Genomic DNA, 57,303 nt, shown 5'->3' with positions numbered 1-57,303 from the left:
CCGTCACCAAAAACAATTGCCCCGCCGCCGTCAGCTCGATCGGCGTGCGCGAGCGGTTGACCAGGGTCAGCCCCAATGCCGCTTCCAGGCTGCGAATGCGTCGGCTGAAGGCCGGCTGGGTGACAAAGCGGCGCTCGGCGGCCTGGGAAAAGCTGCGGGTGGCGGCCAGGGCACTGAAATCTTCCAGCCATTTGCTCTCAAGGTTCATGGGCTCTCCAGGCATGCACCAAAATTGAACACGCTCGATCGGCAGTTGGCGTCACATCAACCCGTATGCCGTTTGTGCATAGGTTAGCGTGCAACAGCATTGGCCGCAAAATCGGCGCGGGCCTAGGATTGGCGCCATTCCGGCATGTGCCGGGTCAAAATCGAGATGATATCCATCATGTCCGCTGCTGCATCGTTCCGTGTCGAAAAAGATCTGCTTGGCACCCTCGAAGTTCCTGCCGATGCCTACTACGGTATCCAGACTCTGCGTGCTGCCAACAACTTCCACCTCTCCGGCGTTCCGCTGTCGCACTACCCTAAACTGGTTGTGGCCCTGGCCATGGTCAAACAGGCTGCTGCTGACGCCAACCGCGAGCTGGGTCACCTGAGCGATGCCAAGCACGCTGCCATCAGCGAGGCTTGCGCCCGTCTGATCCGCGGCGACTACCACGAGCAGTTCGTGGTCGACATGATTCAAGGCGGTGCTGGTACTTCTACCAACATGAACGCCAACGAAGTCATCGCCAACATCGCGCTGGAGGCCATGGGCCACCAGAAGGGCGAGTACAAGTACCTGCACCCGAACAACGACGTGAACATGGCGCAGTCGACCAACGACGCCTACCCGACTGCGATCCGCCTGGGTCTGCTGCTGGGTCACGACGCCCTGCTGGCCAGCCTCGACAGCCTGATCCAGGCCTTCGCTGCCAAAGGCCAGGAATTCGACCACGTACTGAAGATGGGCCGTACCCAGCTGCAGGACGCCGTGCCGATGACCCTGGGCCAGGAATTCCGCGCCTTCGCCACCACCATGACCGAAGACCTCAACCGTCTGCGTTCGCTGGCGCCAGAGCTGCTGACTGAAATCAACCTGGGTGGTACCGCCATCGGTACCGGCATCAACGCCGACCCTGGCTACCAGCTCTTGGCCGTTCAGCGCCTGGCCACCATCAGCGGCCAGCCGCTGGTCCCGGCTGCCGACCTGATCGAAGCCACCTCGGACATGGGCGCCTTCGTCCTGTTCTCGGGCATGCTCAAGCGCACCGCGGTCAAGCTGTCGAAGATCTGCAACGACCTGCGCCTGCTGTCCAGCGGCCCACGTACCGGCATCAACGAAATCAACCTGCCAGCGCGTCAGCCAGGCAGCTCGATCATGCCAGGCAAGGTCAACCCGGTAATCCCGGAAGCGGTCAACCAGGTGGCCTTCGCCATCATGGGCAACGACCTGGCCCTGACCGTCGCCGCCGAAGGTGGCCAGCTGCAGCTGAACGTCATGGAGCCGCTGATCGCCTACAAGATCTTCGACTCGATCCGCCTGCTGCAACGCGCCATGGACATGCTGCGCGAGCACTGCATCGTCGGCATCACCGCCAACGAACAGCGCTGCCGTGAACTGGTCGAGCACTCGATCGGCCTGGTCACCGCCCTGAACCCGTACATCGGCTACGAAAACGCCACCCGTATCGCTGCCATCGCCCTGGAAAGTGGCCGTGGCGTGCTGGAGCTGGTACGCGAGGAAGGCCTGCTGGACGAAGAGATGCTCAACGACATCCTGCGTCCGGAAAACATGATTGCTCCGCGTCTGGTGCCGCTCAAGGCGTAACCGATGCTGTAACACGCTCACCAGGTCGAGGGACTAGACACCTCTCACCTTTTGAGGGCCCAGGGATCATTCCCCGGGCCCTTTTTTTATGCCCTTTCAGATGGCATATCCGCCACGCCAAGGCAGACGCGCGGCGCTCGCATCGGTATAGTGCCCGCCCTCTTGCGTGCCAGCCCCCTGGCGCTACACGCAGCAAAGTCATCAAAAGCGAGGAACACTCCATGCTTGAAGTCATCAACGACTTCCTCTCGGGCAAGGTACTGATCGTGCTCATTGTCGGTCTGGGCAGTTACTTCACGATCCGCTCGCGTTTCGTTCAGTTGCGGTACTTCACCCACATGTTCGCGGTGTTTCGCGACAGCCTGCGCAGCAGCAGCGAGCAACTGAGCTCGTTCCAGGCGCTGATGCTCAGCCTGGCCGGCCGGGTCGGTGCCGGTAACATTGCCGGGGTCGGTATCGCCGTGACCCTTGGCGGCCCAGGAGCGGTGTTCTGGATGTGGGTGACCGCGCTGGTCGGCATGTCCAGCAGCTTCATCGAATGCACCCTCGGCCAGCTGTACAAGCGTTGCGACAGCGAAGGCCAGTACCGCGGCGGCCCGTCGTATTACATCGAGCACGGCCTGGGCAAACGCTGGCTGGGCATGGTCATGGCCTTCCTGCTGCTGGTGACCTTCGGTTTCGCCTTCAACGGCCTGCAAGCCCACGCCGTGACCCACTCGCTGAACAACGCCTTCCAGTTCGACACCACCTACACCGGCATCGCCCTGGCGGTGCTGCTGGGCCTGGTGTTCATCGGCGGCATCAAGCGCATCGCCGCCGTCGCCGACCTGCTGGTACCGGTCAAGACCCTGGCCTACATCGCCGTGACCCTGTACGTGATCGTGCTGCAGTTCGACCAGGTGCCGGACATGCTGATGACCATCGTCAAGAGCGCCTTCGGCCTCGATCAGGCCTTCGGTGGCCTGGTTGGCAGCGCCATCATCATGGGCGTCAAACGTGGCGTGTTCGCCAACGAAGCCGGCCTTGGCAGCGCACCCAACGTCGCCGCCGTGGCCGAAGTCGACCACCCGATTGCCCAGGGCGTGGTCCAGGCGTTCTCGGTGTTCCTCGACACCTTCATTATCTGCACCTGCACCGCCTTGCTGATCCTGCTGTCGGGCTTCTACACCCCGGGCTTCGAAGGCGACGGCATTGCCCTGACCCAGAACTCGCTGGCGGCGGTGGTCGGTGACTGGGGGCGGATCTTCATCAGCGTCGCCCTGGCGCTGTTTGTGTTCACCTCGATCCTCTACAACTACTACCTGGGCGAGAGCAACCTGCGCTTTCTGGTCGGCGACAACCGCAAAGCCCTGATCGGCTACCGCGCCCTGGTGTTGCTGCTGATCTTCTGGGGCGCGGTGCAGAACCTGGGCACGGTGTTCGCGTTCGCCGACATCACCATGACCTGCCTGGCCTTCGTCAACCTGATCGCCCTGGCCCTGCTGTTCAAGGTGGCCATGCGCGTACTGCGCGATTACGACGACCAGCGCGCAGCCGGGATAAAAACGCCGGTGTTCGATTCGGCCAAGTTCGCCGACCTCGACCTGGACACCAACGCCTGGCCTGCCAAGGTCGAAGACACCAAGCGCTGACAGCCAGCCCGGTGTTCGCGTACTGTGGTCGGCTTAACCCAAGCCGACCACGGAGACAGGCGAATGGCAATTGCGCAACCGGCCCGCAACATCATGGTGCTGTACACCGGCGGCACCATCGGCATGCAAGCCAGCGCCAACGGCCTGGCTCCGGCGTCCGGCTTCGAACAGCGGATGCGCGCGCAACTGGCCGGCCAGGCCGGCATTCCCACCTGGCGGTTCCGTGAACTGCTGCCGCTGATCGACAGCGCCAACATGACCCCGCAGTACTGGCAGCGCCTGCGTGCGGCGATCATCGACGCCGTCGACAGCCAAGGTTGCGATGCCGTGCTGGTATTGCATGGCACCGATACCCTGGCCTACAGCGCCGCCGCCATGAGCTTCCAGCTGCTGGGCTTGCAGGCCCCAGTGCTGTTCACCGGCTCGATGCTGCCGGCCGGGGTCGCCGACAGCGATGCCCGGGAGAACCTCACCGGCGCATTGCAGGCCCTGGCCACCGGCGTCGCGCCGGGTGTGCAGCTGTATTTTCACGGAGAGTTGCTGGCCCCGCACCGTACCGCCAAGGTCCGCAGCTTTGGCCGGCATCCGTTCGTTACCCTCAAGCGCTTTGCCGGCGCTGGCGCAACGATGCCCGGGCCTGCAGCGCTCGATTATCGCCAGCCCAAGCAAGTCGCCAATGTCGCCGTGCTGCCTCTGGTGCCGGGGATCGGCGCGCCAATGGTGCAGGCCGCGCTCGCCAGCGGTGCCCAGGGCTTGATCCTGGAATGCTTTGGCAGTGGCACCGGCCCTTCCGACAACCCCGACTTTCTCGCCGCCCTGGCCGAGGCTCAGGCAAGCGGTGTGGTCGTGGTCGCCATCACCCAGTGCCATGAAGGCGGGGTCGAACTGGATGTCTATGAGGCCGGCAGCCGCTTGCGTCAGGCCGGCGTGCTGTCGGGTGGCGGCATGACCCGTGAAGCGTTGTTTGGCAAGTTGCAGTTGCTGCTGGGCAGCGGCTTGCCGGTTGGCGAGGTAAGGTACCTGGTGGAGCAGGACCTTTGCGGGGAATTGCTGTAAGCGGCTCAAGGCATACAAATTGCTCGATTTGCTCGGCCAACCTGTCGAAAGAAGCCGAGCATGCTCCATTCACACCTCACCACCCTCAACGCTGTATCGCTGGTTCTGCAAGCCTTTCAAGGCCAGGGCCCCGGCGCTGAAGCGCTGCTGGCCGGCAGCGGCATCAGCCCGGCAGACCTGGGCCGCGCCGACTCGCGCATCACCACCCGCCAAGAGATGCTGGTGTGTGCCAATGCGGTGGCCCGACGCCGCGAAGTAGGCCTGGAGCTGGGCCGGCGCATGCATGTTTCCTGCTACGGCATGCTCGGTTACGCCCTGCTCTCCAGTGCCACCTTAGGTGACGCTTTGCGCCTGGCGATGCAGTACCCGGCGCTACTGGGAACACTTTTTCAGCTGCGTCTGGTCGAGGATGGCGAGCGGGTCTGGTTCAGCGCCAGCGATTATCGCGAAGACCCGCAATTGGCTGCATTCAACGCCGAGTTCTGTCTGACCTCGCTGAAAGTCATCTGCGACGACCTGCTTGGCCAGCCATTGCCGCTGACGGCTGCACGCTTCGCCCACCCAATGCCGGATTACCATGCACTGTACGGCGACAGCTTTGCCTGCCCATTGCGATTCGAGGCCACCGACAATGCCTTCGCCTTCGCCCGCACATGGCTGGACCAGCCTCTGCCGCTGGCCGACCAGATCACTCACCAGGCCATGAGCGAGCGCTGCCGGCGGCTTAACCTGGAGTTCACCGGCCGCCAGGCCTGGCTCGGGCGGATCCGCCAACTGCTGCTCGAACAACTCGATGCGGCGCCCGGCCTCGAGGGCCTGGCGCGGCAAATGAACTGCTCGTCGCGCACCTTGCGCCGGCACCTGCAGGAGCTGGGCAGCAGTTATCAACAGCTGCTCGATGAACTGCGTTTCGAGCGCGCCAAGCAACTGTTGGCCGAAGATCAGTTGCCCATCTACCGCATCGCCGAACTACTCGGCTTCAGCGAGACCGCCAGCTTTCGCCACGCCTTCATGCGCTGGAGCGGGGTGGCGCCGAGTCACTTCCGCGCCTGAACATCGCGCTTGCACCGCCGGGGGGCGAAATCCGGACAGTCAGGTTGGCCATATCGATCCCCTTTTGGCCGTTTCCGTCGTTCTGCAGCAGGCCCGTGCCACCAACAATGGAGCGACGCCAGTGACCCGGAGAACAACAACATGCTGACGATCTATTCCGATGACCACCGCCTGCACCACGGCCGCTGCGAGCTGATCGACGGGCAACTGATGCCCTGCTTCGAAATGCCCTCGCGCGCCGACCATGTCCTGGACCGGGTAAAGACCCGTGAACTGGGGGCCATCAAGGGCCCTGCCGATTTTGGCCGCGCGCCCTTGCTGCGGGTGCACAGCGCCGATTACCTGAACTTCTTCGAAGGCGCCTGGCTGCGCTGGACCCAACTGGGCCACGAAGGCGACCTGCTGCCCTTCACCTGGCCGGCGCGCACCCTGCGCAGCGTCAAACCCAGCGGCCTGCATGGCGAGCTTGGCTACTACAGCTTCGACGCTGGCGCGCCCATCACCGCGGGTACCTGGCAAGCGGCCTACAGCGCCGCACAAGTAGCCCTTACCGCCCAGGCGGCAATCCAGACCGGCGCCCACAGCGCCTTCGCCCTCTGCCGGCCACCCGGGCACCATGCCGCCAGCGACGTCATGGGGGGTTATTGCTACCTGAACAACGCCGCCATCGCCGCCCAGGCGTTCCTCGACCAGGGCCGGCGCAAGGTGGCTATCCTCGATGTCGACTACCACCACGGCAACGGCACCCAGGAAATCTTCTACCAGCGCAGCGATGTGTTCTTCGCCTCGATCCATGGTGATCCGCAGGCCGAATTCCCGTTCTTTCTCGGCTATGCCGACGAGCGCGGCGAAGGCGAGGGTCTGGGCTACAACGTCAACTACCCGCTGCCAGCCGGGAGTGACTGGCCGACCTGGAGCAAGGCCCTGGACGAGGCCTGTGAGCGCATCGCCGCCTACGGCCCGGACGTGCTGGTAATTTCCTTGGGCGTGGATACCTTCAAGGACGATCCGATTTCCCAGTTCAAGCTCGACAGCCCCGACTACCTGCAGATGGGCGAACGCATTGCCCGCCTCGGCAAGCCGACGCTGTTCGTCATGGAAGGCGGTTATGCGGTCGAGGAAATCGGCATCAACGCGGTGAACGTACTCGAAGGTTTCGAACGCGCCCAACAGGAAGCTCAAGCATGACCCGACTCCAGCGCCTGCTCGCCCCGCTGCTGTGCAGCACCCTGCTCGCCGGTAGCCTGCAAGCTGCCGAACAACGCACCCTGCGGGTCTACAACTGGTTCGACTACATCACCCCGCAAACCCTGGTGGACTTCCAGAAAGACAGCCAGGTCAAACTCATCTACGACATCTTCGACACCAACGAAGCCCTGGAAGCCAAGCTGTTGACCGGCAACTCCGGCTACGACGTGGTGGTGCCGTCCAACGTGTTCCTGGCCAAGCAGATCGAAGCCGGGGTATTCCAGCCCCTGGACCGCAGCAAGTTGCCGAACTGGCAGCACCTGGACCCGAAGCTGATGAAGCTGATCGAGGCCAACGACCCCGGCAACCAGTTCGCCGTGCCCTACATGTACGGCACCGTGCTGATCGGCTTCAACCCGGCCAAGGTCAAGGCGGCGCTGGGCGACAACGCCCCGGTCGACAGCTGGGACCTGATCTTCAAGGAGGAGAACATCGCCAAGCTCAAGCAGTGCGGCGTGGCCTTGCTTGATTCACCCTCTGAAATCCTGCCACTGGCCCTGCAGTACCTCGGCCTGCCACCGAACAGCACGAAACCTGCTGATTACAAAAAGGCCGAAGAGCTACTGTTGAAAATCCGCCCGCACGTCACCTACTTCCATTCCTCCAAATACATGGCGGATATTGCCAATGGCGACATCTGCGTAGCGGTCGGCTACTCCGGCAGCTTCTCCCAGGCCGCCAACCGCGCCAGCGAGGCGAAGAACGGCGTGGTCGTCGACATGCGTCTGCCCAAGGAAGGTGCGCCAATCTGGTTCGACATGCTGGCAATCCCCAAAGGCGCGGCCAACCCGGAAGATGCCTACACCTTCATCAACTACCTGCTGCAGCCAAAGGTGATCGCGCCCATCAGCGACTTTGTCGGTTACCCCAACCCGAACAAGGACGCCACCGAACGGGTTGCCCCGGCCATCCGCAATAACCCCAATCTGTACCCCACGGAAGAAGCCATGGCCAAGCTTTATACCCTGCAACCGCTGCCGCGGGATGCCGAGCGCGCACGCACCCGCGCCTGGAGCAAGATAAAGTCCGGCAAATAACCGCAATACCTCCCGCCAACAATGGCGGGAGGTATGTCGAACCTATCCGTCAGGACAATTCGACAGTTTGACCGACCTTGAAACAGGCTTCGGTAATCGCCTTGTACGGCGAACTTTCGACCAGTGTTGCATTGAACTGCCCGGAAAATTCGGTATTTGCCGCACTCGACATGGCGATACAGCCCGTCTCTGCGGAGTATTCGTTATTACCCTCAGGGTTCTCGACGACATAACCGATGGTAACTTCTCCTTCAAGCGTTACATCATATTCGCCGGCCGCCAGGTAATCATCGGCTGCCACCGTGATGTAGCGGCGTTCACTACCTTCATCAATCAACCCGACGACAATTCTTACACCGAAGCTGTGGAAGCCACGGACGTCTGTTGCAACGAAGGGCTCACCATCGATCAACGCAGTGAAACTATCACCTGCAGGTATCGAAAAATTTCGTTTTCCAGGCTTGCTGAATTCCTTCAAGGCCGCTTTCATGCAGTGTTTATGGGATTCTTTCATTATTGACCCTATATACAGAGCAAAAACCATCAGGCGAGCTAACACGCCGCGCCACCAATAAAAGTGTGACTAATGATTTTCGAATTAAATGACGTAACAATCTTGAACTGAAATAGCACAGGCTTACCCTGAGCCCATGAAAGTTCTACCACGTGAGAAGGCAACGTCAATCAAGTTAAAAATTTAACTTGTAACTTAAAAATTTAGCCCAACAGGTATGTAACACCTGCCCAGCGAATGAACTCACTGTAAATCCCTTCAGCTCTTTGAGTGGCCCCAAACTTCAGCCAAATGCCGCACTGCGACCTCAATTGCAGCTTCCGGGACAGCGGCAAACCCCAGAACCAGCCCAGCATGCTCATCCTCCGGCGTATCCGAGCCTGGCAGCCAGAAATCACTCAAGCCGTTAATCTCGACGCCAACACTTTCGGCTTCCCCGATCAACGTACGTTCGCGCGCAAGCGAATCAACCCGCACTGCCACATGTAGACCTGCAGCTACATGTGGCAGCGGGCCGATGCCGCTGATGCCCTGTGGCCATCCTGCCATCAACGTATTTCTTCGGCTGAGCGCCGCTTTGCGCATGCGCCGGATATGCCGTTGAAAATGCCCCTGGGCCATGAACTGGGCCATCACTGCCTGAGTGCCTATTTCAGAGTGGCGCACGGCCAGCGCCCGGCAGCGGGAAAACACCTGCACCAACTGCCTGGGCAGCACCAGGTAACCCAGGCGCAGCGCCGGAAAGGCTATCTTGCCGAAGGTGCCGACATATAACACCCGCCCACTGCGATCCAGCGCCGCCAGAGGTGCTAGCGGGTCGCCGCTGTAGCGGTACTCACCGTCGTAGTCATCTTCGATGATCCAGCCGTCCTTGCGCTCAGCCCAGGCCAGCAACTGCAGACGACGGGCCAGGCTCATGGTGACGCCGGTCGGATACTGGTGCGATGGCGTCACATAGCTGAGGCGACAATGTTCCACGGCATTGAGCGCAGCGCAGTCCAGGCCCTCATCGTCGACCGCCACGCCTTGCACTTTTGCCCCGGTCAAGGCGAAGGCGTTTCCAGCAGCGCGGTAACCGGGGTTTTCCACAGCCACCACTTCGCCAGGCTCCAATAACAGCTGTGCACAAAGGCTGATGGCCTGCTGTGCGCCACTGGTGATCACAATTTGTTCAGCCGTGCAGGAAAGTCCGCGAGATCGACGCAAATAGGTCGCGATCAATTGACGAAGTTGCGGCTCTCCAGCCGGATCGCCATAGCCCAAAACAGCGCGATCGGGGTTGCGCCAGAAACCCGCCTGGAGCTTGGCCCAGACGTCGAACGGGAACAAATCGAACGCCGGCAAACCGACGCGAAAAGCCCGTGGCGGACCACTTTTCGGTGGCGGTAAATGGTGGCTTTCCAGACGGTTGCAAGGACCATTGTGGATAAGTTTGCTGGATGAATCCACAGTGTTATTTGCTGTTTTTGTGGATAACCCTGTGGAAAAACCCAGGGATAACCCTGTGGATACTTTTGTGGATAGTTTTGGCAGCTGGCTGACATAGGTGCCATCGCCGACCCGGCTTTCGATATAGCCTTCAGCGTACAACTGGTCGTAGGCACGCACCACGCTGTTGCGCGACAACGACAGCGCCGCAGCCATATCACGGCTGGCCGGCAAGCGCGTGCCACTGCTCAGGCGACCGTCCAGCACGCGCATGCGAAGCGCCTGGTAAAGCTGGCGGCTGAGCCCCTGGCGGCGATCAAGGACGATACCAGTCGGGTCGAACGGCAAGGTGAAGGGGCGCTCGCTCATGACAATGGACCTATAAAATTAGCTGGAAATGGCTCTTACCTTAGTCCAATAGCCTGCCTAGGATTGAGCCATTCGCCAAGGACAATCCACATGTTCACACCTTCGAGCTACAAGGAAACCGACCTCGAGCGTCTGCACCAGCAGATCGAGCAAACGCGCCTGGCCGTATTGGTCACCCACGGTGAACAGGGCTTGCAGGCCAGTCACCTGCCGCTGCTGCTGGATCGCAAACAGGGCAGCAACGGCACCCTGTACGGCCACTTCGCCCGCGCCAACAAGCAATGGCAGGATCTGGCCAACGGCGCCGAGGCGCTGCTGGTGTTTGCCGGGCCCGATGCTTATGTCAGCGCCGGCTACTACCCCAGCAAGGTCGACGATCCGCGCACGGTTCCGACCTGGAACTACGTGGCTGTGCACGCCTGGGGCAAGGCTGAGGTTTTCCATGACGCCGAGCGTCTGCTGGAGATCGTCCGCCGCCTGAGTGATCACCACGAACAACGCCAGGCCAAACCCTGGTCGGTGGACGAAGCGCCTGCCGACTACATGGCCGGCATGCTCAAGGCAATCGTCGGCTTCGCCCTGCCCATCGAGCGCCTGCAAGGCACACGCAAACTCAGCCAGAACCGTTCGGCCATCGACATCGAAGGCGTGCGCACCGGCCTGGCCAACAGCAGCGATCCTCTGGACAACCAATTGGCCGCCCTGATGGGCCAACCTTGAAGGAAACACACCTATGCCTAACGTCACCATCCGCCCTGTCACCGCCGGCGATCACAGCGCCTGGCTACCGCTGTGGCAGGCCTATCAGCAATTCTACGAAACCCGTATCGATGACGAGGTCAGCGCCGTGGCCTGGGCGCGCATGCTCGACCCGGCCGAGCCGACCAACGCCGCCCTGGCCTGGGTCGACGGCAAGGCACTGGGCATGGTCCACTGGATCTATCACCGCTCCAACTGGAGCATCGAGAACTCCTGCTACCTGCAGGACCTCTACGTGCAAAGTGAGCAACGCGGCCTGGGTATCGGCCGCCAGCTGATCGAATACGTCTACGCTACGGCAAAGGCGGCAGGTTGCGCCAAGGTGCACTGGTTGACCCACGAAACCAACGCCACGGCCATCAGCCTGTACGAGCAGGTCGCCGAGCGGCCCGGTTTCATCCAGTTTCGCAAACCGCTGTAAGCCAGAGGAGCCACCCCATGAGCAGCCCATTGCACTGGCATCCGGCCAAGCGCCCGCAACCTGCAACATTGACCGGGCGCTTCGTGCGCCTGGAAAAACTCGACCCCAAGCGCGACACCGAAGACCTCTGGGAAGTGTTCCAGGGCTCCCAGGCCGACCGCACACTGTGGGACTACCTGGCCTACGGTCCGTTCACCGAGCGCGAAGACTTCGATCACTGGCTTGACACCAATGCCGCCAGCAGCGATCCGCTGTTCTACAGTGTCATTGACCTGGCCAGCGGCCAGACCCAGGGCATCCTCAGCCTGATGTCGATCGTGCCCGAACAGGGCCGCATCGAGATTGGCCATATCGCCTTTGGTGCTGCCATGCAGCGCACACCTAAAGGCACCGAAGCGGTGTACCTGCTTGGCAAACTGGCGTTCGAGCTGGGCAACCGCCGCCTGGAATGGAAATGCAACAACGACAACGCCCGCTCCAAGCGCGCCGCGCTGCGCTTTGGCTTCACCTTCGAGGGGGTGTTTCGCAAGCACATGGTGATCAAGGACCGAAACCGCGACACCGCCTGGTTCTCGATTACCGATGATGAATGGCCGGCGATTGCGGCGGGGTTCGAACGTTGGTTGGCGGCAGATAACCAGCGGCCCGAGGGACAGGTACAGACCTTGGAGGCGTGCCGGTAGGAGCAGGCAAAAAAAGGGAGGCATACGCCCCCCAGAGGTTAACCGCTTGTAGATGAGGGCCTGAAAATCAGCCCTCGATCTCGATCAGGATCTCGCCCGGGTTGACCCGGTCGCCCTTGGCCACGTGAATGGCGGTGACCTTGCCGGCGATTGCCGCCTGCACCTCGGTCTCCATCTTCATCGCCTCGGTGATCAGCACCGGCTGGCCGGCCTTGACCGTATCGCCTTCCTTGACCAGCACATCGACGATATTGCCCGGCATGGTGGTACTGACATGGCCAGGGGCGCTGGCCTGCTTGCGTTTGCTGCTGCCACCGCCGACAAATTCGTTGAGCGGCTCGAACACCACTTCTTCCGGCATGCCGTCGATGGACAGGTAGAAGTGACGCTTGCCTTCGGCCTTGACGCCGACACCGGTGATATCCACCCGGTAGGTCTCGCCGTGCACGTCGATGACGAATTCGGTCGGCACGCCTTCGCCGCCGGCCGAGGCCACGGCGCCGGCTTCCGGAATCGGCAGCAGCACTTCAGGGGTCAGGGTGCCGGCCTCACGCTCTTCGAGGAACTTGCGCCCGATGTCCGGGAACATGGCGTAGGTCAGTACGTCTTCTTCCGACTTGGCCAGGGCGCCGATGTCGTTGCGCAGCTTGGCCATTTCCGGCTTGAGCAAATCGGCCGGGCGCACGTCGATGACTTCTTCGCTACCGATGGCCTGGCGCCGCAGATTTTCGTCGACCACACCCGGAGCCTTGCCGTAACCGCCTTGCAGGTACAGCTTCACCTCGTTGGTGATGGTCTTGTAGCGCTCGCCGGCAAGCACGTTGAAGAACGCCTGGGTACCGACAATCTGCGAGGTCGGGGTCACCAGTGGCGGGAAGCCGAGGTCTTCGCGCACCCGCGGGATTTCCGCCAGCACTTCGTTCATGCGGTTGAGCGCGCCCTGCTCCTTGAGCTGGTTGGCCAGGTTGGAAATCATCCCGCCCGGTACCTGGTTGACTTGCACGCGGGTGTCGACGGCGGTGAATTCGCTTTCGAACTGGTGGTACTTCTTGCGCACGGCATAGAAGTACAGGCCGATTTCCTGCAGCAATTCCAGGCTCAGGCCGGTGTCGAACTCGCTGCCCTTGAGGGCCGCGACCATCGACTCGGTGCCCGGGTGGCTAGTGCCCCAGGCGAAGCTGGAGATGGCGGTGTCGATATGGTCGGCGCCGTTCTCGATCGCCTTGAGCTGGCACATGGCAGCCAGGCCGGCGGTGTCGTGGGAGTGAACGAACACCGGCAGCGACTGCTCGGCCTTCAGCGCCTTGACCAGCTCGCCGGTGGCGAAGGGAGTCAGCAGGCCGGCCATGTCCTTGATGGCCACCGAGTCGCAACCCATGGCTTCCATCTGCTTGGCCTGGGCGACGAAGGCGTCGATGGTGTGTACCGGGCTGGTGGTGTAGGCAATAGTGCCCTGGGCGTGCTTGCCAGCGGCCTTGACCGCTTCGATGGCCACGCGCAGGTTACGCACATCGTTCATGGCGTCGAAGATGCGGAACACGTCGATGCCGTTGACCGCCGCCTTGGCGACGAAGGCTTTGACCACGTCATCGCTGTAGTGGCGATAGCCCAGCAGGTTCTGCCCGCGCAGGAGCATCTGCAGGCGGGTGTTGGGCAGTGCCGCGCGCAGTTTGCGCAGGCGCTCCCACGGGTCTTCCTTGAGGAAGCGCACACAGGCGTCGAAGGTCGCCCCGCCCCAGACTTCCAGCGACCAGTAGCCGACCTTGTCGAGCTTGTCGCAGATCGGCAGCATGTCTTCGGTACGCATGCGGGTGGCCAGCAGGGACTGGTGGGCGTCGCGCAGGATTGTGTCAGTGACAAAGATCTTCTTGGACATTCTTATCTCCTCATAGCGGCAAGCTTCAAGCTACAAGCCGCAAGAAAAAGCCGATCGGCTCTGACTTGTCGCTTGCAGCTAACAACTTGCAGCTGGCTTATTCATAAGCCCGCATGTGCGGCGATGGCGGCGGCGATGGCCAGGGCCAGCTCTTCGGGTTTGCGCTTGATCGAGTAGTTGGTCAGTTCCGGATGGCTTTCAACGAAGCTGGTATTGAACTGACCACTGCGAAATTCCGGATTGCGCAGGATTTCCTGGTAATAGGCAGCCGTGGTCTTCACCCCCTGCACACGCATGTCGTCCAGGGCCCGCAGGCCGCGGTCCATGGCTTCTTCCCAGGTCAGCGCCCAGACCACCAGTTTCAGGCACATCGAGTCGTAGAACGGTGGAATGGTGTAGCCGGTATAGATCGCCGTGTCGGTCCGCACGCCGGGGCCGCCGGGGGCGTAGTAACGGGTGATCTTGCCGAAGCTGGGCAGGAAGTTGTTCTTCGGGTCTTCGGCGTTGATGCGGAACTGCAGGGCAAAGCCGCGGTGCTGGATGTCTTCCTGCTTGACCGACAGCGGCAGGCCGGAGGCAATACGGATCTGCTCGCGAACAATGTCGATACCGGTGATTTCTTCGGTGATGGTGTGTTCCACCTGCACCCGGGTGTTCATCTCCATGAAGTACACTTCGCCATCGGCGAGCAGGAACTCCACGGTACCGGCGTTCTCGTAGCCCACGGCTTTGGCCGCGCGCACCGACAGGTCGCCGATATAGGCGCGCTGTTCGGGGGTCAGTTGCGGGCTCGGGGCGATTTCGATGAGTTTCTGGTTACGGCGCTGGATCGAGCAGTCGCGCTCGAACAGGTGGACGACGTTACCGAAGCTGTCACCGAGGATTTGCGCCTCGATGTGTTTCGGGTTGACGATGCATTTTTCCAGGAACACTTCCGCAGAACCGAAGGCCTTGGTCGCTTCGGAGATTACCCGCGGGAAGGCTTGCTCCAGCTCTTCACGGCTGTTGCAGCGGCGAATACCGCGGCCGCCACCACCGGAAGTGGCCTTGAGCATCACCGGGTAACCGATGCGGTCGCCTTCGAGCAGCGCTTCGTGGATATCGGCGACGTTGCCTTCAGTGCCCGGGGTCACCGGCACACCGGCCTTGATCATGCTGCGGCGGGCTTCGGTCTTGTCACCCATGCGGCGAATGACTTCAGCAGCCGGGCCTATGAATTTGATACCGCGTTCGGCGCAGATGTCAGCAAGTTCAGCGTTCTCAGACAGAAAACCATAACCGGGATGCAGCGCATCACAACCGGTTTCCACGGCCAGGTTCACCAGCTTGCGCGGGTTCAGGTAGCCGGCCAGGGGCTCGGCACCAATGCTGTGGGCCTCGTCGGCACGTTTGACGTGCAAGGCATGGCGGTCGGCGTCGGAGTAGATCGCCACGGAACGGATGCCCATCTCGGCGCAGGCACGCACGATTCGAACAGCAATTTCACCGCGGTTGGCGATCAGGATCTTTTTTATCACTGGAGTATTCCCAAGGCCGCTAGAACAAACGAGCCGGCAACGCCGGTCGGCGCGTGACCAATCGTCGCTGGCCAGTCGCATCTTTACCCTAGCGCTGTCTCTGGATAAACAAAAATCAATATTTATTAGGGTGTGCATAAGCAAAAGCTTATAGTGCTGTTACAAGGTTTTGCCGGGGCTTGAGAGAAATGCGTAAGTCATTGATGCGTATGACATTGCGTCAACTTCAGATCTTCAATGAGGTCTGTGATTTGCGTTCCTACAGCCGGGCAGCCGAGGAGATGAACCTGACGCAACCCGCCGTTAGTCTACAGATCCGCCAATTGGAAGAACTGGTCGGCCAGCCGCTGTTCGAGTATGTCGGCAAGAAGCTCTACCTGACCGAAGCCGCTGAAGCGCTGCAACGCGCCAGCCGCGATATCTTCGGGCGCCTGGAGAGCCTCGACATGCAGCTCTCCGACATGCAGGGCTCGCTGCAGGGGCAATTGAAGCTGGCGGTCGAATCCAGCGCCAAGTACTTCGTCCCGCATCTGTTCGCGGCCTTCAAGCGTTTGCACCCCGAGGTCAATCTTACCCTCACGGTGGTCAACCGCGCCCAGGCCATACGTCGCCTCTCGGACAACCGTGATGACCTGATCATTATGTCCATGGTGCCCCAGGACATGGGCCTGGAGTTCCTGCCGTTCCTCAACAATCCGATCGTTGCCGTGGCGCCGCCCGATCATCCGCTGTGCAAGCTCGACAGCCTGCGTTTGCAAGACCTTGAGCCGCACACGCTATTGGTACGCGAACAGGGCTCGGGCACACGCAAGGCTTGCGAAGAGTACTTCAAGGAAAAGCGCGTGCACTTCACTCAGACGCTGGAAGTGGCCTCGGCCGATGCCCAGCGCGAGTGCGTGATTGCCGGCCTGGGCATCGCCCTGCTGACCCGCCATGCATTGAACCTGGAACTGGCCACCGGCGTGCTGCGCGAGCTGCCGGTCGAAGAGCTGCCGCTGTACCGCAGCTGGTGTGTGGTGCAGTCCAAGGCCAAGCGGCAATCGCCGGTGGCCCTGGCCTTTCTAGCGTTCATTCGCAGCGAACGTGCACAGATCAGCGGGCTTGTTGAGCGTTTCTCGGGGATTCTGCCGCCGATACCTGCCACACGCTGACGGCCTGCAAATCGGGGTAGTCGGTGATGTCCTGCAGCAGACGGCGCTGCTCGGAGTAGCTTTCGATCGCGCGGCGAAACTCCATGCGGCGCTGGTCTTTTTCCTGCTGTTTGCGGGATTTGGCGTTGGGTTGGTACGAGCCATCGAATTCACGAGCCATTGCATATCTCCCTTATCGAGTGCGGGAGCTTCAGCCTGACGTCGTGGCATTACGGTTTGGCGGCGGGCCAATGACAAATCAATGAACCCGCGCCTACAGGTCTCAGTCGTCCATCGCCTTGATCGACTTGGGCGACAGGCGCAGGCTGCGCAGACTGCGTTTGACGCTCTTGAGGTGGTTGACCAGGCTCGGCCCGCGGGCCATGGCCACGCCCATGGCCAGCACGTCGATCACCACCAGGTGGGCAATGCGCGAGGTCAGCGGGGTGTAGATTTCGGTGTCTTCGTGCACATCGATGGCCAGGTTGACGGTCGACAGCTCCGCCAACGGCGTCTGGCTCGGGCACAGGGTGATCAGCGTGGCGCCGCTTTCACGCACCAGGTTGGCGGTGATCAGCAGGTCCTTGGAGCGCCCCGACTGGGAAATGCAGATGGCTACATCGCCCGGTTTGAGGGTGACCGCCGACATCGCCTGCATGTGCGGGTCGGAATACGCCGCCGCCGTCAGCAGCAGGCGGAAGAACTTGTGCTGGGCATCGGCCGCTACCGCGCCGGAGGCACCAAAACCGTAGAACTCGACACGCTGGGCCTGGGCCATGGCGGATACCGCACGCTGCAAAGCCTGTGGATCGAGGTGCTCGCGCACTTCCATCAGGGTATGCAGGGTGGTGTCGAAGATCTTCAGGCTGTAGTCGGCAACCGAGTCGTCTTCGTGAATGGCGAACTGGCCAAAACTCGCGCCCGCCGCCAGGCTCTGGGCCAGCTTGAGCTTGAGGTCCTGGAAACCGGAACAACCGATCGCACGGCAAAAACGCACGATGGTCGGCTCGCTGATGCCGACGCTGTGGGCAAGGTCGGCCATGGAGCTATGCATGACGGCCGCTGGATCAAGCAGCACGTGATCGGCAACCTTGAGTTCCGATTTGCGTAGCAGATGGCGCGACTGGGCGATGTGTTGCAACAGATTCAAGGGCAGGACTCGGTTATGATCGACTGACCGGGTTGTAGCTTTCTTGTAGTTATACTACATGACCGGCGACCCGCCCAGCTAAACGAACTAGGAGAGTGGTGGTATTGACTATCCCTTGCGACATCATGGTGTTCGGCGGCACCGGTGACCTGGCCCTGCATAAACTGCTTCCGGCGCTCTACCACCTGTATCGCGAGGCTCGCCTGCACCCCGCCGTGCGCATCATCGCCCTGGCCCGCAGCAATCTGCCACGTAATCAATTCCTCAAACTCGCCGAACGCCGTTGCCGGGCACAGATTGCCCGTGCCGACTTCGACGAGGATGTCTGGGCGCGGTTCTCGGCGCGCCTGGACTACTTCCCCATGGACGCCTCGCAAAGCGCCGATTTCGTCCGCCTGGCGCGCTTTCTTGGTGAAGCCGGCGGCCTGACCCGGATCTACTACCTGGCCACCGCACCGAACCTGTTCGTGCCGATTGCCAACCACCTGAAAATCGCCGGGCTTGCCGATCACGATGCGCGCATCGTCCTGGAAAAACCCATCGGCCACTCGCTGGAGTCGGCCACGGCGATCAACGAGGCCTTCGGCGCGGTGTTCGCCGAGTCGCAGGTGTTTCGTATCGATCACTACCTGGGCAAGGAAACGGTGCAGAACCTCATGGCCCTGCGCTTTGCCAATGCCCTGCTCGAGCCGGTGTGGCGCAACAACCAGGTCGATCATGTGCAGATCAGCGTCTGTGAAACCCTCGGCGTCGAAAACCGTGGCGCCTACTACGACCGCGCCGGCGCCACCCGCGACATGCTGCAGAACCACCTGCTGCAGCTGCTGTGCCTGGTGGCCATGGAGCCGCCGGCACAATTCGAGGCTGAAGCGGTTCGCGACGAGAAGGTGAAGATCCTCAAGGCCCTGCAACCGATCACCGGCCAGGACGTGCAGGACAAGACCGTGCGCGGCCAGTACAGCGCCGGCAAGATCGGCGGCCAGGAAGTACCGGCTTACTACTTCGAAAAAGATGTCGACAACGACAGCGATACCGAGACCTTTGTCGCCGTAGAAGCCCACATCAACAACTGGCGCTGGGCCGGCGTGCCCTTCTACTTGCGCACCGGCAAACGCCTGGCCAAGCGCTCGTCGCAGATCGTCATCCAGTTCAAGCCGGTGCCCCACCGCCTGTTCGACGGCGATCAGGCCAACCAGCTGCTGATCCAGCTACAACCCGACGAGCGCATCAGCCTGCAGATGATGACCAAGACCCCCGGCAAGGGCATGCGCCTGGAGCCGGTGGAACTGAACCTCAACCTGGCCCAGGTATTCGGCCAGACCCGTCGCTGGGACGCCTATGAGCGGCTATTGCTGGATGTGCTCGAAGGCGACTCGACGCTGTTCATGCGCCGTGACGAGGTCGAGGCGGCCTGGGCCTGGATCGACCCGATCCTTAACGGCTGGCAGGAACACTTCCAGGCCCCGCGCCCCTACCACGCCGGTAGTAACGGCCCGGACCAGGCCCACAGCCTGCTGGCCCACCAGGGCCGCGCCTGGCACCTTTAAAAGCTGTAGCGGCTGGCCAGTAAACCGGCCAGTTCCTGCGCCGGCACCGGCCGGCTGATCAGGTAGCCCTGCACTTCGTTGCAGCCTTGCTTGCGCAGGAAGTCCAGCTGTTCAGCGGTCTCGACGCCCTCGGCAACCACCTGCAGGTCCAGGCTCTGGGCCATGGCGATGATTGCCCGGGTGATCGCCGCGTCCTCGCTGCCCTCGCGCAGGCCCCGGATAAAGGCCTGATCGATCTTCACGTAGTCCACCGGGAAACGCTTGAGGTAGCTGAGCGATGAATAGCCGGTGCCAAAGTCGTCGATCGCAAGCTTCACCCCCAGCTCATGCAATTGGCGGAAGGTGGCGATGATGTGCTCGACGCTGTCGAGCAACTGGCTCTCGGTCAGTTCCAGTTCCAGCAAGTGCGGGGCCAGGCCGCTTTCTTCCAAAACCTGGCGCACCAGGCTGACCAGCTTGCCCTGGCGCAACTGATATACCGACAGGTTCACCGACACGCGAATCGGCGCAAGGCCCATGCGCTGCCACTCGCAAGCCTGCCAGCAGGCCTGGCGCAGGACGAATTCGCCCATCGGCGCAATCAGCCCGGTTTCTTCGGCCAGGCCGATGAAGTCCGACGGCGGCACCATGCCCCACTGCGGATGCTGCCAGCGCACCAGCGCCTCGGCCGCATGCAGGCGGCCAGTGGCCAGGCACAGCTTGGGTTGGTAGTAGACCTGCAGTTGCCGCTCTTCGATGGCCTTGCGCAGGTGGTTTTCCAGCTGCAGGCGCTGCAGGGTGCTGGCCTGCAGGCTCTCGGTGTAGAACTGGAAGTTGTCGCCACCCAGGTGCTTGGCGTGCTGCATGGCGGTATTGGCCTGGCTGACCAGCACCGTGACATCCCGCGAGGTGTCGGCCAGCAGGCTAATGCCCACCGAAGCGCTGATCACCAGCTCGTGACCATCGACCCGCAGGGGCACGCGTAGCTTGTCGAGCAGGCGGCTAGCCACTCGCACCAAGCTCGACAGGTTGCTGTAGGCATCGAACAGCACGGCAAACTCGTCGCCGGAAAGCCGCGCCACGGTGTCGGCCTCGGGCATGGCATTACTGATGCGCTGGGCCATCTGTTTGAGCAAATGGTCGGCAACTTCATGGCCAAGGCTGTCGTTGAGCAGCTTGAAGCGGTCCAGGTCGATGTGCAGTAGGGCCAGGCCGCGACCGCTCTGGCGCAGGCGCTCGCCGGCCTCGTGCAGGCGCAGGCGGAACAAGGCGCGGTTGGCCAGGCCCGTCAGTTCATCATAGTGGGCCAGGTAGCGCAGGCGCTCTTCAGACTCACGGCGCGCCGACAGGTCGGTAAAGAAGCCGACGATGCTGGTCAGGTTGCCGCGGGCATCACGTACGCCGTTAAGCTGCAGCCACTGAGGATAAAGCTCACCGTTCTTGCGCGCCTCGACCAGTTCGCCTTGCCAGCTGCCCTGTTGCTCCAGGGCCAGTTCGATAGCCTGTGAATGTCGACGAGCATCAAGGCTGCACGCCAGCTCCAGCAACCGCCCTTGCAATAGTTCTTCGCGGCTGTAGCCGGTAACCCGGCAGAAGGCCTGATTGACGGCCAGCAGTACATAGTCAGGGTCAAGAATCACAATGCCTTCACTGGCGGCTTCAAACACCGTGGCAGCCAGACGCTGCTGTTCCTCCTGGGCTTTTTGCGCGCTGATTTCCCGGCGGGTGCCGAGCATGCGCAGCACCCGCCCGCTGGCATCACGTTCCACCGCCCGGCCACGGTCCTCAATCCAGCACCAATGGCCCAGGCGGTGACGCACCCGGTAGTCGATGCGGTAGTCCTCGCTGCGGCCCTTGAGGTGTTCGACCAGGGTACGCTTGAGCAGCGGCACGTCATCGGGATGCAAACGTGGCTTGAGGTGCGCGAGCATTTCCTGGACTTGTTCAGGCTCCAGGCCAAACAGCTCGCGCAATTGCGTGTGGTGGATCTCGTCGGTGTCCAGGTTCCAGTCCCAAAGCCCCAGCTCGCTGGCCTCTAGCGCCAGGGCCAGGCGCTGCTCGCTTTTGCTCAGGGCCTGGTTGGCGACATCGAGTTCCTGGCTGCGCTGGGCCACCCGCGACTCCAGCCCAACCTGCGCCTCACGCAGCTGTTCCTCGATCAACCGGCGCTGTTCGACCTCCTCGGCCAATGCCTGGTTGAGGCTCTCGCTGCGGCTTTGCGCCGCTTGCAGGTGTTCGATCAGCTCCTGATTCTGAAAGCGTCGCAGCAATCCGCGTTCGATCAGCCGGTTGACCTGCCAGGCCACCACCGACAGCGCAATCAACAGAATCAGCCCAAGCCAGCCCCAGCCGCGCTGCTGTTCGTCGCCACTCCAGAACAGGAAAGCAATCGGCGGCAGCAGGCAGGGCAAGGTAAAACTGAGAAACGCCGGCAGGCTGACGGCATAGGCAACGCTGGCCGATAGCGTCGCCGCCCCCAGCAGGCCAAACACCCAGGCCTGCTGGACGAAGTTGTCCACCGGCACCAGGGCAATCGCCGCGCTGGCCAGGGTCAGGCCGCTGAAGGCCGAACCGAGCAAAAACATCCGCCACCAGGTCGGCTGGGCTTGCCGATCGGGCATGGCAGCATCGAAAGCGGCCACCTGGATCACCCGCAACGCCACCAGCGCCATCAGCCAGACCACCCAGACGCTGACCAGCAGGTAACGCGCCGGGTTCCATAGCAGCCAGGCACAGACAAGGCCGTTGAGCAGCATGAACAGGGTCGGCAGCAACGAGCCTTGATACAGCAGGCGGGTGCGCTCGACAGCCAGTTGCGGTGCGAAGTGTTTGCGAATACTCCGGCGCGCTTGGGCTGGGGCGCTCAGGGAGTCGGAACCGAGTGTCATAGGCGGTGTTCTTGTAATGGTTAGCCTTAAACGTGCACGGAGCATACACAAGCAAGCCCCTGGGCCAAACTGCTCTGGATCATAATTATTTCATCGCATTTCCCGACGGCAGGTGCTCAAGCACGCAGGCCTTGGGCTGCAGCCGGTGACCGGCCGGTCGTCAGCGCCAAGTTTTTCTACTGTATATTTGCCCAAGGGTCGCCTGCGCCCCTAAAATGGCCGGATGCGCGATGATCTCTCTCTCCTGTTGAACTCTCTCAACGACGCCCAACGCCAGGCTGTAGCTGCGCCGGTCGGTCGTCAGTTGGTCCTGGCCGGTGCCGGCTCCGGCAAGACCCGTGTGCTGGTGCACCGCATCGCCTGGTTGATCCAGGTGGTGCAGGCCTCGCCGCACTCGATCCTGTCGGTGACCTTCACCAACAAGGCCGCTGCCGAGATGCGCCAGCGTATCGAACAGCTGATGGGCATCAACCCGGCCGGCATGTGGGTCGGCACCTTCCACGGCCTGGCGCACCGCCTGTTGCGCGCGCACTGGCAAGAGGCAGGGCTGAACCAGAACTTCCAGATCCTCGACAGCGACGACCAGCAGCGTCTGGTCAAACGCGTAATCCGCGAGCTGGGCCTGGATGAACAGCGCTGGCCGGCGCGCCAGGCACAGTGGTTCATCAACGGCCAGAAAGACGAAGGCCTGCGCCCGCAACATATCCAAGCCAGCGGCGACCTGTTCCTGGGCACCATGCGCAGCATTTATGAAGCCTACGAGGCAGCCTGCCAGCGCGCCGGCGTCATCGACTTCTCCGAGCTGCTGCTGCGCGCCCTGGACCTGTGGCGCGACCACCCCGGCCTGCTCGAGCACTACCAGCGGCGCTTCCGCCATGTGCTGGTCGACGAATTCCAGGATACCAACGCCGTGCAGTACGCCTGGCTGCGGCTGCTGGCCAAGGGCGGCGACAGCCTGATGGTGGTCGGCGATGACGACCAATCGATTTACGGCTGGCGCGGTGCCAAGATCGAGAACATCCACCAGTACACCGCCGACTTCCCTGACGCCGAGCTGATCCGCCTGGAGCAGAACTACCGTTCCACCGCCGGCATCCTCAAGGCGGCCAACGCCCTGATCGCCAACAACAGCGGGCGCCTGGGCAAAGAGCTGTGGACCGATGGCGGCGATGGCGAACCGCTGAGCCTGTACGCTGCCTTCAACGAACACGACGAAGCCCGCTACGTGGTCGAGAGCATCGAAAGCGCACTCAAGACCGGCCTGGCACGCAGCGACATCGCCATCCTCTATCGCTCCAACGCCCAGTCGCGGGTGCTTGAAGAAGCACTGCTGCGTGAACGCATTCCTTATCGCATCTATGGCGGCCAGCGCTTCTTCGAACGCGCCGAGATCAAGAACGCCATGGCCTACCTGCGCCTGCTCGAAGGCCGCGGCAACGATGCCGCCCTTGAGCGGGTGATCAACGTGCCGCCGCGCGGTATCGGCGAGAAAACCGTCGAAGCGATTCGCGAGCACGCGCGCCACGCCCAGGTTTCGATGTGGGAGTCGATGAGCCTGCTGATCGCCAACAAGGCGCTCAAAGGCCGTGCCGCCAGTGCCTTGGGCGCGTTCATGGAAATGATCGAGAACCTTGCCGCCAAAGTCCTGGAGATGCCCCTGCACCTGATGACCCAGACGGTTATCGAGCAGTCCGGGCTGATCGTCTATCACCAGGAAGAGAAAGGCGAAAAAGGCCAGGCCCGGGTAGAAAACCTTGAGGAACTGGTCAGCGCCGCGCGCAACTTCGAAAACAGCGAAGAAGACGCCGAATTGTCGCCACTGGCGGCCTTCCTCGGCCATGCCTCGCTGGAAGCCGGCGACGCCCAGGCCGACGAGCACGAAGACAGCATCCAGCTGATGACCCTGCACAGTGCCAAGGGCCTGGAATTCCCTCACGTCTTCCTGGTCGGCATGGAAGAAGGCCTGTTCCCACACAAGATGAGCCTGGAAGAGCCCGGCCGTCTTGAAGAAGAACGCCGCCTGGCCTATGTCGGCATCACCCGCGCAATGCAGCAGCTGGTGATGACCTACGCCGAAACCCGCAGGCTGTACGGCAGCGAGACCTACAACAAGGTCTCGCGCTTCGTACGCGAAATTCCGGCCGGCCTGGTGCAGGAAGTGCGCTTGTCCAACAGCGTCAGCCGCCCGTTCGGCTCCGGTCAGCAGCAGAACTCGAGCAGCCTGTTCGCCAACGCCAACATCCCGCAGACCGCCTTCAACCTTGGCCAGCGGGTGCAGCATGCGGTATTTGGCGAAGGTGTGATCCTCAACTTCGAAGGCTCCGGCGCCCAGGCCCGGGTCCAGGTCAACTTTGCCGAAGGCAGCAAGTGGCTGATGCTCGGTTACGCCAAGCTCGAAGCGCTGTAAAGCAGAAAATCCTGTAGGAGCGGGCTTGCCCCGCGATGCAATGTGACTTGCACGCCGCAATCGCGGGGCAAGCCCGCTCCTACAGCGTATTCAGATCATTCAGGCAAAAGCTGGAAACATTATGGCGCTGGTCATGTGTCCTACAACCTGTGCACCATGACGCGCGTGCAATCCACAAAACGGGAATACCCTTCTATGCAACGTTTTCTTAGCATCGCTTTGGCGCTGTGCATCGGCCTGACGATGAGTCTCGACGCCAACGCCAAACGCTTCGGCGGCGGCAAGAGCTCGGGCGCCGCGCCGACCCACCAGACCCGCCAGGCAGCCCCAGCTACCCCGGCTGCCTCGCCAACCGCGCCAGGTCGCGCACCTGCCGCCGCCAGCGGTGCTTCGCGCTGGCTCGGCCCGCTGGCCGGCCTCGCCGCCGGTGGCCTGCTGGCCTCCATGTTCATGGGCGACGGCTTCCAGGGCATGCAGATCTTCGACATCCTGATCATGGCGCTGATTGCCTTCCTGGCGTTCCGCTTCATCGCCGCCCGTCGCCGCAAGCAGCAGCCACAAATGGCCGCCGCCGGCCACGCGCCTTTCCAGCGTGAAGCGCACCAGCCTGCGCAGCCGTCGATCTTCGGTGGTTCGGCTGCACCTGCCGCCGCCCGTCCGGTAATCAACGCCCCGGCCTGGTTCAACGAGCAGAGCTTCCTGGCGGCTGCCCGCAACCACTTCCAGTCGCTGCAGCAGCACTGGGACGCCAACGAAATGGACAAGATCGCCGAGTTCGTCACTCCGCAGATGCTGCAGTTCCTCAAGCAGGAGCGTGCTGACCTGGGTGATGCCTTCCAGTCCACTTACATCGACGACCTGAATGTGCAGCTTGAAGGTGTCGACGACCGCGCCGACAAGACCATCGCCACCCTGACCTTCAGCGGTGTATCGAAGACTTCGCGCTTCGACCAGGGCGAACCGTTCAGCGAAAGCTGGAACATGGAACGCGCGCCGGGCGAGAACCAGCCTTGGCTGGTTGCCGGGATCCGTCAGAACGGCTGATCTTGAGGCATTGCACAAAAAACCCCGGGCTTGTCCCGGGGTTTTGCTTTTAGCGCAGCAGGCTACTAGGGTATAACGCGCAGCGTGTCGTAAAGGTTAGAGGATAGAACCGTGGAAGAAGTCATCGAACAGCTCCGAGAAGCCAATGAACCGGTACCGGTGCCGCTGGAGTTGCCGGACGAAGACCAACTGGTCGAAATCGAAGAAGAGTTGTTCATCAACATTCCGTTCGTCTTCAAGGAATTCCTGCTGACGGTCAGCGACGTGGTCTACGGCAGCCTGGAGCCGGTCACCGTCACCGACCCGCAGTCGCATACCTACTTGCCGGACGTGGCAGCCAATGCCTGGGATGCCGGCGTGCCGCGCGACCTGATCCCGATCTGCCAGGACGGCGACGATTACTACTGCGTCGAAGAGGACGGCACCGTGGTGCTGTGGTCCGGCGAAGAAGAGATCGTTACCGAGGACAGCTGGGAATCGGTCTGGCACTGGGCGCGGGATGTCTGGCTGGAAAGCTGAATGAGAAATACCCGCATAAAATAATGGCTCTTGGCTATTAATGCTCGTAGAATCGCCACGCCTTCCCGCGCGTGGCGCTTCGCTACCGCTCCATCCCCTCGGACATTCGAACCGCCCCGCGCAGGAAGCGCCTCTTATTGGTGGTTTTCCTGGTTGTTTTCCAGGGTCTCCAGCAAAGCGATCTGCATGCGTGTATGCACACGGATGAACCAGCGCCACAGCACCGCCACCACCACTGCCGCGACTACCACGATCAGCAACAGCAGCTCGCTGGTGGGCAGAATGCTGGCCGACAGCGCCGACAGCAGCAAAAAGATCACCAACAGCGACAGCAACGGAATGACCTCGGCAATCACCCGTCGAACCCGCTGGGTGTGGCGCCCGGCCATCTCCGGCTTGACCCCCATCTCCGCCAGCAGCATCGACAGCGCCTTGAGCTTGCGGTACGCAGCGATCAGGAAAGGCAGCGACAGCATCAGCGCCACGCCCCAGATCAAGGCCTTCTGCTGGCCGACATCGCTGACCCATTCGCTCAGGTAGTCACCAATGCGCGCGGCGAAATAACCACCGCTGAAGAAGATCGCCACCACCAACGCCAGGTTCACCCCCACCTGCAGCAGAATCCGTCGGATCATCGACGCCAGCAATGCCCCTTGGCCATGGGGCTGGATGCTGCGCAGCCATTCGCCGTACAGCGACAGCACCCGCGACAGGCGCCCCGGCACGACCTTGGCGAGCTTCAGCGACAGCGGGTCGGCGGCGCGAATCAGATACGGGGTAAGCAGCGTGGTGATGGCCGAAACGGCTACCGCCACCGGGTACAGGAAGTCGCTGGTGACCTGCAGGGTCATGCCCAGTGCGGCGATGATGAACGAGAACTCGCCAATTTGTGAAAGCCCCATCCCGACCCGCAGAGAGGTACGTCCGTCGTTGCCGGCGATAAAGGCGCCCATGCCGCAGGACAGCATCTTGCCCAGCACCACGGCAATGGTGATGACCACGATCGGCCAGGCATACTCGACCAGGATCGACGGATCGATCATCAAGCCGATGGCGACAAAGAAGATGGCGCTGAACAGGTCGCGTACCGGTTCGATCAGGCGCTCGATCTTCAGCAACTGGCGCGACTCGGCCATGATCGCGCCAATCAGAAAGGCGCCCAGGACCATGCTGTATTCAAGCTTGACCACCAACAGGCAAAAACCGAAACACAAGCCCAGGACGGTAATCAGCAGCATCTCGTTGCTTTCGAAGCGGGCCACGTAAGCCAACAGGCGCGGCACCAGCAAAATGCCGATGACCAAGGCAACGATCATGAACAGCGACAACTTGCCGACCGTGGAAAACACCTCGCCCGAGCTCACCGTGCCACTCACGGCAATACCCGAGAGCAAGGCGATGATGCCGATGCCAAGGATGTCTTCGACGATCAGCACGCCGAAGATCAGTTGGGCAAAACGCTCGTTCTTCATCTTCAGGTCGTTGAGCGCCTTGACGATGATGGTGGTCGAGGAAATCGCCAGGATGGCGCCGAGGAACAGTGAGTCCATGGTGTTCCAGCCGAACCAGCGGCCGATCTCGAAGCCGATCCAGATCATCAGCACGATTTCCAGGAACGCGGCGATAAACGCCGTGGCCCCGACCTTGAACAACTTGCGCAGGCTGAACTCCAGGCCCAGGCAGAACATCAGGAAGATCACGCCGAGCTCGGCCAGGGTCTTGATCGTCTCTTCGTCGTGAATCAGGCCGAACGGCGGGGTGTGCGGGCCGATGATGAAGCCGGCAACAATGTAGCCAAGCACTACCGGCTGTTTGAAACGGTGGAAGAGGATAGTGACCACCCCGGCAACCAGCATGATCACTGCCAAATCCTGGATAAAGCTGATGGCATGCACGGCGTGGGACTCCTTACCTGGTATCCAGAGACAAGCCGCAACTCACCCGATGAATTGTCTGATTGAGTTGCGGGTACATAGCGTTTTAAATGTAGGAATGCCCACCTTGCATGGGCTTCTTCAGGTTAACACCGCCGCTTGTCGCGAAAAGCCGGTGCAATATGAAGAAACAGATCGACCAAAGCATCGCCGCAAATGGCACAAATAGCGTGACGGCAAGGCCGCTGTCAGCGTCCCGTCTACTTAGATGGGAATCGTATTGGGGGAAAGAAGCGTGAACAGCAATCGCCACCCCGCCTCAGCGCAACCTTACCGTGAGCACACTATGGAACCTGGAAACGCCCAGCTGTCGATGACCGTCCTGATGACCCCGGACATGGCCAACTTTTCTGGCAACGTCCACGGCGGCACGCTGCTCAAATACCTCGACGAAGTGGCCTATGCCTGCGCCAGCCGCTACGCCGGTCGTTATGTGGTGACCCTGTCGGTCGACCAGGTGGTCTTTCGCGAGCCGGTGCATGTCGGCGAGCTGGTGACCTTCCTCGCTTCGGTCAACTACACCGGCAACACCTCGATGGAAGTCGGCATCAAGGTGGTCACTGAGAATATTCGCGAGCGTTCGGTGCGCCACAGCAACAGCTGCTTCTTCACCATGGTCGCCGTCGACGACGACCGCAAGCCGGTTGCGGTGCCGCCGCGCCAGCCTGAAAGCAGCGAAGAGAAGCGCCGTTTCCTCCAGGGTAAACAGCGCCGGCTGATACGTCAGGAGCTGGAGAAGCGTTACCAGGAGCTCAAGGGCGACGCCCTTTAAGACCGCCCGTTAAAAGGCCAGAGGCTGCGCCGCAAAGCGCAGCCGCGGGTGCACGATGCGATCTTGCGCCCGCACCAGTTCCAGCTCGTAGCTGGCACAGGCCTGGGTTTCCAGCAGCACTTCGTGCACCGCGGCGGCGGTGAATTCAAACGCCGCTAGCCAGTCATCGCCGAGCAGCAAGCGCGCCAGGAACAAGCCTGATGTCAGGTCACCAACGCCTACCGGCTGGCGGGCGAATGCCAGCAGCGGGCGGCGGATGTGCCAGCTCCCTTCGCCGGTCACCAGCAGCATCTCGAAATCTTCCGCGCCACGCCCCGGGTACGCCAGGTGCTTGACCAGCACCGCTTTCGGGCCGCGCTCCAGCAGGCTGCGGGCCATGTCGACACAGTCTTGCAACGACTCGGCACGGCGCCCGCAGAAGCTGTCCAGTTCCAGCTGGTTCGGGCACAGCACATCAGCACGGGCCAGCGCTTCTTCGAGCAGAAACTCGCTGACCTCGGCCGGAACGATACAGCCCTTCTCGGGATGGCCCATCACCGGGTCGCAGAGGTACAAGGCGCGCGGGTTGGCCGCCTTGATCCGGGCCACGCCGCTGAGGATCGCCCGCCCCTGCTCGGCACTGCCCAGGTAGCCGGACAACACCGCATCGCAGTTGCCCAGCTCACCGATCGTCGCAATCCCTTCTACCAGTGCAGGTATTTGCGCTGGAGCAAGCACTTCTCCGGTCCACTGGCCATACTGAGTATGGTTGGAGAACTGCACGGTATTGAGCGGCCAGACCTTCACCCCGACCCGCTGCATGGGAAACACTGCGGCGCTGTTGCCGGCATGGCCGAAAACCACGTGGGACTGGATGGCGAGCAGATGCGGTGTACGTTTCATGCAGGTCTTCCGAAAGCGTAGGAATGAAAAACAAGGCGCGCAGTATGGCGCTAAATGCCACCTGTACGACAGACCGGGGAGGCAGTTAAGCTGGGCATACCTCGTTGGAGCATATGTAAATGTTGACCCTGGGAAATCTCTTCGTGCTGATGCTGCTGGCCACGGCAGGCGCTTGGTTGTGGCATAACCACGGCTTGCGTGAAAAGGCTCTGGAGCGGGTCAAGCAGCACTGCGCCAAGCTCGACCTGGAGCTGCTCGATGGCAATGTCGCGCTCAAGCGCATCGGCTTTGTTCGCGATGCCAACGGCCGCAAACGCCTGGCCCGGGTGTACAACTTCGAATTCACCGTGACCGGCGAACAGCGCCACCCCGGTACCGTCACCCAGTTCGGCGCCCATACCATGCAGATCGAACTGGCGCCCTACCCGTTCGAGATCAAGACGCCGCCACACCACGATAACGTGGTCGAGATGAACCAGTGGCGTCAGGACCACAACCGCTGGCGTAACTAGACGCGGCAGGCCAGCATGGCCTGTTTTAGCGCTTCAGGAGCTTGCGGCTCGGCAAAAATCAGCTCCAGCCGCGAGTCACGCCGCCATTCGCTGCGGCTCCACAGCAAGGACGGCTGTCCAGCCAGGGCATTGAGCGCTTGCCAGCCGTCCAAGCTGTGGATAACTGCCTTGGCCCGGCGCCAGTCCAACTCCCGCAGAAATTGCTCGATGCGGGCACGATCAAACACCTGAGCCGGGTGCCAGCGCCAACCAATGCTCCAGCCCTCCGCCGCCTCCTGGATGCTGCAAATTGGCTCCTGCGGATTTGTCCACAGGCTGCCTATGACTGCGGAAACACTGGCTGATGCCAGTTTATCCACAGCCAGGGAATGGCTTGGCGGAGCACTTGCCATCGGCACTTCGGACAACGGCAGATGGCCGAAATCGGTCCAGTACAGGCGAGCATCCGCCAGCCGGGAAGTTATCCACAAGCGCTGTAGTTCGTCCAGACCAGCGGATTTGTTCAGCACCAGCAGCCCGGCGCTGGCCAGGGTCGAGTGCTGAGCTTGCGGCAAGGCAACACCCGCAGCCAGCTGCTCGGCATCGAGCACCAGTACCGCCGGTTGTACCGCCAGCACCCCCTGCCAGGGCGGTAAGCGCAGTTGCTGCAACAACTGCAACGGATGGCCCAACCCGGATGGTTCGATAAACAGCCTATGCGGCTTGGCCTTGCGCAACAGGCGACCCAGGCCGACCTGGAATGGCATGCCGTTGACGCAGCACAAGCAACCGCCGGCCACCTCTCCCAGGGCAATCCCATCGTCATCGGTTGCCAGCAGCGCTGCGTCCAGGCCGATCTGGCCGAACTCGTTGATCAGCACCGCCCAGCGCTCATCGGCGGGCCGCTGCGCCAGCAACTGGCGAATCAGGCTGGTCTTGCCGGCGCCGAGCGGGCCGGCAATCACGTGGGTAGGAATGTTCTGCAGCATGGGACGGAGAGTGCCTAAAATTTTCGTCACTATGCCGTTATATCAGGCCATCCAGTCAAGGCTGAGGATCAAACGCCGCTCACCATTGGCCAAGGCCGGCGAACGATGGACCAGCCCGCATCCCTGATTACCAAGCCATTTCTCGCCCTTGAGCAAGGCCACCTCACCCTCGGCCAATTGGCGGATTGCCTCGGCATGCGGTTGCTCCCGAGCCAGTTGCGTACGGTCGATTGCACCTTCTCCCAGCCATTCACTGCCCGGCCCGGCGTAGGTGCTCAGCAAACGCAGAGGGACGTGATCGACATGAAACCGCGGGCACATGGCGTTGCCCAGCGCCTGCAGGCGCAAGCCGACTCGTCGGGCGTCGAGCAAGCAGGCGTAGGCAGCCACCAGCCAGGCAACGTCGGTAACAAACGCCACATGGCCTTCCAGGTCGGCATACCCGCCCAGCAAGCCACTGAGGTCCGGCAACTGTTGTTGCTCATCCAGCTCGATGACCCGGCTTTCACCCAGTGGCTGGTTCAGCGACAGCAGCAAGCGGGCAAAGTCTTCGATCTGCACCGGCAAGCGGCGCTGCCATACCGCGAGATTGACGCCATCCTGCAACGCCTCGGTGAGCACTTGAGGCGTGTCGCCGAAGGCCTGGCGCATCACGCCGCGTCCTCGTCAAACCACGGGCCGAACGGGTCAGGCAGTTGCCGCCAACTGTTCACGCCTGCGGCCATTTCTGCATCGTCGAGCAGGCAGCTCGAGAGCTCGGCATCGAGCCGGGCGAAGTCGATATTCTGACCGATGAATACCAGCTCCTGGCGGCAATCACCACACTCTGCAGTCCAGTTCTTGAAGATCTGCGCGCTGCTCTGCTCATCCTGCGGCCACTGCTCACGGGGTACGAAGCGCCACCAGCGCCCGGCAAAACCGTGGCGCATCATGCCGCCGGCCTGCGACCAACTGCCGGCATCCTGGTGCTTGCTGGCGAGCCAGAAGAAGCCCTTGGAGCGCAGCAACCGGCCGTTGTCCCAGGGCCTGTGGATAAAATCGTAAAAGCGCTGTGGATGCAGCGGCCGGCGCGCTTGCCAGGTGGTCGCGGCAATTCCGTATTCCTCGGTTTCCGGCACGTGTTCGCCGCGCAGTTCCTGCAGCCAGCCAGGCGCCTGGGCGGCGCGGTCGAAGTCGAACAGACCGGTGTTGAGGATCTGCTGCAGCTCTACCTGACCCATGACCATCGGCACGATCTGCGCCTGGGCGTTAAGGCTGTGCAATATCGCGCTGAGCTCTTCGCGCTCGGCGCTGCTGATCAGATCGATCTTGCTCAACAGAATCACGTCAGCGAACTCCACCTGCTCAATCAAGAGGTCACTGATCGAGCGCTCGTCTTCGTCACCAAGGGTTTCGCCGCGGCTGGCCAGGCTCTCGGCCGCCTGATAATCACGCAGGAAGTTCAAGCCATCGACCACCGTGACCATGGTGTCCAGGCGCGCCTGATCGGCCAGGCTGCGGCCTTGCTCGTCACGAAAGGTAAAGGTTTCGGCGACCGGCAACGGCTCGGAGATGCCGGTGGACTCGATCAACAGATAATCAAAACGCCCCTCGCGGGCCAGGCGTGCGACCTCTTCAAGCAGGTCTTCGCGCAGGGTGCAGCAGATGCAGCCGTTGCTCATCTCCACCAGCTTTTCTTCGGCGCGGTTGAGACTGACGTTGCGCTGCACCTCGCTGGCATCGATGTTGATTTCGCTCATGTCGTTGACGATCACCGCGACCCGCAGGTTGTCGCGGTTTTTCAGCACGTGATTGAGCAGAGTACTTTTGCCGGCACCCAGAAAGCCGGAAAGCACAGTGACGGGAAGACGGTTGGGCATGGGGGCTATCCTCATCGGGGCGAGTGCATTCGAACGATGCATTGCGCAATGTTATATTATAACAATACAATCTCGCCAACCCACTTCGCTCAGAACATGACCAAAGGCCGACCTGGAAGATGAAATCACGTTGCCTTTTTGCCTTCGCTGCATTGCTGCTGTGCGAATCCGCCGTTGCAAACGGCGCGCCCCTCAGCAACGGCCTGGCACTTTGTACCCGCAGTGCAACCTTGCTTGCCTGCAGCGATGCCCAGGGCAATTACTACAGCGTGCAAACCCAGGGCAGCACCACCTACCTGCGCGGCTTCGAAATGGAGGGCCGCCGACTGTGGGCACAAACCAATAGCCGCTACGGCCAGCTGACCTTCTTCACAGGCGTGGCGAGCAACGGCGAAACCTGGGTCGGATACAGCCAGCGTGTGGGCTGGACCACCTTGAACAAGGTCTCCAGTTCCAGCGGGCAGCGTTTCAATCTGCGCTGCAATCGTCTGAGCGGCTGCCAATAGCCTTCTTGAAAAGTGAACCCCTGATGAGCGTTTTCACCCTTCCTGATATCGCTGCCCAAGCCACCACTTCCCAATTGCCATTGGATTGGGTCGGCATGTGTGGCATTGCCCTGCCGCTGCAGATCGATGGGCAGATATTGCCAGCAACAGCCGACGCGGGCGTCAGCCTTGATGATGGCGCCTCCCGGGGCATTCACATGTCACGCTTGTACCTGGCGCTGGAAGCCCTGGAGCATCAACCCTTGAGTCCGGCGCTGATCAATGAAGTTCTGCTGGGTTTTCTCGACAGCCACATAGGCCTTTCCGCCAGTGCGTTCCTGACCCTGCGATTCGAACTGATGCTCAAACGCCCTGCGCTAATCAGCCCCTTGGCAGGATGGAAAGCCTATCCGGTTACTCTGGATGCGCAGATAAAAGACGGAGTGTTCCACGTGGAACTATTTGTCGATGTGGCGTATTCCTCCACCTGCCCCTGCTCAGCCGCCTTGGCTCGGCAGCTGATTCAACAGCAATTCATCAGCGATTTTGGCAATCGCAGCTTGAGCCATGAAGCGGTCTTGAGTTGGCTGGGTAGTGCCGAGGGTATTGTGGCCACGCCCCATAGCCAACGCAGTGCGGCAAAGCTGCAGGTTCGTCTGCGCCCAGGGGTTAACGAACTGCCGATAGAAACGCTGATCAACCAGGCCGAGAGCGCCTTGGGCACCGCTGTTCAAACTGCGGTAAAGCGCGCCGATGAACAAGCCTTTGCCTTGGCCAACGGGCAGAATTTAATGTTCTGTGAAGATGCCGCCCGGCGCTTGAATGTGGCGCTGAAAACCCTGCCGTGGCTCAGCGGCTTCAACCTGCGTGTGGAGCATGCCGAAAGCTTGCATGCCCACGACGCAGTCGCTCACAGCCAATGGCGATGGTGAGGCGCTTCAGCTACGCGGTTTAACCGTACCGCAGTCATTACCGAGCCACACTGCCCGGGTGTTCATACTGCCCTGCTGCTGCACACCGGACGCGTTGAAGGTACCGTTGACCTGGGTTGTGAACTCACGATCGCTGACGAACGTGGCTTCCCCATTGCCTTGGGCTTTCGGGCAGCTGAAGGTGAACTTCCAGACATTGCCGGTGCGCTCGGTGATCTTCTGGGTACAGCCAGACTTGGGATCCTGCAGCGGGATGTCATTGGTTTTTACCTGCTCCGGCGTCAGGCAAGAGCGCACACCTTGACCGGCGACGCTGATCCCTTGCTTGGCCAGGCCACCTTCGATCATCGCCCGTTGCTCCGGCGGCAGGTTCTTCAACTGACCGAGCATGAAGCCCATGTCTGGAAGCGGCTTGCCATCAACCTGCATGTTGCTGGTGGTCAGCTCCCAAAGGCCAGGTTGCAACATCTGCGCATGCACCAACGGGCTTGCCAGACCGAACATCAGTGCCAGCAGCGGCTGACGATTTTTCATGTAGTGACTCCTCGAAACTCCAGCCCCAAGCTGGAACACAGCTTAGACGTCAATTTGTGCTTTCGGTTGCAAGTGCTGCCATGAACATGCTCTGTTAGGGGTAGAGCCTTCGGACAGCAGGATGCGTATGGATTACCACAGCCCGTACTTCTTCGGTTACCTCATTGGCGTGATTCACTTGCTCGGGGCAATCGCCGCCTTGCACGCGGTGTTCACCGTACGCACCGCCCAGGGGGCAATTGCCTGGGCCTTATCGCTGCTGTTCATTCCCTACTTCACCCTTATTCCCTACCTGGTGTTTGGCAGCCGTACCTTCGACGCCTACATCCAGGCCCGGCGCCAGGCCAACCGTGAAATGCACGTGGCCATGGCCGATCTCAACTGGCGACCCTGGGTCGAAGAGGCCTTGGCAGCCCGCAATTCAGAATCCTATGGCGCGCTGCGGGCGATGCCCAAGCTGGGACGCATGCCGTGCCTGGCCAACAATCAGGTGCGTTTGCTGATCGACGGCAAGGCTACTTTCGACGCCATCTTTCACGCCATTGCCGGCGCACGCGACACGGTGCTGGTGCAGTTTTTCATTATTCACGACGATGAACTGGGGCGGCAGCTACAGGCCCTGCTGCTGAAAAAGGCCACCGAAGGCGTCAAGGTCTACGTGCTCTACGACAGCGTCGGCAGCCATGCCCTACCCTCCGCCTACAGCCATAAGCTGCGTGCAGGCGGCGTCAATATCCGCGCTTTCGCCACTCGCCGCGGCTGGTTCAACCGCTTCCAGGTCAACTTTCGCAACCACCGCAAAATCGTCGTGGTCGATGGCCTGCAGGGTTTTCTGGGTGGCCACAACGTTGGCGATGAGTACCTGGGTGGCAATCCCAAGCTCTCCCCTTGGCGTGATACTCACGTCCAGGTCAGCGGGCCAGTGCTGGCCTGCCTGCAGGAATCGTTCGCCGAGGACTGGTTCTGGGCGTCGCGCCAACTGCCGCCCTTGATCCTGCCGGACACCTACCCGGAAGATGGCGTGCTCTGCCAGGTATTGGCCAGCGGGCCGGCCGATCCGCAAGAAACTTGCTCGCTATTCTTCGTCGAAGCCATCCACTCGGCGCGCGAACGCCTGTGGATCACCAGCCCCTACTTCATCCCTGACGAAGCGGTGTTCGCAGCCCTGCGCCTTGCAGTGTTGCGCGGGGTAGATGTGCGCATCCTGATTCCTTCGCGTGCAGACCACCGTATCGTCTACGCCGCCTCCAGCCTGTTCGCCTTTGAGGCGGTGCGCGCCGGGGTGCGGATGTTTCGTTTCGAACCTGGATTCCTGCATCAGAAGGTGGTGCTGATCGACAACGAGATCAGCGCCATCGGCAGCGCCAACCTCGACAACCGATCGTTTCGCCTCAACTTCGAGATCATGTTGCTGACCGTAGACCGCGCATTTGCCGATCAGGTCGAAGCGATGCTCAGCCATGACTTCGACCAATCCCGGGAAATCACCGCCGAAGACAGCCGCGATACACATCGCCTGCAGCAGCTGGGGATGCGTATCGCCCGGCTGATTTCGCCGATTCTGTAAGGTGCTTTAACGGTAGAAGTCTTCGCGGGTCAGCGGCAAATCGTGGCTGCCATCGGCAAAGGGTTTGACCGCAAGGATCTGGTGCAAATTGATCCAGCCCCTGGCAAAGGCATAGGAGCAACCAGCCAGGTACAGGCGCCAGATGCGCAGGGCTTTCTCTGGCACCAGCGCGCCAGCCTTGTCCAGCTGTGCTTCGAGGCGGTTGCTCCAGTGCTCGAGGGTGCGCGCGTAATGCAGGCGCAGGCTTTCGACGTCGACAATCTCCAGCCCCGCTTCACTGATGCGTGCACTGATCATCGACAGGTGCGGCAGCTCGCCATGGGGGAACACGTAGCGCTCGATGAAGCTGCCCGCGCCGCGCCCGACCGGTCGCCCGTCGGTGTGCCTGGCGGTGATGCCATGGTTCATCACCAGGCCACCTTCGCGCACGGCGCCAAACAAGCGCTGGCAATACAGCGCCAGGTTGGCATGACCCACGTGTTCAAACATGCCGACACTCACCACCTTGTCGAAGCGACCGTCCTGGGGCAGGTCGCGATAATCGAGTATCTGCAGCTCAACCTGCCCTTCCAGGCCATCGGCCTTGACCCGCTCACGGCCGAGTTTGAGCTGCTCTTTGCTCAGAGTGATGCCGAACACCTTGGCACCGAACTCCCTGGCTGCGTAGCGCGCCAGCCCGCCCCAACCACAACCGACATCCAGCAGGTAGTCGCCCTTCTTCAAGCGCAGCTTGCGGCACAAGTGCTCGAACTTGTTCTGCTGGGCTTGCTCCAGGGTGTTGGTGGGCGATTTGAAATAGGCGCAGGAGTAGGCCATGTCGCTGTCCAGCCACAGCTGGTAGAAGGCGTTGGACAGGTCGTAGTGGTAGGAAATTGCTGCCGCATCGGTAGCCTTGTCATGCTCGGTGCGCACCGGCTGATCGTCTTCTTCATCCTTGAGCAAAGCCACGCTAAGTTCGTCACAGACGCGGATCACCTCACTGATGGAGCCCTCCAGTTCCAGCTTGCCTTCGACGAACGCTGCCCCCAACTCATCCAGGCTTGGATGGGTCAACTGAGTAATCAGCTGCGGGTCCTTGACCAGGATGGTCACCTGCGGCTTGGGCCCCAGATCGAACGCATTGCCATCCCAAAGTTTGAGTCGCAGTGGCAGTCGCAGGCTTTGCAGAACAGGTGGAAGTTGCGCAAGCATGAAATGAGCCTCCTTTTTTCATCGGACGTCTGCCCAAAAGGGTAGTTCATCTGCCGGAACTTTCAGCTTATGCCGACCATAGTCTGAGCCTATCTAGCCCGTTGCAGACCTTGCGCCGGGGGCTGGAACCTACGATTTATTGTATACAATCGAGCGATTTGCAGATTAGTCTTGGCGCCATTGTCGATTCTTCATCCTGGAGTACAACAATGAAAACCTATGATGTAGTAATCATTGGCGGCGGGCCTGGTGGGTACAACGCGGCTATTCGTGCCGGTCAACTGGGCTTGAGCGTGGCGTGCGTGGAAGGTCGTTCGACCCTCGGCGGCACTTGCCTTAACGTCGGCTGCATGCCGTCAAAGGCCCTGCTACATGCCTCCGAGTTGTATGAGGCGGCGGTTGGCAGCGAGTTCGCCAACCTCGGCATCGAGGTCAAACCGACCCTCAACCTTGCGCAGATGATGAAGCAGAAGGATGAGAGCGTCAGCGGCCTGACCAAGGGTATCGAGTTCCTGTTCCGCAAGAACAAGGTCGACTGGATCAAGGGCTGGGGCAAGCTCGATGGAGTTGGTCGGGTCAAGGTGACCGACGACCAGGGCGCGGTAACTGAGCTGGAGGCCAAGGACATCGTCATTGCCACTGGCTCCGAACCGACGCCGCTGCCTGGCGTGACCATCGACAACCAGCGCATCATCGACTCCACCGGCGCCCTGGCCCTGAGTGAAGTGCCCAAGCACCTGGTGGTAATCGGCGCCGGGGTCATCGGCCTGGAGCTGGGTTCGGTGTGGCGCCGGCTGGGCAGCCAGGTGACCGTGGTCGAGTACCTCGATCGCATCTGCCCCGGTACTGATGAAGAAGCGGCAAAAACCCTGCAACGCGCCCTGGCCAAGCAAGGCATGAAGTTCAAGCTCGGCAGCAAGGTCACCCAGGCCAGCGCTTCAGCGCAAGGGGTGAACCTGAGCCTGGAGCCTGCCGCAGGCGGCAGCGCCGAAACCCTCGAGGCCGACTACGTACTGGTTGCCATCGGCCGGCGCCCCTATACCCAGGGCCTTGGCCTGGAAAGCGTCGGCCTGGAAACCGACAAGCGCGGCATGCTCGCCAACCGGCACCACCGCACCAGCGTCCCGGGGGTGTGGGTAATTGGCGATGTCACCTCCGGAGCGATGCTCGCGCACAAGGCCGAGGACGAGGCTATCTCCTGCATCGAACAGATTGCCGGCAAGGCCCACGAGGTCAACTACAACCTGATTCCGGCGGTCATCTACACCCGCCCGGAACTGGCCAGCGTCGGCAAGACCGAAGAGCAGCTCAAGGCCGAAGGCCGCGAGTACAAGGTCGGCAAGTTCCCCTTCAGCGCCAACAGCCGGGCCAAGATCAACCACGAGACCGAAGGCTTCGCCAAGGTCCTCGCAGATGCCCGTACCGATGAAGTGTTGGGCGTGCACCTGGTTGGCCCAAGCGTCAGCGAGATGATCGGTGAGTATTGCGTGGCCATGGAGTTCAGCGCCTCGGCTGAAGACATCGCCCTCACCTGCCACCCGCACCCGACGCGCTCCGAAGCCCTGCGCCAGGCGGCGATGAACGTCGACGGCAAGGCGATGCAGGTCTGATCAGTCAGTCCGGTCGAACGGATGAAGCCGGCCTTCAAGGCTGAAGGCCGGCTTATCCACAATCAGGCCAGGGCAGCCTGTTGGTTTTCCACAGCCAGCAGGTCAAAACGCGAGGCCAGGAACGGGGTGATATCCAGCGGCAGGGTTTCCTGGTTCACGACCTTGTCGATCAGCACGCCAGTGATGGCCGAGGTAAGGATGCCGGTGCGAAAGTGTCCACAGGCATTCACGTAGCCACTGACTTCGCTGACCGGCCCCAGGATCGGCAGCTCGTCCGGCGAGCCCGGGCGCAAGCCGGCCCAGGTGCGCTTGAGGTTGATCTGCGCCAGCTCCGGCACGCAGCGCACCGCGCCCTGAACCAGGCCGTTGATCTCCGGGAAGGTGTTGCTGACGTCGAAGCCTTTGTCTTCGGTGGTGCTGCCGATCAGGATCTCACCGTTGTCCTTCTGCGCCATGTAGCAGTCGCTGGTGGTCAGGCAGCCTTGCAGCAGCTTGGGCATGCGCTCGGTGAGGATGATCTGGCCTTTGACCGGCTTGACCGGAATCCGCAGGCCCGTGGCCCACTCGCTCAAGTCTGCGGCCCAGGCGCCGGCGGCGTTGATCAGGGTATCGCAGTGAAAGGTGCCCTCTTCGGCGGTTTGCACGCCGCTGACCCGCGAACCCTGATGCAGCACACCCGTAATGTTGGTGTTGTGGAACAGGTCGACACCGTTCTGGCGCGCCGCCTCCATATAGGAATCAGCCAGGCGGAACGGGCTGACCTGGTGATCGCAGAGAAACTCCAGGGCACCATGGGCCTCATGGCTCACCGCAGGTTCGGCCTGGCGCAGGGCATCGCGGTCGAGCCAGCGCACCTGGTCGGCCAGGTGCGGGATCTGCGCAACGATGTGCTCGGCGTAGAGGCGGTCTTCATCGTCGTAAATCACGTACTTGAGGCCCGTGCGCTCGAACTTGAAGTCCATGCCGTGGCGCTCGATCAGCTCGCGGTGCAGCTGTGGATAAAGTGCGTTGGACTGCAAGGCAAAGTCGAAGAACGACTGCGGCAGGATGTGCGGCGTGCTCGAATCCACCGCCACTGCCGCGCCATGGGCTTCACGCTTGTGCTTGGCCGACATCATGCGAAAGAAGATTACCCCGCAGCCCAGGCCCACGGACTCACCAATGGCCCACAGGCCGCCGGCAGACGCGCGGGTGGCATTGCCCGGGCGCTTGGCATCGATCAGGGCGATCTTCAGGTTCTTGCGTTTGGACAGCTGGTAGGCGCAGGACGCACCGATCACACCGCCACCGGCGATGACCACATCATAGGTTCTGTTCATGCTTCAGGCTTCCGTGCCGAGTTGCTGGAATGCAGAGAATGGAATCGGGTCGATCGGGAAACGCGGCCGCAGCCAGCCGACATCGGCGCGTCCGGTCGCTTCGCGCAGGCGATCGCTGCAATAGCCGACGCACATGCGCCCCTGGCAGTCGCCCATGCTCACCCGGGTGCGCATCTTCAACCCGGCCATGTCCTCGACGCCCTGCTCCAGGGCGCGATCGATGTCGCTGCGGGTGACATGCTCGCAACGACAGATCACCGTGTCCGCCTGCGGCAGCTCGATCTGCTTGGTGCCGCGGTGGGTGTAGCGCTCTACCCCGGCGCGAAAGCGTTTGATCGCTGCCAGCTGGCCGAGGTATTTCTCGCGCAGTTCGATCGCCTCTTCTGCGTTGAGTACCTCCTGCTGCAGCAGGATCGAAACAGCCGCGATGCGCCCGGTGAGCATTGCCGCCTCACCACCACGGATGCCGCCCATGTCACCGGCCAGGTGGATGTGCGGCTGGCTGCTTTGCTGCCAGACGTTGCTTTCTGGACGCAGGTAGCCGTCTTCGTTGAAGCCATGGTCCAGGCCCAGTTGCTGGCTGAGCTGGGTGCGCGGGATAAAACCGTAGCCCACCGCCAGGGTTTGCGCCGGCTCGCGCTGGGCGCGGGAAAGGTCCGGCTGCCAATCGTCACCGTAGGGCGCCACGGTCACTTCAGCCAGCTCACCCTCACCCTTGGCTTCGACAATCCCCCAGCCGTAGTACATGGGGATGCCGTTGAGCTTCATGTAGCCAAGCATGCTCAGGCCATCGAGGAACAGCTGCGGCTTGTTCATCAGCGCCAGACTTTCACGGGCAATCTTGCTGAACGGGCAGGCTTCATAGACGCCGGCAACCTTCGCCCCGGCCGCGTGCAACTGGCAGGCCACCAACGGCAACAACGGCCCGGTGCCAGCGATCACGGTACTGCCCAGGGGTTTGACCACACCGCTTTTGATCTGCAACTGAAGCCCGCCGAGCAACATCACACCCGGCAAGGTCCAGCCGGCAAACGGGACGTTGCGCTCGTGGCAACCGGCCGACAGCAACAGATGGGAAAAATCGATTTCGTGCAGGGTTTCTTCGCCATCGAGTACCATCAGGCGCTGCTCGTCCCCACCGACCACACGGCTGTTCAGGCGCAGGTCGATGCGATCGGCGCAGGCGGCGAAGTCCTTGTGCAGTTTTTTCAGCGCCTTACTGTAGCGGGCACCCAGGTAGCCCAGGTCGACGCCGCTGCGCAGCGGTCCGCGAAACACCACGCCACCCGGGCGTGAGGCTTCATCAAACAACAGGCTCGAGACACCGTGCCTGGCCAGCTCGATCGCCGCTGCCATACCTGCCGAACCACCACCGACAATAACTGGACGCAAGCTCATGGTGCCTCCTGCCCGGCAAAACGGTTAGTCCCGGTTTCGACCCGCATGCCCGGCTGTACCTCGGTTTGGCAGGCGCGGCGCTTGGGCCGGCCGTTGATCGACACCAGGCAGCAATGGCACACGCCCATGCCGCAGAAAGCGCCGGTCAATTGTTGGTGATCGTTAAGCGCCACCTGGCGCAGGCCCACGGCGTTAAGCACGCTGAGCACGGTTTCACCGGCAGCGACCGCCACCGCCTGGCCGTTGAGTTCGATGGTCATGTCCGCCCGCGACAGGGGCTGGATATCTAGCTTTCGCTCCAGAGTCTGCATAGCTTTTCGTCCGTGAAAAAGAAACATGGACTGCGCACACTAAGCCAAGCGCGCGTCAGGACTATTGATCCAGGCCAGCTAAAGGGTCCGATTGCCGGACAAACTGGCAGTACTGCGCTCAGGCCATCGTCATGGACGCTGTCATCCACTCGTGGCACAGCTGTACATCAGGCACAACATTTGACCAGTTGCTCCCTGACAGTGACAGGATCGAGGGTCCAGGTGTCCATGTCGATCAGGCCCTCTTCGGTGAGGCGAACATGCAGCCGGTCCAGTACACGATCCAGGGTGCCATCGTCACGCCAGTCGCGAAAACGTTGATACACCGTCGACCAAGCGCCAAAGCGTTCCGGCAAGTCACGCCAGGCTGCGCCAGAGCAAAGAATCCAGAAGATGCCGTTGATCATCTGCCGGTCGTCATTACGAGGCCGGCCGGTCTTTTGTGTGGTTGAAACCAGATCCATGATCAATATCCACGCCGCATTGGGGAGTTCGTAGCGCCTAACCATTCGGGGCCTCCTGCCACTCGGGTTTACTTGTTGGTTACCAGGGAAGCTCTAATTGAATATCGTCCTGGATCTTTCTTTTGACCTTTACCGACAACCCGATCAAACGCACCGAGCGGCCCTCGCGCCTGGTGTCCCAGAGCAACCGGCACAGGGTGGTCACTGTCTCCTGACTGAGGGTGTTGGAAGCCGCCTCGGTCGACGAAATCGAGAAGTCCGAGAACTTGAGCTTTACCAGGTTTTTGATGATCAGGTAGTCATCGCCCATTTCGGAAATGCGTTCCCTCAGACCTTCCAGCAATCTGTCCAGCTCTTGCAGGCAGCTGGAAAAATCGTGGCAATCGAAGGGGAGTGTTCGTTCAATACCAATCGACTTGATGTGGGTTACTCGCTCTTCCTGCTCTTCTATTCCCTGACATCGCTCCCACACATAAAACCCATGCACGCCGAGGTAGCGCATGAGCAACGGGATTTTCTCTTCGGTGACGTGTTTGCATTGCCGACAGCCCAGGTTCTCAAGCACGGCGTAAGTTTTGGGACCAACGCCAGGAATCTTGCGTACATCAAGTTCATCGAGAAAGCCGCGGACATCCTTGGGCACGATGACAAACAGGCCATTGGGCTTTTGCACCTCGGAGGCGATTTTTGCCAAGTACTTCAACGGCGCGACTCCGGCAGAAGCCGTCAGCCCCAGCTCCTGCTCGATCGCAGCACGGATGTGCATGGCCATATGAGTTGCCGAGCCGTTGAATGCAGACTGACCGGTGACCTCGAGCGACGCCTCATCCAGTGACAGGAACTCAACCTTGTCGGTATAGCGTCGGAATATTGCATCGAGCCTTCGAGTCACGGCTTCATACACTTCAAACCGGGTCGGCAGCAGGACCAGATCCGGGCAGAGCCGTTGTGCCGTTGCAGTGGCGATACCACTTCTTACTCCATATTCCCTGGCCAGGTAGTTCGCAGTGCTGATCACCCCTCGCTCAGCCGCTGTCCCGCCCACGGCCACAGGGCGCCCAACCAGGTGCGGAGCATCCAGAAGTTCTACTGAGACAAAGAACGAGTCCATGTCGACATGGATGAATTTGCGCTCGTTCGTACCTTTGGTTGATTCCACCAATGGCGCCCTTGCACCTTTCAACATCAGCCAGTGGCCAGAACGTGAACCTGCAGGCTCACGCTGGCGTCATTGTTAAGGCATTGGTATACGCCTTGAATATGCGGAGCAAATTCCGGGTATTGGTTACTCAGTGCTTCAATGGCGCTCAGGTAGCGAATCAACGAGCTGTTCCAGCGTTCCCCAGGCGCGATGCACATAACCCCCGGCGGGTAAGGGATTACGCCTTCTGCGGCAATACAGCCTAAAGCTTGTTCGAGTGCGACCAATTGGTAGTTACCACGGATGAAAGCCTGCTGCGCCGCATAGGGCGTCAACTCGGCCTGCGCCGACGTCACCGAACTGAAAATGTCTGATTGCAGTTGCTCAATCTGATACTGCGAGAACAGGGTGTTGATGGCGCAGCACAATTCGCGCAGCGATAAATCGTTATAGCGAGCTTGGCCGCTTGCCAGTGAAGGTAACGCCTCAGCCACCGGGACTTCACCCTCGATCATCTGCTCAAGTTGCGCCAGAGTGTGCGCCAGGCGAGAGAGCTGCGCAGCCTCGGTAGAGGGCGAAACCAACAGGGTAACGTTGTAGAAGTCAGATTTCTCCGGAGTGAAATTCATCTCGCGCAGGTAGGCGGTGACGATACTCGCTGGAATAGCGGGCAACCCGCCCTGCTCGTCAGTGTGCAACTTGCGCGTTGTAAAGATGACCTTGCAAGGGTCCAGGTAGTGCAAGTCAGACTCGATCGGGCTGGCCCCCAGCGTCTCATGGCGAACCGGTTGAAACACTTGGGCATACACCTCCAGCGATGTATCGCCCTGCCCCGCCGGCAACCGCCTGTCGCCATAGTAAGGCTGAATAACACGGCAACGCTGGGCAACCTCGCGCCTGAAACCCATGGCCATTGCCACTGCCGCACTCCACGCGCGCTTGCCGTTGCCATTGGCATGGATCGCGGCATTGACTTCCAATGACATCAACAATGGATAGAACGGGCTGGTCGAGGCGTGCAGCATGAACGCGCTGTTGAATACCGATCGTGAGCAGTAGCGTGGCTGGTTACGTATGTGACTGTCTTTTTTATGGATCTGCGAGGTCTGGGACAGGCCTGACATCTGCTTGTGGACCGATTGCGTGACGATGATCCCCGGGCAATCCGCCGTCAGGGCAATGTTCAACGGCGAGCGCTGCGCCAGTAGCTCAACAAAAGGTTCGTAGCCCAACCAGGCGGAATCGAAGAGTACGTAGTCACACAGGTGACCAATCCGTTGCAGCAGAGCAGCGGCGTCGACCACAACGCCATCGCAGGTTGCGTGCTGAACAACTGCCAGACGAAATGGGCGCTGCTGCCGCGCCTTGGACGGATCGATACGGGCCGCCTTCAGGCGTAGTTGTTGCTCATCCAGGGCATGTCTTTTGTAGCCACCCAGCACGCCACACCCATCGCGGAAATTATCGAGGTATACCGGCCTGGCGGCACTTTGTACCAATGCGCCCAGGTACACCGACTTGTGGTTGTTGCGATCCATCAATACCAGATCGCCCGCAGCCAGCAACGCGCTGGTGACGACTTTGTTTGCGGTGGAAGTACCATTGAGCACGAAGTAGGTTTCATCGGCGTTGAACACTTCTGCGGCCAGCCGTTCAGCCTGGGCCACCGGACCTTCATGGCTGAGTACGTCACCCAGCTCGGGAGCCGCGTGCGGCACATCGACCTTGAATACCTCGCTGCCAAGCAATTGCTTGAAGCGCAGCCCGGCCGGATGCAGGTCCAGGCACTGGCCGCCCTGATGCCCGGGGCAAGCAAAGGTAGGCCGTTTGCGCGAGACAAACTCTGCGACTGCCGAGGTAAAAGGTGGCAGTGAAGCCAGGTCAAATGCCTTGGCAGTTTCAACTACCCGCGCAATATCGTGCGCACTCAGCGGTACCTGGAGCAAGGTTGGTTGAAGATCCGCAAGCACTGCCGGAAGTGCAGCGTACCCGTTGCCATGGAGCACAAACAGTGGCGTGCCCCAGGCCGCGACGCAATCGACCACATCTGCCGACAGCGCATCCTCAACGCACAGCACCAACGCCGATGCTGACGCCAACTGACCGCGCCCTGCAAATGTCCCAAGCGCCACGCCGGGAAGTGCTTCAATCCCGACTGCCGCACTACAAACAATCCTTGTCTGTAACATCTTTTTTTGCGCTCCAACCTAGCGGTGCAATACACAGCATGAACGTCATGCCAACAAACGTAGCCGGCCCCACAAGCAGAAACATAAGGCTGGCGATCAGCCCGGACACTGCATCACCAATAACCGCCGTGAAGTAGTACAGGGAAAAATTCTTGCCGACTTCATTGGGACTGGACAGCGTCTGGATATTGGTAATGATGGCAATATCAACAAAGGCGCCGACAAAACCCACGCACAGCAACAGAACTATAAACAGGTACGTATTGAACTGCAGGGCGACGGCAGCCAGTAAAAATAGCCCGCCATACAGTAACCAATAAATAATCACCGAGCGGGCGGTGGTTGACTTGTTGAGTGTTACATACAGCATGCCACCGATAACCGTACCGAAAGCCAGCAGGGAAAAGATATACCCCACCGCAGCCTCGGACTGAAAATGGTCCATAACCGATGCCGGCAATATGAAGCGAATAACCGACGTGGCAAACATTGCACACACGGTGGTGCAACAGATCACGGTAAACAGGGGTGTATTGAGCTTGCGTAAACTACCCACGCTGCGTGTGGTGTCCTTGTAGATTGCCCAAACATCGAAGCGCCCCTTCGAAGTTGTCACGCTCGAGACCAGGGTGGCGCTACAGGCGGCCGACAGCAACAAACTGACCGAGAAAAACGCAAACGCATAACTGGCATCGAGCACGATCGAAATCAGTGAAAATATCAACGGTCCGATAATCGAAGACACATCTTCGATCACTTGCACCCCGCTGTTTACCGACGCCAGATGGCCGTCGTCCACTATATCGGGGAAATAGGCACGAAAGCTCGGCGTGTACAGGCAATCAAGTGCGGTCATCACCATCGAGGCGATAATAACCACCGCCACCGTGGCCTCGGCAAATTCAAACAACACAAACAGCAGTGCGGCCACTACGCTTTTTAAAAGTTCTGCCGAAATCAGTGTGTGTTTTTTCTGCCGATGGTCTGCTAGCCAGCCACCAATCGGCGAAAACAATGCACTGGGCAAGTAACGAAAAAAGTACACCAGGCCAATCAGCAAAAAGTCGGCCTCAGTCAAGGTCACCACGGCCACTGCAAAGGCTGTTTCGAAAGCAAACTCACCGCATTTTGAAAAAAAGTAGGCGGCTGACAGCCGTTGTGTACCGTGGTTTAACGCTAGTGCCTGCATATCCATTGCCTGCTGGGTGGTTCTAGCCTGCGGAGTAGATTAACTCGTCCCGAGTAATGTCGCGTCCGTTGGCATTAAGCTTCTCGAAGACTATCTTTTTCAAGATGTTTTGTTCACTTTCAGGAATTAAGTAAAACATAATGTTGCTGTACCATAACCAACCCAGCCTGGTCAGTTCGAAGGTCGCATCCGTTTCAACTATCAGGTCGGCCTTGACCAGTTCCTGAACCCTGTCCAGTAGCCCTTGCGGCATCTGGCTCATCGCCACTTTGGATTTTTCGATTTCGCCGTGATACGGCAGGCGCAGTACCAGTGGCTTGACCAGATCAAGCACCGGAGCATGCTGGCTGACCTGGCAGACATAGTCACCTGCGGTCATCTTGGCGATGTATTGCTCACGCAATGAGGTGTTGGTAATCACATTTTCAGCCACCGACGAGATGGCGCCGACGCCGAAGCCCAGCAGGTCATGGTTTGTATAGCCATAGACGTGCTCGTGGTAAATGAACGAGTAGTCGCGGGTGATCAGAGGCGACGCTGCGCTCGCCTGGCGCACGTAGCCATGGCCGTTATACGGGACAAAACCCTTGTGGCGCATATGCTCGTCAATCATCAGCTTCATGTTCAGCTTGCGCATGGCCGGGAACACTTCCGCCGTACGCTCCCTGATTTGCTTGTGCAGCTTTACCGAGGTGGCGACATTGTTGATCGGGTAAATGTCGATATTGCTCAGGCCCAGTTCGACCGCTTTGTCGATGTCACACAGGGTCTGGTTTTCGTTACTGCCGTTCATCCCATACATGATGTCGCACAACACGTGCCTGAAGGTCGGCACCAGCAACGCGGCGGCGCGTTCGATTTCGCGGATGTCCTCATTCAGGTTAAACAGCTTGCGCCAGGTCGGGTCGATGGTCTGCAAACCGAAGCGGGCATGGGTCACGCCAATGTCCGCGAGTGCAAGGGTGCGTTCTCGGGTGACACTGGTGATATTGAACTCGAAGGAGAACTCTTCCACCGTCGACATATCGAAGTAGTGGTGTAATGCCTCACCGATGTCATAGATATTCCGCGGCGACAATAGCGACGGCGTTCCCCCGCCAAAGAAAATGGCCCTGACCGGTACTGCCTTGAAGTCGACCAAGCGCGATTTGTACTCAATTTCCTTGATCAGCGCCTTGGTGTAACGGTTAATATCCTCTTCGTTTTTGTACAAGCCGCGGGTGAACGGGCAGAACGAACAGATCGCTTCACAGAACGGAATATGAAAGTACAACGCCCGTGAGGTTGATTGGCTGTTGGCATGGTTCAGCAGCGTCGTCAGTTGTGTTTCACTGGGGCGAAACACGTCCAGTGATTGCGAAGGAAAAAAGAAATTGTACAAGGGGAACTGGTAATCGAACTTGACCATTCCGTTATTGACAAGTTTCATTCACCACCCCTTCTTCCACAAGCACATGACTGCCGCGCAGCAACGTGCGCGTCGTTATCTGCACTTCGTTGCCGAAGAAGCCCTGAATGCCTTCATTGATTGAGACATTGTTGGAACCGCAGGTATAAACGTCGATGCTGATGTAATGAGTTTCCGGGTAGGTGTGGTAGGACAGGTGCGACTCAGACAACAAGTACAGACCGGTAACGCCTTCACCTCCGGCACTGAACTTGTGCGTCAAATGGTCCAACACCGTGAAACGCGAACGTTGCAAGGTACCGAGGAAAAAGTTATGCAACGCCGGCGCGTCCTTCAACAAGCGTGCATCAGCACCGGTAATATCCCAAATAGTATGATAGCCAAAGTCGTCCATGAAGGTCGTTGCTCCTGTCCCTGAGAGGTCGAGTAAGTACAATTAAAAAGAGGGGGAAATTTCTTTCCCCCTCTTTTATCACGCTCTTACCACAAGCAAACACCCTTGGTGGTAACGCCAGTCACTTCAGTTTGAAACAGGTCAATTGCAGAGTTCATAATACATTCCTTGTTTAAGATTTTGAGTTGGCCTGTAACAGCAGGCGTCACAAAACTAGCAGGAAGTATTTCGCGGAAAAGTCGAAATTTGTAAATAAATCTTTCTAAGCGAGTTACACTTTAAATATCGCCGACGTTTCCAAACAATTAGCTAACGTGCTGCCTTCAAGATGCTCCATGGAAATGGGCATTGGCTACCGCTCCACTCACAGTGAAGTAGTCCTTTTCGCACAAGCATAGGCGGGGAAGAAGATGCGAAAAAAAGTGTGTCTGACGCGAGGTCGAGTATTTTTCTGGCACGCCGAATCGCTCACGTAGCACAAAAAACCGAACGATTGGCTACGAACAAGCGAGTCGATTTCAGCACTGCTGATCAACAGGCAGCGTCCGGAATCAGCCGCTGCCTGAGAATCAGAAACCAGGCCCCTGCTCCCATCACTGTCAGGAAAAGGGACCAGGCACAGCACTCGTTACTCGACAGTTACCGATTTCGCCAGGTTACGCGGCTGGTCAACGTCGGTACCCTTGAGCACAGCGACGTAGTAAGACAGCAACTGCAGCGGAATGGTGTAGAGGATCGGCGCCAGGGCGTCGATGATGTGCGGCACGGCGATCACGTGGGTGCCTTCGCCATTGCTCATGCCTGCCTGTTCGTCGGCGAAGACGATCAGCTCGCCGCCACGGGCACGCACTTCCTGCAGGTTGGACTTGAGCTTTTCCAGCAGCTCGTTGTTCGGCGCCACGGTGACTACTGGCATGTCGCTGTCGACCAGCGCCAGCGGGCCATGCTTGAGCTCGCCGGCCGGGTAGGCTTCGGCGTGGATGTAGGAGATCTCTTTGAGTTTGAGCGCACCTTCCATGGCTACCGGGAATTGCGCGCCGCGGCCCAGGAACAGAGTGTGGTGCTTGTCGGCGAACAGTTCGGCGGTCTTCTCAACGATCGCATCCATGGCCAGGGCTTCGCCCAGGCGAGTTGGCAGGCGACGCAGCTCTTCCACCAGCTCCGCTTCGACGCCTGCAGCCAGGGTGCCGCGCACCTGGCCCAGGGACAGGGTCAGCAGCATCAGCGAGACCAACTGGGTGGTGAAGGCCTTGGTCGAGGCCACGCCGATTTCCGGGCCGGCCTGGGTCAGCAGGGTCAGGTCCGACTCGCGCACCAGCGAGCTGATGCCGACGTTGCAGATCGCCAGGCTGCCGAGGAAGCCCAGCTCCTTGGCGTTGCGTAGGGCCGCGAGGGTGTCGGCGGTTTCACCCGACTGCGAGATCGAGACGAACAGGGTGTCCGGCTGCACCACAACCTTGCGGTAGCGGAACTCGCTGGCGACTTCGACCTGGCAAGGGATACCGGCCAGGCTTTCCAGCCAGTAACGGGCAACCATGCCGGCGTGGTAGCTGGTGCCGCAGGCAACGATCTGTACATTGCGCACCTTGGCGAACAGCTCGGCAGCTTGCGGGCCGAAGGCCTGGACCATGACGTGGTCCTTGCCCAGGCGGCCTTCCAGGGTGCGTTGCACCACGGTTGGTTGCTCGTGGATTTCCTTGAGCATGAAGTGACGGTAGGCGCCCTTGTCGGCAGCTTCGGCACCTTCGTGGTACTGCACGGTCTCGCGCTGCACTGCAGTGCCGGCGACGTCCCAGATGGTGACCTGGTCGCGGCGAATTTCGGCGATGTCGCCCTCTTCCAGGTACATGAAGCGGTCGGTAACCTGGCGCAGGGCCAACTGGTCGGAAGCCAGGAAGTTCTCACCGTGGCCCAGGCCGATTACCAGCGGGCTGCCGCTGCGAGCGGCCAGCAAACGGTCAGGCTGCTTGGCGCTGATCACGGCCAGGCCGTAGGCGCCATGCAGTTGCTTGACTGTAGCCTTGAGGGCATCGGCCAGGTCCGGCAAGGTTTTGAGGGTGTGCGCCAGCAGGTGAACGATCACCTCGGTGTCGGTCTCGGAGCTGAAGACGTAACCCAGGCCCTTGAGCTGTTCACGCAGTTCTTCGTGGTTCTCGATGATGCCGTTGTGCACCACTGCCAGTTCATGACCAGAGAAATGCGGGTGGGCATTGTGTTCGGTTGGCGCGCCGTGAGTCGCCCAACGGGTGTGGGCGATACCCAGGTTGCCAGCCAGCGGTTCGGCGGCAACGGCGGCTTCCAGCTCGCTGACCTTGCCGATACGGCGACGGCGCTCAAGGTTACCCTGCTGGGTGAAGACGGCCAGACCTGCGCTGTCATAGCCGCGGTACTCGAGGCGCTTGAGGCCTTCGATCAGAATGGTTGTGATGTTACGTTCGGCGACGGCACCAACGATTCCACACATTATTCATGCTCCTGGGTGATAGCGGCGCAAATCACGTTGATGCCGCGGGCTTCAATCTGTACGCGTGCCTCATGGGGCAGGCGCTCATCGGTAATCAGGGTGTTGACGCTGCTCCAGGGCAGCTCAAGGTTGGGAATCTTGCGCCCGACCTTGTCGGACTCGACCATGACGATCACTTCCCGGGCGACTTCAGCCATCACCCGGCTCAGGCCCAGCAGTTCGTTGAACGTGGTGGTGCCGCGCGCCAGGTCAATGCCGTCGGCGCCAATGAACAGTTGGTCGAAGTCGTATGAGCGTAGTACCTGCTCGGCCACCTGGCCTTGGAACGATTCGGAATGCGGGTCCCAGGTACCGCCGGTCATCAACAGTACCGGCTCATGCTCCAGCTCGCTAAGGGCGCGGGCCACATTCAACGAGTTGGTCATGACCACCAGGCCCGGTTGATGACCCAGCTGCGGGATCATCGCGGCGGTGGTGCTGCCGCTGTCGATGATGATGCGGGCATGTTCGCGGATACGGCTTACGGCAGCCTTGGCGATCGCTTGTTTATAAAGCGAAACCGGCTGGCCCTGTTCGGTAAACAGTTCCTGCGGCAGGGTCACTGCCCCACCGTAGCGGCGCAACAGCAGGCCATTGGCTTCGAGGGCTGCGAGGTCCTTGCGAATGGTCACTTCGGAGGTTTCGAAACGCTTGGCCAAGGCGTCGACGCTCACCTCGCCCTGCTCATTGAGCAAAGCCAGGATGTTATGACGTCGTTGGGGGGTGTTACGTTTCGACATGGCGCGCTTAAGTTTCGATTCGAAAGATAATGATGCCAATCAAAACCTATAGTGGCTGATGCGTCAAGAACAGCGGAGAAAAAATCTTCCTGTGAATAACTTGCCTAGCAGCAAAATTTTATCCACAGAACGAAAAAGGCCGACTTATGCACAATACAGTCGGCCCTTTCTGTTAGCTGTGAGTAACTCAGCTCTTTTTGAGCTTCTCCGGCCGCTTCCAGCCATCGATGTTGCGCTGACGCGCTCGACCGACTGCCAGCTGCGCCGCCTCGACGTTCTGAGTAATGGTCGAACCGGCGGCAGTGGTAGCGCCGTCGAGGATATCCACAGGCGCGACCAATGAGTTGTTCGAACCGATGAATACGTCTGCGCCAAGTACTGTCTTGAACTTGTTGGCGCCATCGTAGTTGCAGGTGATGGTACCGGCACCGATGTTGGTGCGTGCGCCGACCTCGGCATCGCCCAGATAAGTCAGGTGACCGGCCTTGGCGCCTTCACCGAGGTGGGCGTTCTTCAGTTCAACAAAGTTACCCACATGGGCGCGAGCGTCGAGAACGCTGCCAGGGCGCAGGCGGGCAAACGGGCCGGCATCGCTGCCCTCACCCATGATTGCGCCTTCCAGGTGGCTGTTGGCTTTGACCACCACGCCTTTGCGCAGGGTGCTGTTCTTGATCACGCAGTTCGGGCCGATGACCACGTCGTCTTCGATCACCACGCGGCCTTCAAGGATCACGTTGATATCGATGAGCACATCGCGACCAACGGTCACCTCACCGCGCACATCGAAGCGCGCCGGGTCACGCAGGGTCACACCCTGGGCCATCAGACTGCGGCCTGCGCGCAACTGGTAGTGACGCTCCAGCTCGGCAAGCTGACGACGGTCATTGGCGCCCTGCACTTCCATCGGGTCCAGCGGCTGCTCGGTCGCGACCACCAGGCCATCGGCTACAGCCATGGCGATGACGTCAGTGAGGTAGTACTCGCCCTGGGCGTTGTTGTTCGACAGACGGCCCAGCCAGTCAGCCAGGCGCGCGCCCGGGACGGCGAGAATACCGGTGTTGCCTTCCTTGATGGCTTTCTGTGCGTCGCTGGCATCTTTGTGCTCGACGATCGCTGCCACCTGGCCCTGCGCATCACGGACAATACGGCCATAACCGGTCGGATCATCGAGGGTCACAGTCAGCAGGCCGAGCTGCTGTGGGGTGACCTTGGCAAGCAGGCGCTTGAGGGTATCGACTTCGATCAGCGGAACGTCACCGTAAAGGATCAGTACGGTTTCGGCGCTCAACGCCGGCAGTGCCTGGGCGACGGCGTGGCCGGTACCCAGTTGCTTGTCCTGGAGGACAAAATTAAGGTCATCGGCGGCCAGGCGCTCACGTACCAGCTCCGCACCGTGCCCGATCACCACATGAATGCCCTGCGGCTGCAACTGGCGGGCGCTGTGGATAACATGGCCGAGCATGGAGTCGCCGGCGACCGGATGCAGTACCTTGGGCAGCGCCGAGCGCATGCGGGTACCTTGGCCGGCGGCGAGAATTACGATATCGAGAGACATTGACTGGCTACCAATCCTGGAAGGTCAGCGCTGTGACCAGAAGAAGAAATTCGGAAAAAGAAAAAGGGTAGCCGAGGCTACCCTTTAACTCAATCGCAACAGAAAGTGATCGGCGAGTGCCGGTTACTTCATTTTGCGAATTTGCTGGACGGTACGCAGCTGGGCTGCGGCCTCGGCCAGACGTGCGGCAGCGGCGCCGTAGTCGAACTCCGCGCCTTTTTCGTTCAGGGCGTTCTCGGCAGCCTTGAGGGCTTCCTGAGCCTGAGCTTCATCCAGGTCGCTGGCACGTTGCACGGTATCGGCAAGCACCTTGACCATGTTCGGCTGAACCTCGAGGAAACCACCAGAGATGTAGAACACCTCTTGGGCGCCACCCTGCTTGGTCAGCGTGATCGGACCTGGCTTCAGATTAGTGATCAGCGGGGCGTGGCCTGGAGCGATACCAAGATCACCCAGGTTGCCGTGCGCAATCACCATCTCGACCAGACCGGAGAAAATTTCCCCTTCCGCGCTGACGATATCGCAATGGACTGTCATAGCCATCTGCTTGCCTCAACCTGATTAGCGCCCCTTGCGGGGCGCCGGGATTACAGTTTCTTGGCTTTCTCGACGGCTTCTTCGATGCTGCCGACCATGTAGAACGCTTGTTCTGGCAGGTGGTCGTAGTCACCTTTGAGGATGCCGCTGAAGCCTGCAATGGTGTCTTTCAGGGAAACGTATTTGCCTGGAGAACCGGTGAAGACTTCGGCCACGAAGAACGGCTGGGACAGGAAGCGCTGGATCTTACGAGCGCGCGATACCAGCTGCTTGTCGGCTTCGGACAGTTCGTCCATACCGAGGATGGCGATGATGTCCTTCAGCTCTTTGTAGCGCTGCAGAACATACTGAACGCCACGAGCGGTGTCGTAGTGCTCGTTGCCGATCACGTTCGGGTCCAGCTGGCGCGAAGTCGAGTCCAGTGGATCGACCGCTGGGTAGATACCCAGGGAGGCGATGTCACGGGACAGTACGACGGTAGCGTCCAAGTGGGCGAAGGTGGTCGCTGGCGACGGGTCGGTCAGGTCGTCCGCAGGTACGTATACGGCCTGGATCGAGGTGATCGAACCTTCCTTGGTCGAAGTGATACGCTCTTGCAGAACGCCCATCTCTTCAGCCAGGGTCGGCTGGTAACCTACTGCCGAAGGCATACGGCCCAGCAGTGCGGATACTTCGGTACCGGCCAGGGTGTAACGATAGATGTTGTCGACGAACAGCAGAACGTCGTTACCTTCGTCACGGAACTTCTCAGCCATGGTCAGGCCGGTCAGCGCTACGCGCAGACGGTTTCCTGGTGGCTCGTTCATCTGACCGTAGACCAGCGCTACCTTGTCGAGAACGTTGGAGTCCTTCATCTCGTGGTAGAAGTCGTTACCCTCACGAGTACGCTCACCCACACCGGCGAACACGGAATAACCGCTGTGCTCGATGGCGATGTTACGGATCAGTTCCATCATGTTTACGGTTTTGCCTACACCGGCACCACCGAACAGACCGACTTTACCACCCTTGGCGAACGGGCAAACCAGGTCGATAACCTTGATGCCGGTTTCCAGCAGGTCGTTGCCGCCTGCCTGGTCAGCGAACGAAGGAGCGTCGCGGTGGATACCCCAGCGCTCTTCTTCACCAATCGGGCCAGCTTCGTCGATCGGGTTACCCAGTACGTCCATGATCCGGCCCAGGGTCGCTTTACCGACTGGTACGGAGATGGCTGCGCCGGTGTCTGTAACGTCCAGACCGCGCTTCAAGCCTTCGGTCGAGCCCATCGCAATGGTACGAACCACGCCGTCGCCCAGCTGCTGCTGAACTTCCAGGGTGGTTTCCGCGCCTACTACTTTCAGCGCGTTGTAAACACTCGGCACGGCGTCACGTGGGAATTCCACGTCGATGACGGCGCCGATGATTTGAACGATACGTCCGCTACTCATAGCTGGATCCTCTGAATATTTGAACCGTTAAACCGCGGCAGCGCCGCCGACGATTTCCGAGATCTCTTGGGTGATCGCAGCCTGACGCGCCTTGTTGTAGATCAGCTGCAATTCGCTGATCAGGTCACCGGCGTTGTCGGTGGCGTTCTTCATCGCGATCATCCGGGCAGCTTGTTCAGCTGCGTTGTTCTCGACCACCGCCTGGTAGACCTGCGACTCCACGTAACGCACCATCAGGCCGTCCAGCAGCTCTTTGGCGTCAGGTTCGTAGAGGTAGTCCCAGTGGTGCTTGAGTTCTTGATCCGGGGTTGCAACCAACGGAATCAACTGCTCGACCGTTGGGGTTTGCGTCATGGTATTGACGAACTTGTTCGATACCACGGACAGACGATCGATACGACCATCCAGGTAAGCGTCCAGCATGACCTTGACGCTGCCGATCAGATCATTGATCGACGGCTCTTCGCCCAGGTGGCTGATCGCTGCAACGACGTTACCGCCGAAGCTGCGGAAAAACGCCGCACCCTTGCTGCCAACCACGCAAAGATCGATCTCGATACCTTGCTCGCGGTTGACCGCCATGTCCTTGACCAGGGCCTTGAACAGGTTGGTGTTCAAGCCACCGCACAGACCACGGTCACTGCTCACGACGACATAACCGACGCGCTTTACTTCGCGTTCGATCATGAAGGGGTGGCGGTATTCCGGGTTGGCGTTGGCCAGATGACCGATAACCTGGCGGATACGCTCCGCGTAAGGACGGCTAGCAGCCATGCGCATTTGTGCCTTGCGCATTTTACTGACCGCCACTTTTTCCATGGCGCTGGTAATTTTTTGCGTGCTTTTGATGCTCGCAATCTTACTGCGAATCTCTTTTGCGCCTGCCATGTAACACCTATCAGGTTAGCAAGCGGGGGCCGCAAAGCCCCCGCTGCGGCTTACCAGGTTTGGGTGGCCTTGAACTTCTCGATACCGGCTTTGATGCCAGCGTCGATTTCGTCGTTGAAGTCACCCTTCACGTTGATCTTCGCCATCAGTTCGGCGTGATCACGGTTGAAGTAAGCGATCAGTGCTTGTTCGAAGCTACCGATCTTGGCGATTTCAACGTCGGTCAGGAACCCACGCTCAGCGGCATACAGCGACAGCGCCATGTCCGCGATGGACATTGGAGCGTATTGCTTCTGCTTCATCAGCTCGGTAACACGTTGACCGTGTTCGAGTTGCTTACGGGTGGCTTCGTCCAGGTCAGAAGCGAACTGGGCGAATGCCGCCAGTTCACGGTACTGAGCCAGAGCGGTACGGATACCACCGGAGAGCTTCTTGATGATCTTGGTCTGAGCGGCACCACCCACACGGGATACCGAAACACCGGCGTTCACTGCAGGGCGGATGCCCGAGTTGAACATGGCCGATTCC

At 60.5% G+C, this 57,303-nt stretch carries 50 protein-coding genes and 1 pseudogene (2 of these 51 running past the window's edge); 20 read left to right on the top strand and 31 right to left on the bottom strand.

The window, feature by feature from the left end:
• Nucleotides 1-208 carry the 5' end (the start) of a LysR substrate-binding domain-containing protein gene (locus tag JYG36_RS01015; protein WP_045199499.1) on the bottom strand. 701 nt of this gene lie to the left of the window's left edge, so only the first 208 of its 909 coding nucleotides appear in the window; its start codon is at nt 206-208; its stop codon lies off the left edge, out of view.
• A 177-nt stretch (nt 209-385) separates the two neighbouring features.
• Here JYG36_RS01015 and aspA point away from each other — a divergent pair, with 177 nt between their 5' ends.
• From aspA to JYG36_RS00985, 6 genes are all read left to right on the top strand, one after another.
• On the top strand, nt 386-1,810 hold the full coding sequence (gene aspA / locus JYG36_RS01010) for an aspartate ammonia-lyase (protein ID WP_045199650.1): 1,425 nt from the start codon (nt 386-388) through the stop codon (nt 1,808-1,810).
• Nucleotides 1,811-2,031: 221 nt separating this feature from the next.
• Nucleotides 2,032-3,441 (top strand): alanine/glycine:cation symporter family protein, encoded by a 1,410-nt coding sequence (locus JYG36_RS01005; RefSeq protein ID WP_045199497.1) that lies wholly within the window; start codon nt 2,032-2,034, stop codon nt 3,439-3,441.
• A 63-nt stretch (nt 3,442-3,504) separates the two neighbouring features.
• A complete protein-coding gene (locus JYG36_RS01000; protein WP_213602861.1) occupies nt 3,505-4,497 on the top strand; it encodes an asparaginase in 993 nt (330 codons plus the stop codon).
• Between the two features lie 60 nt (nt 4,498-4,557).
• A complete protein-coding gene (locus JYG36_RS00995) occupies nt 4,558-5,550 on the top strand; it encodes an AraC family transcriptional regulator (RefSeq protein WP_045199493.1) in 993 nt (330 codons plus the stop codon).
• A gap of 141 nt (nt 5,551-5,691) precedes the next feature.
• Nucleotides 5,692-6,738: a histone deacetylase family protein gene (locus JYG36_RS00990; RefSeq protein ID WP_093377920.1), complete on the top strand. Its 1,047-nt coding sequence runs from the start codon at nt 5,692-5,694 to the stop codon at nt 6,736-6,738.
• Nucleotides 6,735-7,835 (top strand): polyamine ABC transporter substrate-binding protein, encoded by a 1,101-nt coding sequence (locus JYG36_RS00985; RefSeq protein ID WP_093377915.1) that lies wholly within the window; start codon nt 6,735-6,737, stop codon nt 7,833-7,835. Before JYG36_RS00990 ends, JYG36_RS00985 begins: the two co-directional genes overlap by 4 nt.
• A 49-nt stretch (nt 7,836-7,884) precedes the next feature.
• Here JYG36_RS00985 and JYG36_RS00980 read toward each other — a convergent pair whose 3' ends face one another.
• On the bottom strand, nt 7,885-8,325 hold the full coding sequence (locus JYG36_RS00980) for a hypothetical protein (protein ID WP_093377911.1): 441 nt from the start codon (nt 8,323-8,325) through the stop codon (nt 7,885-7,887).
• Nucleotides 8,326-8,607: 282 nt separating this feature from the next.
• Nucleotides 8,608-10,146 carry a MocR-like pyridoxine biosynthesis transcription factor PdxR gene (gene pdxR, locus JYG36_RS00975; RefSeq protein WP_213602859.1) on the bottom strand — a complete coding sequence of 513 codons (1,539 nt, stop codon included), beginning with the start codon at nt 10,144-10,146 and terminating at the stop codon, nt 8,608-8,610.
• Between the two features lie 90 nt (nt 10,147-10,236).
• On the opposite strand from pdxR, the gene JYG36_RS00970 reads away from it, so the two are divergent.
• Genes JYG36_RS00970 through JYG36_RS00960 form a run of 3 tightly spaced genes read left to right on the top strand, consistent with a single transcriptional unit; the run spans nt 10,237 to nt 12,009 of the window.
• Nucleotides 10,237-10,866: an FMN-binding negative transcriptional regulator gene (locus tag JYG36_RS00970; RefSeq protein ID WP_093377905.1), complete on the top strand. Its 630-nt coding sequence runs from the start codon at nt 10,237-10,239 to the stop codon at nt 10,864-10,866.
• Nucleotides 10,867-10,879: 13 nt separating this feature from the next.
• Nucleotides 10,880-11,326 carry a GNAT family N-acetyltransferase gene (locus JYG36_RS00965; protein WP_213602857.1) on the top strand — a complete coding sequence of 149 codons (447 nt, stop codon included), beginning with the start codon at nt 10,880-10,882 and terminating at the stop codon, nt 11,324-11,326.
• 17 nt (nt 11,327-11,343) lie between these two features.
• Nucleotides 11,344-12,009 (top strand): GNAT family N-acetyltransferase, encoded by a 666-nt coding sequence (locus tag JYG36_RS00960; RefSeq protein ID WP_213602854.1) that lies wholly within the window; start codon nt 11,344-11,346, stop codon nt 12,007-12,009.
• 67 nt (nt 12,010-12,076) lie between these two features.
• Here the strand turns inward: JYG36_RS00960 and oadA are convergent, their stop codons facing one another.
• The gene (oadA, locus tag JYG36_RS00955) at nt 12,077-13,885 is read right to left on the bottom strand and encodes a sodium-extruding oxaloacetate decarboxylase subunit alpha (RefSeq protein ID WP_045199477.1); all 1,809 of its coding nucleotides are present in this window, start codon (nt 13,883-13,885) and stop codon (nt 12,077-12,079) included.
• A gap of 101 nt (nt 13,886-13,986) precedes the next feature.
• The gene (locus tag JYG36_RS00950) at nt 13,987-15,402 is read right to left on the bottom strand and encodes an acetyl-CoA carboxylase biotin carboxylase subunit (protein ID WP_045199475.1); all 1,416 of its coding nucleotides are present in this window, start codon (nt 15,400-15,402) and stop codon (nt 13,987-13,989) included.
• Between the two features lie 203 nt (nt 15,403-15,605).
• Between JYG36_RS00950 and JYG36_RS00945 the strand changes: the two genes are divergently transcribed.
• Nucleotides 15,606-16,553: a LysR family transcriptional regulator gene (locus JYG36_RS00945; RefSeq protein WP_162195917.1), complete on the top strand. Its 948-nt coding sequence runs from the start codon at nt 15,606-15,608 to the stop codon at nt 16,551-16,553.
• Here JYG36_RS00945 and JYG36_RS00940 read toward each other — a convergent pair.
• Nucleotides 16,495-16,713 (bottom strand): PA3496 family putative envelope integrity protein, encoded by a 219-nt coding sequence (locus tag JYG36_RS00940; RefSeq protein WP_045199472.1) that lies wholly within the window; start codon nt 16,711-16,713, stop codon nt 16,495-16,497. The genes JYG36_RS00945 and JYG36_RS00940 overlap by 59 nt on opposite strands.
• Nucleotides 16,714-16,815: 102 nt before the next feature.
• Nucleotides 16,816-17,682, bottom strand: coding sequence for a transcriptional regulator HexR (gene hexR / locus JYG36_RS00935; RefSeq protein WP_038616018.1), 867 nt, complete (start codon nt 17,680-17,682; stop codon nt 16,816-16,818).
• A 104-nt stretch (nt 17,683-17,786) separates the two neighbouring features.
• Between hexR and zwf the strand changes: the two genes are divergently transcribed.
• Nucleotides 17,787-19,229, top strand: coding sequence for a glucose-6-phosphate dehydrogenase (zwf, locus tag JYG36_RS00930; protein WP_045199468.1), 1,443 nt, complete (start codon nt 17,787-17,789; stop codon nt 19,227-19,229).
• Here zwf and JYG36_RS00925 read toward each other — a convergent pair.
• A complete protein-coding gene (locus JYG36_RS00925; protein WP_213602853.1) occupies nt 19,226-22,096 on the bottom strand; it encodes an EAL domain-containing protein in 2,871 nt (956 codons plus the stop codon). The genes zwf and JYG36_RS00925 overlap by 4 nt on opposite strands.
• Before the next feature lie 223 nt (nt 22,097-22,319).
• Here JYG36_RS00925 and uvrD point away from each other — a divergent pair, with 223 nt between their 5' ends.
• From uvrD to JYG36_RS00910, 3 genes are all read left to right on the top strand, one after another.
• Nucleotides 22,320-24,503, top strand: a complete 2,184-nt coding sequence (uvrD, locus tag JYG36_RS00920; protein WP_045199464.1) for a DNA helicase II — start codon at nt 22,320-22,322, stop codon at nt 24,501-24,503.
• A gap of 195 nt (nt 24,504-24,698) precedes the next feature.
• Nucleotides 24,699-25,547 (top strand): Tim44 domain-containing protein, encoded by an 849-nt coding sequence (locus JYG36_RS00915; protein ID WP_045199463.1) that lies wholly within the window; start codon nt 24,699-24,701, stop codon nt 25,545-25,547.
• Nucleotides 25,548-25,658: 111 nt separating this feature from the next.
• Nucleotides 25,659-26,066: an SMI1/KNR4 family protein gene (locus tag JYG36_RS00910; RefSeq protein WP_010222784.1), complete on the top strand. Its 408-nt coding sequence runs from the start codon at nt 25,659-25,661 to the stop codon at nt 26,064-26,066.
• Nucleotides 26,067-26,200: 134 nt separating this feature from the next.
• Here JYG36_RS00910 and JYG36_RS00905 read toward each other — a convergent pair whose 3' ends face one another.
• Nucleotides 26,201-27,961 carry a cation:proton antiporter gene (locus JYG36_RS00905; RefSeq protein ID WP_093377871.1) on the bottom strand — a complete coding sequence of 587 codons (1,761 nt, stop codon included), beginning with the start codon at nt 27,959-27,961 and terminating at the stop codon, nt 26,201-26,203.
• 325 nt (nt 27,962-28,286) lie between these two features.
• Between JYG36_RS00905 and JYG36_RS00900 the strand changes: the two genes are divergently transcribed.
• Nucleotides 28,287-28,772, top strand: a complete 486-nt coding sequence (locus JYG36_RS00900) for an acyl-CoA thioesterase (protein ID WP_045186257.1) — start codon at nt 28,287-28,289, stop codon at nt 28,770-28,772.
• A 9-nt stretch (nt 28,773-28,781) separates the two neighbouring features.
• Here the strand turns inward: JYG36_RS00900 and pdxY are convergent, their stop codons facing one another.
• The gene (gene pdxY / locus JYG36_RS00895) at nt 28,782-29,654 is read right to left on the bottom strand and encodes a pyridoxal kinase PdxY (RefSeq protein WP_195885338.1); all 873 of its coding nucleotides are present in this window, start codon (nt 29,652-29,654) and stop codon (nt 28,782-28,784) included.
• 119 nt (nt 29,655-29,773) lie between these two features.
• Between pdxY and JYG36_RS00890 the strand changes: the two genes are divergently transcribed.
• On the top strand, nt 29,774-30,166 hold the full coding sequence (locus JYG36_RS00890) for a DUF3301 domain-containing protein (protein ID WP_045199457.1): 393 nt from the start codon (nt 29,774-29,776) through the stop codon (nt 30,164-30,166).
• Here the strand turns inward: JYG36_RS00890 and JYG36_RS00885 are convergent.
• From JYG36_RS00885 to zigA, 3 genes are read right to left on the bottom strand one after another with little or no spacing between them, the layout of a single operon-like run.
• Nucleotides 30,163-31,134 carry a CobW family GTP-binding protein gene (locus JYG36_RS00885; RefSeq protein ID WP_213602852.1) on the bottom strand — a complete coding sequence of 324 codons (972 nt, stop codon included), beginning with the start codon at nt 31,132-31,134 and terminating at the stop codon, nt 30,163-30,165. The two genes, JYG36_RS00890 and JYG36_RS00885, sit on opposite strands and share 4 nt — an antisense overlap.
• 42 nt (nt 31,135-31,176) lie before the next feature.
• Nucleotides 31,177-31,785: a DUF1826 domain-containing protein gene (locus JYG36_RS00880; protein ID WP_213602851.1), complete on the bottom strand. Its 609-nt coding sequence runs from the start codon at nt 31,783-31,785 to the stop codon at nt 31,177-31,179.
• Nucleotides 31,785-32,993 (bottom strand): zinc metallochaperone GTPase ZigA, encoded by a 1,209-nt coding sequence (gene zigA / locus JYG36_RS00875; protein ID WP_045199451.1) that lies wholly within the window; start codon nt 32,991-32,993, stop codon nt 31,785-31,787. Before zigA ends, JYG36_RS00880 begins: the two co-directional genes overlap by 1 nt.
• A gap of 119 nt (nt 32,994-33,112) precedes the next feature.
• Between zigA and JYG36_RS00870 the strand changes: the two genes are divergently transcribed.
• Together JYG36_RS00870 and folE2 are read left to right on the top strand one after the other, a co-directional pair.
• Nucleotides 33,113-33,499 carry a hypothetical protein gene (locus tag JYG36_RS00870; protein WP_045199449.1) on the top strand — a complete coding sequence of 129 codons (387 nt, stop codon included), beginning with the start codon at nt 33,113-33,115 and terminating at the stop codon, nt 33,497-33,499.
• A 23-nt stretch (nt 33,500-33,522) separates the two neighbouring features.
• Nucleotides 33,523-34,410: a GTP cyclohydrolase FolE2 gene (gene folE2 / locus JYG36_RS00865; protein WP_213602850.1), complete on the top strand. Its 888-nt coding sequence runs from the start codon at nt 33,523-33,525 to the stop codon at nt 34,408-34,410.
• A gap of 6 nt (nt 34,411-34,416) precedes the next feature.
• Here folE2 and JYG36_RS00860 read toward each other — a convergent pair whose 3' ends face one another.
• Nucleotides 34,417-34,944, bottom strand: a complete 528-nt coding sequence (locus JYG36_RS00860) for a DUF3617 domain-containing protein (protein ID WP_213602849.1) — start codon at nt 34,942-34,944, stop codon at nt 34,417-34,419.
• Nucleotides 34,945-35,071: 127 nt separating this feature from the next.
• Between JYG36_RS00860 and cls the strand changes: the two genes are divergently transcribed.
• Entirely contained in the window at nt 35,072-36,511 is a 1,440-nt protein-coding gene (gene cls, locus JYG36_RS00855) for a cardiolipin synthase (RefSeq protein ID WP_213602847.1), read from the top strand.
• 6 nt (nt 36,512-36,517) lie between these two features.
• Here the strand turns inward: cls and cfaB are convergent, their stop codons facing one another.
• Nucleotides 36,518-37,702 (bottom strand): C17 cyclopropane fatty acid synthase CfaB, encoded by a 1,185-nt coding sequence (cfaB, locus tag JYG36_RS00850; RefSeq protein ID WP_093377830.1) that lies wholly within the window; start codon nt 37,700-37,702, stop codon nt 36,518-36,520.
• A 209-nt stretch (nt 37,703-37,911) separates the two neighbouring features.
• Here cfaB and lpdA point away from each other — a divergent pair, with 209 nt between their 5' ends.
• Complete coding sequence (gene lpdA, locus JYG36_RS00845; RefSeq protein ID WP_213602845.1) at nt 37,912-39,312, top strand: dihydrolipoyl dehydrogenase; 1,401 nt, start codon at nt 37,912-37,914, stop codon at nt 39,310-39,312.
• Nucleotides 39,313-39,374: 62 nt separating this feature from the next.
• Here lpdA and hcnC read toward each other — a convergent pair whose 3' ends face one another.
• From hcnC to atpA, 16 genes and pseudogenes are all read right to left on the bottom strand, one after another.
• Nucleotides 39,375-40,631, bottom strand: a complete 1,257-nt coding sequence (hcnC, locus tag JYG36_RS00840) for a cyanide-forming glycine dehydrogenase subunit HcnC (protein ID WP_093377819.1) — start codon at nt 40,629-40,631, stop codon at nt 39,375-39,377.
• Between the two features lie 3 nt (nt 40,632-40,634).
• Nucleotides 40,635-42,029 (bottom strand): cyanide-forming glycine dehydrogenase subunit HcnB, encoded by a 1,395-nt coding sequence (gene hcnB / locus JYG36_RS00835; RefSeq protein WP_213602843.1) that lies wholly within the window; start codon nt 42,027-42,029, stop codon nt 40,635-40,637.
• Nucleotides 42,026-42,340 (bottom strand): cyanide-forming glycine dehydrogenase subunit HcnA, encoded by a 315-nt coding sequence (gene hcnA, locus JYG36_RS00830; RefSeq protein WP_093377810.1) that lies wholly within the window; start codon nt 42,338-42,340, stop codon nt 42,026-42,028. The genes hcnB and hcnA overlap by 4 nt, the downstream gene beginning before the upstream one ends.
• Nucleotides 42,341-42,534: 194 nt before the next feature.
• A pseudogene (locus JYG36_RS00825) lies at nt 42,535-42,849 on the bottom strand (transposase); the annotation flags it as partial.
• Between the two features lie 34 nt (nt 42,850-42,883).
• On the bottom strand, nt 42,884-43,963 hold the full coding sequence (dinB, locus tag JYG36_RS00820; protein ID WP_249744387.1) for a DNA polymerase IV: 1,080 nt from the start codon (nt 43,961-43,963) through the stop codon (nt 42,884-42,886).
• A 26-nt stretch (nt 43,964-43,989) separates the two neighbouring features.
• Complete coding sequence (locus JYG36_RS00815; protein WP_213602841.1) at nt 43,990-46,134, bottom strand: Orn/Lys/Arg family decarboxylase; 2,145 nt, start codon at nt 46,132-46,134, stop codon at nt 43,990-43,992.
• Nucleotides 46,109-47,323, bottom strand: a complete 1,215-nt coding sequence (locus JYG36_RS00810) for an MFS transporter (RefSeq protein ID WP_093377795.1) — start codon at nt 47,321-47,323, stop codon at nt 46,109-46,111. The genes JYG36_RS00815 and JYG36_RS00810 overlap by 26 nt, the downstream gene beginning before the upstream one ends.
• 22 nt (nt 47,324-47,345) lie before the next feature.
• Nucleotides 47,346-48,752, bottom strand: a complete 1,407-nt coding sequence (locus tag JYG36_RS00805; protein WP_213602839.1) for a coproporphyrinogen-III oxidase family protein — start codon at nt 48,750-48,752, stop codon at nt 47,346-47,348.
• Nucleotides 48,736-49,125 carry an adenosylmethionine decarboxylase gene (speD, locus tag JYG36_RS00800; protein WP_045199423.1) on the bottom strand — a complete coding sequence of 130 codons (390 nt, stop codon included), beginning with the start codon at nt 49,123-49,125 and terminating at the stop codon, nt 48,736-48,738. Before speD ends, JYG36_RS00805 begins: the two co-directional genes overlap by 17 nt.
• A 628-nt stretch (nt 49,126-49,753) precedes the next feature.
• Nucleotides 49,754-51,589, bottom strand: coding sequence for a glutamine--fructose-6-phosphate transaminase (isomerizing) (gene glmS, locus JYG36_RS00795; RefSeq protein ID WP_093377784.1), 1,836 nt, complete (start codon nt 51,587-51,589; stop codon nt 49,754-49,756).
• Nucleotides 51,589-52,368: a DeoR/GlpR family DNA-binding transcription regulator gene (locus JYG36_RS00790; RefSeq protein WP_213602837.1), complete on the bottom strand. Its 780-nt coding sequence runs from the start codon at nt 52,366-52,368 to the stop codon at nt 51,589-51,591. Before JYG36_RS00790 ends, glmS begins: the two co-directional genes overlap by 1 nt.
• Before the next feature lie 187 nt (nt 52,369-52,555).
• Complete coding sequence (gene glmU / locus JYG36_RS00785) at nt 52,556-53,923, bottom strand: bifunctional UDP-N-acetylglucosamine diphosphorylase/glucosamine-1-phosphate N-acetyltransferase GlmU (RefSeq protein WP_093377778.1); 1,368 nt, start codon at nt 53,921-53,923, stop codon at nt 52,556-52,558.
• Nucleotides 53,924-54,046: 123 nt separating this feature from the next.
• Nucleotides 54,047-54,466 (bottom strand): F0F1 ATP synthase subunit epsilon, encoded by a 420-nt coding sequence (locus JYG36_RS00780; protein WP_045199415.1) that lies wholly within the window; start codon nt 54,464-54,466, stop codon nt 54,047-54,049.
• A gap of 44 nt (nt 54,467-54,510) precedes the next feature.
• Nucleotides 54,511-55,887 carry a F0F1 ATP synthase subunit beta gene (gene atpD / locus JYG36_RS00775; RefSeq protein ID WP_045199413.1) on the bottom strand — a complete coding sequence of 459 codons (1,377 nt, stop codon included), beginning with the start codon at nt 55,885-55,887 and terminating at the stop codon, nt 54,511-54,513.
• Between the two features lie 27 nt (nt 55,888-55,914).
• On the bottom strand, nt 55,915-56,775 hold the full coding sequence (gene atpG / locus JYG36_RS00770; protein ID WP_045199412.1) for a F0F1 ATP synthase subunit gamma: 861 nt from the start codon (nt 56,773-56,775) through the stop codon (nt 55,915-55,917).
• A gap of 50 nt (nt 56,776-56,825) precedes the next feature.
• Nucleotides 56,826-57,303: the final stretch of a F0F1 ATP synthase subunit alpha gene (gene atpA / locus JYG36_RS00765; RefSeq protein WP_010222735.1), read on the bottom strand. 1,067 nt of this gene lie beyond the right edge of the window; 478 of the gene's 1,545 nt are visible here — the last part of the coding sequence; its start codon lies off the right edge, out of view; its stop codon occupies nt 56,826-56,828.

This window comes from Pseudomonas sp. SORT22 (assembly GCF_018417635.1).
Lineage (GTDB): Bacteria > Pseudomonadota > Gammaproteobacteria > Pseudomonadales > Pseudomonadaceae > Aquipseudomonas.
This window is presented reverse-complemented; position numbering and strand designations above follow the sequence as displayed.

Excerpts from the sequence above, each read along its gene's own strand:
- aspA (WP_045199650.1), top strand. The coding sequence starts at position 386 with ATGTCCGCTGCTGCATCGTTCCGTGTCGAAAAAGATCTGCTTGGCACC.
- JYG36_RS01005 (WP_045199497.1), top strand. The coding sequence starts at position 2,032 with ATGCTTGAAGTCATCAACGACTTCCTCTCGGGCAAGGTACTGATCGTG.
- JYG36_RS01000 (WP_213602861.1), top strand. The coding sequence starts at position 3,505 with ATGGCAATTGCGCAACCGGCCCGCAACATCATGGTGCTGTACACCGGC.
- JYG36_RS00995 (WP_045199493.1), top strand. The coding sequence starts at position 4,558 with ATGCTCCATTCACACCTCACCACCCTCAACGCTGTATCGCTGGTTCTG.
- JYG36_RS00990 (WP_093377920.1), top strand. The coding sequence starts at position 5,692 with ATGCTGACGATCTATTCCGATGACCACCGCCTGCACCACGGCCGCTGC.
- JYG36_RS00985 (WP_093377915.1), top strand. The coding sequence starts at position 6,735 with ATGACCCGACTCCAGCGCCTGCTCGCCCCGCTGCTGTGCAGCACCCTG.
- JYG36_RS00980 (WP_093377911.1), bottom strand. The coding sequence starts at position 8,325 with ATGAAAGCGGCCTTGAAGGAATTCAGCAAGCCTGGAAAACGAAATTTT.
- pdxR (WP_213602859.1), bottom strand. The coding sequence starts at position 10,146 with ATGAGCGAGCGCCCCTTCACCTTGCCGTTCGACCCGACTGGTATCGTC.
- JYG36_RS00970 (WP_093377905.1), top strand. The coding sequence starts at position 10,237 with ATGTTCACACCTTCGAGCTACAAGGAAACCGACCTCGAGCGTCTGCAC.
- JYG36_RS00965 (WP_213602857.1), top strand. The coding sequence starts at position 10,880 with ATGCCTAACGTCACCATCCGCCCTGTCACCGCCGGCGATCACAGCGCC.
- JYG36_RS00960 (WP_213602854.1), top strand. The coding sequence starts at position 11,344 with ATGAGCAGCCCATTGCACTGGCATCCGGCCAAGCGCCCGCAACCTGCA.
- oadA (WP_045199477.1), bottom strand. The coding sequence starts at position 13,885 with ATGTCCAAGAAGATCTTTGTCACTGACACAATCCTGCGCGACGCCCAC.
- JYG36_RS00945 (WP_162195917.1), top strand. The coding sequence starts at position 15,606 with ATGCGTATGACATTGCGTCAACTTCAGATCTTCAATGAGGTCTGTGAT.
- JYG36_RS00940 (WP_045199472.1), bottom strand. The coding sequence starts at position 16,713 with ATGGCTCGTGAATTCGATGGCTCGTACCAACCCAACGCCAAATCCCGC.
- JYG36_RS00925 (WP_213602853.1), bottom strand. The coding sequence starts at position 22,096 with ATGACACTCGGTTCCGACTCCCTGAGCGCCCCAGCCCAAGCGCGCCGG.
- uvrD (WP_045199464.1), top strand. The coding sequence starts at position 22,320 with ATGCGCGATGATCTCTCTCTCCTGTTGAACTCTCTCAACGACGCCCAA.
- JYG36_RS00915 (WP_045199463.1), top strand. The coding sequence starts at position 24,699 with ATGCAACGTTTTCTTAGCATCGCTTTGGCGCTGTGCATCGGCCTGACG.
- JYG36_RS00900 (WP_045186257.1), top strand. The coding sequence starts at position 28,287 with ATGGAACCTGGAAACGCCCAGCTGTCGATGACCGTCCTGATGACCCCG.
- pdxY (WP_195885338.1), bottom strand. The coding sequence starts at position 29,654 with ATGAAACGTACACCGCATCTGCTCGCCATCCAGTCCCACGTGGTTTTC.
- JYG36_RS00890 (WP_045199457.1), top strand. The coding sequence starts at position 29,774 with ATGTTGACCCTGGGAAATCTCTTCGTGCTGATGCTGCTGGCCACGGCA.
- JYG36_RS00885 (WP_213602852.1), bottom strand. The coding sequence starts at position 31,134 with ATGCTGCAGAACATTCCTACCCACGTGATTGCCGGCCCGCTCGGCGCC.
- JYG36_RS00880 (WP_213602851.1), bottom strand. The coding sequence starts at position 31,785 with ATGCGCCAGGCCTTCGGCGACACGCCTCAAGTGCTCACCGAGGCGTTG.
- zigA (WP_045199451.1), bottom strand. The coding sequence starts at position 32,993 with ATGCCCAACCGTCTTCCCGTCACTGTGCTTTCCGGCTTTCTGGGTGCC.
- JYG36_RS00870 (WP_045199449.1), top strand. The coding sequence starts at position 33,113 with ATGAAATCACGTTGCCTTTTTGCCTTCGCTGCATTGCTGCTGTGCGAA.
- folE2 (WP_213602850.1), top strand. The coding sequence starts at position 33,523 with ATGAGCGTTTTCACCCTTCCTGATATCGCTGCCCAAGCCACCACTTCC.
- JYG36_RS00860 (WP_213602849.1), bottom strand. The coding sequence starts at position 34,944 with ATGAAAAATCGTCAGCCGCTGCTGGCACTGATGTTCGGTCTGGCAAGC.
- cls (WP_213602847.1), top strand. The coding sequence starts at position 35,072 with ATGGATTACCACAGCCCGTACTTCTTCGGTTACCTCATTGGCGTGATT.
- cfaB (WP_093377830.1), bottom strand. The coding sequence starts at position 37,702 with ATGCTTGCGCAACTTCCACCTGTTCTGCAAAGCCTGCGACTGCCACTG.
- lpdA (WP_213602845.1), top strand. The coding sequence starts at position 37,912 with ATGAAAACCTATGATGTAGTAATCATTGGCGGCGGGCCTGGTGGGTAC.
- hcnC (WP_093377819.1), bottom strand. The coding sequence starts at position 40,631 with ATGAACAGAACCTATGATGTGGTCATCGCCGGTGGCGGTGTGATCGGT.
- hcnB (WP_213602843.1), bottom strand. The coding sequence starts at position 42,029 with ATGAGCTTGCGTCCAGTTATTGTCGGTGGTGGTTCGGCAGGTATGGCA.
- hcnA (WP_093377810.1), bottom strand. The coding sequence starts at position 42,340 with ATGCAGACTCTGGAGCGAAAGCTAGATATCCAGCCCCTGTCGCGGGCG.
- JYG36_RS00815 (WP_213602841.1), bottom strand. The coding sequence starts at position 46,134 with ATGTTACAGACAAGGATTGTTTGTAGTGCGGCAGTCGGGATTGAAGCA.
- JYG36_RS00810 (WP_093377795.1), bottom strand. The coding sequence starts at position 47,323 with ATGCAGGCACTAGCGTTAAACCACGGTACACAACGGCTGTCAGCCGCC.
- JYG36_RS00805 (WP_213602839.1), bottom strand. The coding sequence starts at position 48,752 with ATGAAACTTGTCAATAACGGAATGGTCAAGTTCGATTACCAGTTCCCC.
- speD (WP_045199423.1), bottom strand. The coding sequence starts at position 49,125 with ATGGACGACTTTGGCTATCATACTATTTGGGATATTACCGGTGCTGAT.
- glmS (WP_093377784.1), bottom strand. The coding sequence starts at position 51,589 with ATGTGTGGAATCGTTGGTGCCGTCGCCGAACGTAACATCACAACCATT.
- JYG36_RS00790 (WP_213602837.1), bottom strand. The coding sequence starts at position 52,368 with ATGTCGAAACGTAACACCCCCCAACGACGTCATAACATCCTGGCTTTG.
- glmU (WP_093377778.1), bottom strand. The coding sequence starts at position 53,923 with ATGTCTCTCGATATCGTAATTCTCGCCGCCGGCCAAGGTACCCGCATG.
- JYG36_RS00780 (WP_045199415.1), bottom strand. The coding sequence starts at position 54,466 with ATGGCTATGACAGTCCATTGCGATATCGTCAGCGCGGAAGGGGAAATT.
- atpD (WP_045199413.1), bottom strand. The coding sequence starts at position 55,887 with ATGAGTAGCGGACGTATCGTTCAAATCATCGGCGCCGTCATCGACGTG.
- atpG (WP_045199412.1), bottom strand. The coding sequence starts at position 56,775 with ATGGCAGGCGCAAAAGAGATTCGCAGTAAGATTGCGAGCATCAAAAGC.